Raw genomic sequence first — 57,671 nt, 5'->3', positions numbered from 1 at the left:
GCCCGGCTGCAATGGCGCAGGAGACGAGGTCATCATGGCGTTCATCGAATTCAATAACGTGGTCAAAGAGTATCCGGCCGGTTCAACGACCATTCGTGCGCTTAACGGGGCGAGTTTTACTGCGGACGAAGGCAAGCTCACGGTGATTTTGGGCCAGTCGGGGGCCGGAAAAACGACGGCGCTCAACATTTTGGGAGGCATGGATACGGCCACCAGCGGCAAAGTCACAGTTGGTGGCGTCGATATTACGAATTTCAACCATAACGAGCAGATTCAGTACCGTCGCAACAGTATCGGATTCGTGTTCCAGTTCTACAATTTGGTGGCCAATTTGACAGCGCTTGAAAATGTGGAGTTGGCGTCCCAGATCTGTCAGCAGCCGCTTGATCCCGCGCAAACGTTGCGCAATGTGGGGCTCGGCGACCGTATGAACAATTTCCCGGCACAACTGTCCGGAGGCGAGCAGCAGCGCGTTTCGATCGCGCGTGCGATCGCGAAAAATCCGCGATTGCTGCTGTGTGACGAGCCGACGGGCGCGCTCGACTATGAGACAGGCAAGGAAGTGCTCAAATTGTTGCAGCGCATTTGTGTGGACGAGGGCCATACGGTGCTCATCATTACGCATAACGCGGCGCTCGCGCCCATGGCGCACAAAATTGTACGATTCCGCTCGGGCCAAGTTGTGAGCGAGGAAACGAACCCTGATCCCACGCCGATCAGCGAGATTGAATGGTAGGGGGCGAACGTCATGAAGCGGGCTTCAGTAACCGACACGTTGCGCGCATGGCGGCATTCCGTCAAGCCGTTCATGTCGCTTGTGGTCATCACGTTGCTTGGAGTTCTCGTGCTGACTGGCATTTATGCGGGTTGCCAGGACGCGTTCCGTGCCGCGAACGCCTATTACACGGCCCAGCATTTGCATGACATTGAAGTGGCGTCAAGCAGCGGCATTACGAACGACGATCTTGAGGACATACGCAAAACGGCGGGCGTGGCGAGCGCCGTGGGCCAGCGCACGCAACCCGTAACGTTCACGGCCGACGAGAAAACCGAAGATGGCATGCTTACGGCGCTGACGAGCATGGACCGGCCGTATGTGACGCAAGGCGCGCTTCCCAAACATGACGGCGAAGTGGCCGTGACGCGCCAGTTCATTAAAACCATGGGATTATCGGTGGGGGAGTCGTTTACGGTCAAATCCGAGATTCCGGCTGCCACCTTGGCCATGATGGCCGCGGCCGGCATGGCTCCTGGGCAGCCTGAACAAATGGAAACGAGCTCGCGACTGAAGATTACGGGCATCGTGATGCCCGCCGACGATTTGACGAATCCGGACGGCTACATGAGCCAGAACGGGTTGGCCCGCTCGGACACCACCAGCGAGACGGCCACATTCTATGTGCCCGCAGAAGCGCTTTCAGGAGACGTTTATTCCTCGGCGCTGGTGCGCGTGCAGGGCGTGGAAGACATGAGCACGTTTAGCGCGGACTATGAAGACACGGTCAACCGTGTGGTGCACGAGCTCAGTACGGGACACACCTGGTTCGTCCAAGATCGTGCGAGCTTGAGCGGATACAGCGCGTTCAAGTCGGATATCAGTTCCATCGAGTCGATCGGCAACGCGTTTCCCATTGTTTTTCTTGTGGTGGCCGTGATGATGAGCCTGACCACCATGACCAGGCTTGTGGAAGAGGACCGGCTCGTTATTGGCACCTATTCGGGATTGGGCTATAACGGACGGCAGATCATCAGCCGTTATGTAATGTTCGCCGTATGCGCATGCCTGTTGGGCGGCGTTTTGGGAGATGTGGCGGGATTCTTCGGTTTGCCCGCGTTCCTGCTCGTGGTGATCCACGGCATGTATGCGATCCCGAATATTTCGCTGCATGTGATGTGGCCGTTGGCCCTTGCGGGCATCGCGCTGTTCGTGCTGGGCATTGGCGCAGCTGCGTTCGGTGTGGCATGGGGCGAGGTGCGTCAGCTTCCGGCCGTATTGATGCGGCCCAAGTCGCCGAAGGCCGGCACACGCATCCTGTTGGAACGCATCACGCCCATATGGAAGCGCATGAAGTTCCTCAATAAGGTCACGGCGCGCAACATGTTCCGGTTCAAGTCGCGCCTGATCATGACGGTGGGCGGTGTGGCCGGATGTACGGCCTTGATTTTATGCGGACTGGCCATCAACGACACCGTCAATTCGCTTGGCGAGCGCCAGTATGGTGAAATCGACCGCTATAGCGTCATGGCGCTGTCCACCGATGCGGATGCTGCGCAGCTCTGGGATAGCGTGCATGACAACGCGACTACGCAGTCGATGCTTAAGGCGCATGTGGAAGCGGCAACATTGTCGGCCAACGGCAGCACAAAAGTTCAACTTATTGTCATTCCCGACGATGAATTGAACGAATTGAACAGCATGGTATCGCAGGAAGCCGTGGATACGCGCTCCACGTGGCGGCAACTTCAGGATTGGATCCGCGGCAACAAGGACGGCGCTACGCAAGTACAGGCCGGCCAGCAGGTCACACTCAATACGAGCGAAATTATTGTGCCGCAGTCGGCGGCCAATTCACTCGGCATTCATGCGGGCGAGCGTGTGGGATTGGAGAACGGCCAAGGCACGGTGGCCCATATTCGCGTGCAGGCCGTAACGCGGAATCTGATCGGCGCGAGCGTGTTTATCAGCGAGCACGCTTACAATCGGCTGTTCCCGAGTGACACCGCTTCCGCCAGCACTCAAGACGCACTTGCATGGAACGCCGTGTATGCGAAAATCGACGGTACGCCCGACGAATGCATCGACTACGCGGATCAGCTCGCCCATGAATCCTTCGTACTGTCGGCCACGAGTACCAACAAGCAGGCGCGCGACTTCTCCTTCGACCTGATGGGAGCCGTAGTGGCCATTATTGTGGGCCTGGCCGGGGGCCTCGCGCTAGTGGTGCTGTTTACGCTTTCGCAAACCAATGTGGCCGAACGCACGCGCGAAATCGCCACCCTCAAAGTGCTGGGATTTACGGACCGCGAGGTGCACCACTACGTGAACCGGGAAATGATGATGCTCACGCTTATGGGCATCGTCATAGGTCTTCCTGTGGGGTATTGGGTCAGCGGCATGCTGACGAGCGCGCTCAACATGCCCGGCATTTACTTCGCCGTGCAAGTGAACGCGCTCAGTTACGTCATAGCGGCGGCCGCCACGCTCGTATTTGCGCTGCTCGTGCAGCTGTTCGTCAATCCCGTGCTTGACAAGATCGACCCCGTCAGCTCGCTCAAATCGGTCGAATAGTCGAACTTACTCGCGTTCCTCGGCCACGGACTTGGCGAATTCGGCGGCCGGTTCCGGGCTGTCGCCCAACGCGATACTGCCCAGCTCATCGGGCTCGACGGTACCGTTGGCCAACAGGTCGGCGTGTGCGGGAAGCGGGCCCGGCACATCGTCGCGCTTCATCTGCTTCGTGAACTCGGCGGCCTGCAGACGCTGTTGCGCCTGTTCCGATTCCGTAAGCGAACGCTTCTCCTTGAGCACGCAAATCGTGCCGAACACAATAAGCCAGGCGGCGCTAATGAAGCCCGGCAAACGCGTGTCCGCACTAATGAACAGCGTCGCGAAAATGAACACATAGAACACGATCGCCAACGTATTCGTGACCTTCCAGGCCGGCAACAGGAATCCGTCGGGCATGAAATCAGGGGACTTGCGGTACTTGCGGTGCGCGAGCATCGTCATAATGTAAATAATAATGAGGAACGCGTTCGCGCACGAAGAGAACAGCACGAACGAACTCTTCAACTGCGGAATGAAATTGACAATCGGCACAACCAAAATCAGGCAGGCCGACGCAATAATGGCGCGCCCCGGAACCTTGTTGCCCGAGACCTCACCCAACTTATGGAAACGCGGGTTTTCCGACTCGCTGGCCTTCTGGAACAAGTGGCGTCCGGCCGAATACAGCAACGAATTGAGCGAGGAGGCGCTTGCCGTAAGCACCACGAAGAACACAAGTCCGGCGGCCCAATTGAGGCCCGCGTACTCGAACACCATAATGAACGGCGAGGCGAACGTGCCGTCCGCATTCTGCTTGAACTGCGTCCACGGCACAATGCACATGATCGCGAGCAGCGCGCCCACATAGAAAATGAGCACGCGCATAATGATGCTGTTGATGGCCTTCGGCATCACCTTGCGTGGATTCTTCGTTTCCGACACCGTCACGCCCACGAATTCGATAAGCGTGTAGGCGAAGAAGACCATTTGGAAGCTCATGAGGAACTTCATCCAGCCGTTCGGCATAAGCGAGAAGTTCACGAACAAGTTCTTGATACTCACGGCGCCGGCCGGCGAAATCGCGTCCTGTCCCGTCACGTGCACGGCGGAATAGTGGTAGCCGATCACAAGCATCACGACGGCCGTGGCGATCATCGCGCAAATCAGCGTGATCTTGATCATGGCGAACCAGAATTCGGCCTCGCCGAACACTTTCACGGCGCTGAGGTTCACGAGCACGAGCAGCACGAGGAAACCGACCTCAATCAACGATTTCCAGGCGCTCATATCGATGCCGAAAGTATCGAAGAACGTGACGAAATAGTCGCCGACTGCCGTGAGCTCCGTCATACCCACGAACAGCAGCGCGATCCAGTACGTCCAAATGGCGAAGTTGCCCCAACCTTTGCCCAGGTAACGGCCCACGAAATTGATGAACGTGTGCTGGTCGGGATCGCGGTACATGAGCTCGCCGATCGCGCGCATCATGATAAACATCATGAGGCCTACGAAAATATAGACGAGCACAATCGAGGGACCCGTAAGCGCAATGGACTGACCAGAACCCAGGAACAGGCCCGTACCAATCGTGCCGCCGATGGCGATGAATTGCACATGGCGGCTCGTAAGTCCGCGATTCATGGAATTATGCGACGACTGGTCAGGACCAGCCTTACGCGCCGGTTCGTTGGAGTTGGCGGCGCCGTTTGGCGATGTATGTGAAATGGTCATAAGCAGTAACTAACGGATTTCGAATTATAGGAACGGATATTCGTATTATTTGGCGACCGGTGTGGGAGACCTGCAATACTCGACTCCGCGGCGGCGCACAATATCCCCCTACTGTAAGGCCAGCCCTTCCCCGAAACATTGACAAAATCGATCGAAACGGCCTCTTGGAATCCGCTTACGGGGGTATGGAATATTGATTATTTTCAGATAATTTATCCGATTTTTCGCAATTAAGTGGATTCGTAGTATGCTGTAGCGCGGATGGTTTCATGTGTGAGTCGAAACCGGCACAGTTTTGTCGGTTTCGATCCATACACCTTCCACATTCGTTCCGATTTCCCCATTTTTCAACCGCTCGACGACGGTGGCGATGTGCATTCAGTGCATACCGGAAAGATTCGTTCCGGTGATGGAATCCTTACTTTATACGATCGCGATTGTGTAAAAATTCCTTAATTTATCAGAAGTTCAATTTTAAATAAAAAAGTTCAATTTACTCTGTTAGTTCAAAATTTTCATTTCCGATTTTGGCGTGTCGCGAGATTCGATTGATAGACGGCATTCGATCGTCTTTTTGGGGCCCCATAAGGTCCTTCATATTCCCTCCGACAGCTCCCGCATTCCCTTCTGCATTTTGAGACAGACACGCCGGGTTTTACGTCTCAAAATGCAGAAGAGGAAGCCGGGTTACTACATGCGGCTGGCGCTCTTCGGGTTGAGCTCCATGGTCTGGAAGTGGTGCGCCATGAAGTGGTTGTCGAAGTGCTGGGCGAAGAACTGCGCGGCGGGGGAGTCCTGCGAGATGCCGGCCAAACGCGAATACCATGCGTCCAGCGACAGCAGCGTCATCACGCCGTCCACCACAATGAAGATGAAGCAGATCAGCGTGAGCCAGTAACGCACCTTCCACGGAATCAGCTGGATGAGCTTCAGAATATAGGGCAGCGCCACCTTGATCCAAATCAGGCCGAGCACGCCCCAGCAGCACATGAACGCCACGGACGTGCGGCCGTCAATATTGCCCCACTGGTTGCTGTAGTTCCATGCCGTAATGCCGAATGCCGTCTGCATGAACCAACTCGTGAAGTATTCGAATGCGCCGCCGATCACTGCGCTGGCGCAGAAAATGAGGAACGGGCTCGACTTGTACAAGCGGTTCAGGAAGATCGTCATCAAAATCGCGCCGAAGCCGTAAATCGGGCTGAACGGCCCCCACAGCATACCCGTACGGTTCTGGTAATGGCCGAACACCACGATATGGAAAATCGTTTCGAGCACAAGGCCAATGACGCTGGCCAGCACGAACATCCAGAAAATGTTGAAGAAGTTGAGGGAAATGTAGCCCTTGCCCGTAAGATCGCGGCCAAGCATGTCCTCGGACTTGCTTTTCTCATAAGTGGCCTTGCTCTCCATCATGCGCAACTGATGCTGCACATGGCGTTCCTGGCGCAGCTGCGGATCGAGCGTCACGGACAGCACCACAAGAATCACAAACTGCACAAACGGCAAAATAAGGTGGTAGTCCATGCCGTAAATGGCCATGTTGAGCATGATCTTCGCAATGACGAGCGGAATCAGCACATAGGTCCAATACATGGCGTGGCTGCGCTTGTCGAGCAGCAACAGCAAGCCGAAAATCAGCATGCCGATCACAATCACGAGCTGCACGCCCATGCCAATGGCCTCAAGCAGGAACGTAAGGCTCGAAACCTTCGGTCCCAAATGCCCATCAACGGTCTGGTACAGCATCGTGACCGCGTCGGCAATGATAAATGGCAGCGCGGCCACGCTGGCCACAATGATCAGGCCGCCCAGAATGCGCACAAGAATCTGCAGACCCTTGCTCATGTGCGCATCGGTGACAATCAAATGATGCTTTGGCGCAGCGGTTTTCTTGGTGTTCGACACATCGGCCGGAGATTTGGATTTGTCTGATGGCGCCGTGGTATGCGGTGATGTGTTCGGCGTCACTTGCGTGTCCGTCATGGCTTGCTCCTCAGTCCCGTAACGAAAATTCCCTCAATATAAACGGCGCTCGCGTCCCCCACATGCGTCCAGTACTCCCACAGGATCCACTACTACGATTGCGCCTCATACGCCAGCTTCACTGATACACAGCGGTTTGAGCGGGTTTGCGTGATTGTAATTATATGTGGAAGAGCGTTCTGAATAGCTGGGAACGCCCTGATCGCACTAGAGAGGTATGGATTTTCTTCATGGGCGAACACAATGCTACTGATTGCGTAGCGCTACGTACAACGTATCGTTTATATTGATGGTTCGGAGTTAGAGATAAGGAGCCGCCAATGCGCAACGTATGGATCATATTCAAACGAGACATACTGCGACTCCTGAAAGTTCCGTCGGCCTGGATTGTGATCATCGGCCTTACGTTCCTGCCATGCCTGTACGCGTGGATCAACATTTTCGGATTCTGGGACCCGTACGGCAACACGTCCAATATCAGCGTGGCCATCGCCAACGAGGACACGGGCACCGACAGCGCCACCTTGGGCCATATGGATCTGGGCGCGCAAATCGTCAAGAAACTGCAAGCCAACCACGAACTTGGGTGGCGGTTTGAGAACCGCGCCGACGCCATGCAGTGCGTCGAATCGGCCAACTGTTACGCGGCCATCGTAATTCCCAAAGACTTTAGCGCGAGCATGGCCGACATTGTGACGGACCCTTCCCGCAAACCGACGCTCGAATATTATGTCAACGAAAAAGCGAATGCCGTCGCGCCCAAGATTACGGGAGTGGGCGCCACGACGGTGGACCGCGAAGTCAACAACACATTCGTGTCCACGGTCTCCACGATCGTGACGAATCTCGTCAACAAGACAAACACGTCGATCGAACAGAAAACGGACACCACGGTCTCGCAAGCAATCGACCGGCTCAACAAAACCGACGCGAAGCTCACGGACACTACGGACACCATCAATAAACTCATTACGAAACTCGACGGCATCCCGAGCCAGACGGCCACGGCGCGCGCCGCCATGGACCACGTGCAGCAGGCCGCAGATCAGTCGAGTTCAGGACTGCAGAAAGCGCAGGGGCTGCTGACCAAGTCCCAGCAAAACCTCAACACGTTCATGGGTGCCACGTCCAAATCGCTGGACAAGGGCTCGAGTCTGCTCACGCAGGCGACTTCGCAGGCCAACACCAACGTCATAGGCATCTCCAGTGCCGTGCTGGGCGCAACGGGCTATACGCAAAGCGCCATCACCTCGTTGCAGTCGGTCAACACCACGAACCAGTCGCTTGTCAACGACCTGAAAAATATTGATCTGTCCAGCATCAATCCGGAACTGCAAACGCAATTACAGCAGCTCATCACCCAACTGGACACGAACAACCAGCAGACCGCTACGGCCTTGAGCGACTTGAAAACGCTGAATACGAACGTTCGCAATACGGCCTCAAGCACGCAGAAGTTGGCCGACAGTTTCTCGGGTGCCACCAACACCACGATCACTTCAGCCTCGAACGCGCGCGACACGTTGAGTTCGGGCGCGCTGCCGCAGCTCAACAGTTCGCTCAGCTCGTTGGCGGCTTCAAGCGGCATGCTTGCGGCGAGCGCCTCGGGCGCCAATTCCCTGATCGCGCAGACGCAAGCCGTGCTCAACCAGCTCGATTCGGTTAGCGAATCCTCGGTCAAGGCGCTTACGGGCACGGGCCAGCTTATTTCCGAGCTCAAGACGCGCATCGATTCCGTCCGTACGGATTTGCAGGCGCTGACCTCGGCCAATATGCTCTCGTCGGTGCTTGGCACGAGCTCGCTGGACGCGAGCAGCATCGCCAATTTCATGCTCTCGCCAACGGTGTTGAAAACCACCACGCTGTACCCGATCAATTCTTATGGTTCGGGCATGGCGCCGCTGTTTACGAGCCTGTCGTTGTGGGTGGGCTGCTTCATGCTTATGGTGATTTTGAAGCTTGAAGTGGATGACGAAGGCCTCGACGGCCTGTATGTCACGGCCGCACAAAAATATTGGGCGCGCTTCCTGTTCCTTTCGATTATCGCCATGGCGCAAGGCCTCGTGTGTACGATCGGCGACTTGCTGCTGGGCGTGCAAACGGTCAGCAAGCCCATGTTCGTGCTTACGGGTGTGATTATTTCGCTATGTTATTTGTCGATCACATATGCGCTGTCTACCACGTTCATGCATGTGGGCAAAGGCCTTGTGGTGGCGCTGGTCATGGTTCAGATCCCTGGCGCTTCGGGCTTGTATCCGATCGAAATGATGCCGAAGTTCTTCCAAGTCCTGTATCCGTTCTTCCCGTTTACCTATGCGATTAGCGCGTTCAGGGAGACGATCGGCGGCTTCTATGACGGCCATTGGGGCAAGATGATCCTCATGCTGCTGCTGTTCGCCGCCCTTGGATTCGTGCTGGGTCTGCTTGTGCGTCCATTTATGACGAATATCAACCGTCTGTTCAGCAACGAGATTGAGCAGGGCGACCTCATCAATGGCGAGCGCGTGTATTTGCCGAACCGTCCGTTCAGTGCGGCCACGGCCATCAATGTGCTGGCCAGCAAGGGCGCCTACCGCAAGCAGCTCAAGGACCGCGCGATCCGTTTCGCCCACCTGTATCCCAAGCTGCTGCGTGGCGCGCTGATCGCTGGCATCGCCGTGCCGGCCATCCTGTTCGTCACGTTCTCCGTGTTCAACGACGGCCGCAAGATTGTGGCGCTGGCCGTGTGGTGCGTGTGGATTCTGCTGATTATCGGATTCCTCATGGTGGTGGAGTATATTCACGACTCCCTGTCGCGCCAGGTGGAGTTGAGCGGCTTGAACGACGACGAACTCGTCAACATGGTGTTCACGCATACGTTGCAGGACAACGCTTCGCGTACGCATAAAGAGGAAGAGAAGCAGCACCGCTGGAGCAAGCGCCATCCACTGCTGAAAATGACCGTACACGAGCATCGTAAGGGGAAGCATTCCGCATGAGCAAGATGATTCGTATTTTCCTTGACGATGTCAAGCGGTTCACGTGCAATGTGGTGTCGATTATCATTTTGATCGGCCTTGTGGTGATCCCGGGCTTGTTCACATGGTTCAATGTGGGCGCGTGCTGGGATCCGTTCGCGAACACGGGCAATCTGAAATTCGCGATCGCCAACGAGGACACGGGCTACACGAGCGACCTGCTGCCCGTCAAAATTTCCATTGGCGACGAGGTCGTCAATTCGTTGCGCGCCAATTCGCAGCTGGACTGGTCGTTCACGTCCCCGGCAGCCGCCATTGACGGCACGAAATCGGGCAAATATTATGCGGCCGTAGTCATTCCAAAAGATTTCAGCAAGACGATGATGACGTTCTTTTCCACGGACGCCAAGCACGCGACGCTCGACTATTACGACAATGAAAAGCTCAATGCGCTCGCCCCGAAAGTGACGGGCCAGGGCGCCGACACGATCGCCGCGGAAATCAACGAAATGTTCGCGAAAACCATTACGGGAAGCGCACTGAGCATCGCATCGTCGATTGTGGACCATATGGACACCCCGCAGGCGCACGACCGTATGCAGAATTTCAATACGAACGTTTCCGATTTGGCGGACACGCTTAACGACGGCGCCACGGCGCTGCAGACATACAGCGATTTGACGGGCTCGGCGCAAACACTGCTCAACAGTTCCACACAGCTTGTCAAGAACGCGGATTCGTCGGCACAGTCGATGGTCAAGGGGCTGCAGTCCGCCAAATCGTCCGTGGACGGGCTGACGGGCGCGCTCAATACGTCCGTCACGGCGCTCGGCAACGCGTTCACGGCGAGCGCCACGAGTTTCGGATCGGTCAATTCCCAGCTCGACAACCTGTTTACGAACGCCGACAATACGGCCAACAGTTCCGCCACTTCGATCCGCAATATGGCGACGCAAATCAATACGCAAGCCGGCGATTACCAGAAAGTGCGCGACTCTCTAGCCGCACTCGCACCGCAATTGAAGACGGACAGCGCAAAAACGGCGCTCAATCGTGTGCTCACGCAACTCGATTCCCTTATTTCGCTGCAGCATACGATGGCCGACGACCTCAACACGGCCGCACAGTCGATTAATGACCATGTGTCCAATAGCGACGGCCAGCGTCAGCAGATTACGGATCTCGCGACGCAGGCGAAGTCGTCGATCGACAGTATTTCCAACGATTTCAATACGTCGGTCAAGCCCGATTTGACGGCCATGAATGCGGCGTTTACTGACGCAGCTTCCAGTTTGACGGGCGGTGTGGCGCAGCTCAAGGGCGCGTTCGGCGACTTGTCGGGAAGTGTTGCGGACGGCGATGCGGCGCTCACGAAGGTCGGCACATCGATCGGACAAGCGGCCACGGCCATGAAGGAAACGGCCGACCGACTCACCTCGTTCAAAGACCGTCTGCAAAAGGCACTGAACAGCGGAGACATCGCCAAGATTAAGGACGTGCTCAATTCGGATACAGGCACGCTCGCCACGATTTTGGCGGCCCCTGTGCAGCTCAAGACGAAGGCTGTGTTCCCTGTGGCGAACTTTGGTACGGCGCTTACGCCGTTCTACACGTTCATTCCGCTGTGGGTGGGCTCGCTGCTGCTTGCGGTGAGTTTGAAAACGAATTTGTCCAAAAAGCGGCGCGAACAGCTCGGCAATCCCAAGCCATACCAGATTTTCCTGGGCCACTATGGCATATTCGCGCTCGTGGCGCTTATGCAGATCACGTTCTCGATGGCGGGCACGCTGCTGTTCCTGCGCGTGCACGCCGTGCATCCGCTGCTGTTCCTCGCGACAGGATGGCTAAGCGCCATAGTGTATTCGTTCTTCATTTACACGATGGTCGTCAGTTTTGGCAGCGCGGGCAAGGCCATCGGCATTCTGTTCCTCGTAATGCAGATGTCGGGCGCGAACGGCGCGTATCCGTTGGTGTTGCTGCCGAAGCTGATCAATGACATCAGCCCGTTCCTGCCGATGACGTATTCCGTGACGGCGTTCCGTGGCGCCATCGCCGGCATTTACCAGAACGATTACTGGATTGCCATGGGACGTCTGGTGCTGTTCATCGTGCCGCTACTGCTGATCGGATTGATTTTGCGTAAGCCGCTGATCGGCTTCAACCGTTGGATTGTGGCAAAGACGGAAAGCACGCATCTGATTGGCTAATCGCCAATCGCCGAGCCAACAGCCCGACAAGGAAGACCGGCATGGAATCGGACAAGAAAGACGGAATCATGGACGTAACACGCGCGGTGGCGCAGCAGAGTCAACGCCTTCAGGAGCGCCATCAGCAGCGGCGCGAGCAGACCGACCGCAAAATCATGCGTGCGGCGCTGAAAATCATCATTTCCGAAGGCGTGGGCGCGCTGAGCATTGAAGAGGTGTCCCGCGCCTCGGGAGTTGCAAAAACGACGATTTACCGGCGTTACCGCAACACCGACGATTTGCTTGAGCAGCTTTCAAGCTATTTGGCGGGGCCGATCTGCTCGTCCGAAGTGGAAGGGCTTTCACAGCATTTGGAGCCTTCACGCGAGAGCTTCCACCAGCTGCTGGAGCTGTTCACGTCAAGTTTCGACAGTGAAATGGGCTTGAAGGCCGTGGGGCTTGTGCTTTCGAGCAGCAACCAGCGTTTGTGCGGCCTTGCCGACCAAGTAATTGAACCCGTGCGCGAACGTTTTGAACATTTTATGAACCGCGGTCAGGATACGGGCGTATTTCGCAAGGAAATTGATCTGAAGTTCATTTTTGACACGATGCTGGGTTCATTGCTCGCATGCCAGGCGTTGCATGCCGCGGATGCGGGCCACTGGGCCGACCATATGACGGCGTTATTGTGGCCCAGCATCCAGGCGCAGTAAAAGCGAATGGAAAAACTGTGGCGTTGAATCCGGGACTTTACAGGCTTTCAAGGTCTTTGCCCTTGGTTTCCTTGGCAAAGAGATAAGTGATTGCTCCGACGACAAGGCAAACGCCAAAGAACGTGAATGCGGTCGTAATCACGGCGGGATTGATGTTTTGTGCAACAAAGCTTCCGCCTACGAGCGCGCCAAGCAGTGCGGGACCGATGATCTTTGCCGTGGCGCCAATGCCGTATCCAAGGCCAAGAGCCGTAGAGCGCGTATCGTTGGGGAATTGCTCTCCGCCAAACGCATTGAGGATTCCGAAAACGCCATCGCCGAATGTCATGATGATGAGCACCGCAATATAGAATTGCCATCCCGAGCTATGGAAAAGCACTGCCGAAAAACAGCCAACCGCGCCCAAAATTCCATACAGGAACATGGTCCAACGGCGTCCAATGATATCGGCGAGCCAGGCCGATCCAAAGCGGCCAAGGCAATCGGCAACCGAAACACCCATAAACAGGAATGCCACTGTTTGCGTGGAGAAATGGAATGCGTCTTTCAACAGGGTTTGGCCCCAAGACTGTACTGCATAGCTGCCCATAATGAAGCAGAAGGAGCCAATGCTGATAATGGCCAAGGCCTTGCCGTTGCGGTGTAGCAATTCGCGATAGCTGATTTTTTTCCGCTTGGTAATAACAGGAAGCGCGCCAACCTCATGCTCCGGCATTTCAAGGGCCCACGCGAGGGCGCGGGCGGGCCTTCTCGTCCTCCCCGTGCGTCTGATAGAAACGCGGAGACTCGGGAACGCGGCGAAGCCAGAACAAGAGCAGTATTGGGAATGCTCCCAAGGCCATGAGTAGACGCCAATTGTCGCCGATAATGCCTTGGGCGATAGATCCCAGAAGCAGCCCAAAGGAATGAACACGGACGCAAGGCCCGATAGCATGCCACGATTCTTGGCCGGCACGAATTCCTGCACATAGGGGATCGAAGTGATGTTAAGACCGGCGACTCCAATGCCTACGCCGATGCGCAGCAACGACAGCAACGCCATGCGCCTGTCGGGAGGAACACGGAAAACAGCGTAAACGTCACGAAGACATATGATGCACTAGGTAAAGGCGTGCTTGCGGCCAAACCGATCAGAAAGCCGTCCCCACAGGATTGAGCCGATAACAGTACCCAGTCCTGAGGCCGCCAGGATCGAGCCCGCTTCAAATCCCGTCAGATGCCATGCCGAGATGAGGAGGGAGACCACAAATCCCACAAGGAACATATCGAAGAATTCGGCAATATTGCCAATAATTACCAGTCCAATAATGCTTCTTTGATGTTCTGTGAGCGGGTGTGCGTCAATCTGTTCATACGCCGTCATACTTCCCAGTATCAGAGATGGAGCAGAAGAACACGAACACCTTTCTGCAATCGGCATAAGGACGAACCACACATGGTTAAGGGCAGCCTGCATGCATACAAGCTGCCCCTAACCCCTAAAGAGATTGGCGCACCTACGCCATGGTTATGCCATCATGCGGCTCCTACTCTCGGCCTCGCCATCCAATGCGAACTGCGAGTTGTAGATGTCGGCGTAGAAGCCGTTCTTCGCGAGCAGTTCCTCGTGCGTGCCGCTTTCCACAATGTCGCCGCTGCGCATCACGAGAATCTTGTCGGCGTCGCGGATCGTGGACAGTCGGTGGGCGATCACGAAGGACGTGCGGCCAACCGTGAGGTTGTCCATGGCCGTCTGGATCAGCTCTTCCGTACGCGTATCCACAGAGCTCGTGGCCTCGTCAAGAATGAGGATCGGAGCGTTCTGCACCATGGCTCGCGCGATCGTGAGCAGCTGGCGCTGGCCTTGCGAAAGCGACGTGTTCTCGTCGAGCACCGTGTCGTATCCCAGCGGCAGCGAGCGCACGTAATGGTCAAGGCCCACGGCCTTGCATGCGGCCACAATCTGCTCGTCGGTCACCTCGCGCTTGGAGTAGCGGATGTTTTCCTTGACGGTGCCGTTGAACACCCACGTGTCCTGCAGCACCATGGAGAACTGGTCGTGCACGTTCCAGCGCGGCACGGACTTCGTGTCGATGCCGTCAATGGAAATCTTGCCGCCGTTGATCTCGTAGAAACGCATGAGCAGGTTGACCATCGTGGTCTTGCCGGCGCCTGTCGGGCCGACAATGGCGATCTTTTCTCCCGGGTTCACGTTGACCGAGAAGTCGTGGATGATCTGCTTGCCCGGATCGTAGCCGAACTGCACGTGTTCGAAGCTTACGGCGCCCTTGACAGGGGCCTTTTCGCCCAGCAGCGGCTGCTTCTTGGATTCATCGGACAGTTCCGGCTCCTCGAGGAACGCGAACACGCGCTCGGAACCGGCGGCGCAGCGCTGCAGGTTCTGGAACGCCTGCGCGAACTGGCTGAGCGGCTGCGTGAAGAAGCGGATGTAGAGCATGAATGCCACGATCACGCCGAATTCAATCTTGCCGTCAATCGTGAGTGCAGCACCCACCACACACACGGCCACATAGCCGAGGTTGCCCACGAAGTTCATCATCGGCATCATGAGGCCCGAGAAGAACTGCGACTTCCAGCCTGACTCATACAGGGCGTCATTGTAGCGCTCAAAGCGACGGATGGATGCGAATTCGCCGTTGAAGGCCTTGACGACCGTGTGTCCCGAATACATTTCTTCCACGTGGCCGTTGACATCACCCAAGGCGACCTGCTGGCGCACGAAGTACTTTTGCGAGGACTTCATCACGATCATCATGAGAATAAGGCCGATAATCGTGACGCCCACCGCGCACAGCGTCATCGTCACATTATTGGCGAACATCATCACGAGCGCACCCACGAACAGCGTCAGCGACGTAATGAGCGAGCCGAGCGACTGTCCCAAGGTCTGTCCGATCGCGTCCACATCGTTCGTAATACGGCTCATGACGTCGCCATTGGAGTGCGTATCGAAATATTTGAGCGGCAGACGGTTCATTTTCTCGCTGATCGCGCCGCGCAACATTTGTGCGGTACGCTGTGTCACGTTGGCCATCAGCCAGCTTTGTGCGTAACTGAACAGCGCGTACGCGAGGTACAGAATGATCAACGTCCATCCGTACCGTTCAATTTGGCCCATGTCGATCGAGCGCAGGATCGGCTTGCCGTTGACGATGGCTGGCAGGCCTTGCGTGATCGTGTTGGTCATGTCTTTCAAGACATTCGGTCCGATGATCTGGCAGATGGTACCGGCGACGCCGAGTACCAGCGCAATGATGATGACGGGCACGTATTTTTTGGCGAACACCATGAGTTTTTTCATGGATGCGCCGAAATTGTCCGGTTTTTCAGCAACGCCGCGGCCGCGACGTCCCATTGGTCCTGGCATGTGCGCTCCTTTCAGGCGTTCAGTTCGTCTTCGCTCAGCTGGGACTGGGCGATTTCACGATAGGTCGGGCAGGTTTGCAGCAGTTCGCGGTGCGTGCCTTGGCCCACGACTTTGCCGTCGTCGAGCACAAGGATCGTGTCGGCGTCCATGATCGTGCCCACACGCTGCGCCACAATCACCTTCGTGATGTCGGCGGCTTCCTTGCCGAGCGCGTCGCGGACCATGCGGTCCGTCTTGAAGTCGAGCGCCGAGAAGGAGTCGTCGAACACGAGGATTTCCGGATGCTTGTAGACGGCGCGCGCAATGGACAGGCGCTGGCGCTGGCCGCCGGAAACGTTCGTGCCGCCCTGGGCGATTGGGGATTCGTAACGCTCGCTCATCGTGGAGATGAACTCGCTGGCCTGGGCCACGTCGCAGGCTTCTTCCACGCGGATGAGTTCGTCGGAAGTGACGGCGAGCTGCGGATCCTTCTCGATCATCTCATGCTCGAGCTCGCGGCCCGCGCGCGTGGAGGTGTCGTAGACGGGCACGGTTTCCGGCTCGCCGGGCTTGTGTCCGTAAGCCACATTGGAGGCCACGGTGCCCTTGAACAGGAACGACTGCTGCGGCACATATCCGATCTTTTCACGCAGCGCCTGCACGTCGTACGAGCGCACGTTGACGCCGTCGATAAGCACTTGGCCTTCGGTGGTGTCGTAGAAGCGCGGGATCAGGTTGATCAGCGACGACTTGCCCGAGCCCGTGGCGCCGATGATGGCCACGGTGTCGCCGCGGTTGGCCTTGAAGCTCACGTGTTCGAGCATCGCTTCACGCGAATCGGGGTAGGTGAAGGACACGTCGTTGAACTCGATGGCGCCTTGCAGCTGCTCGTCGGGGTAGCGGGAAGCGTCCTCGGAATCCAGCACGCCGTTGGCGATCGCGTCGGAAACGGTCAGACCGTTGGTGCGCTCGCCCGAAATGACGCGCGGCTCGGTGTTGAGCACTTCAAGGATGCGCTGTGCGGACACGTCGGCGCGCGGCCACAGCACGAATACCATGCTCAGCAGCAGGAACGCCATGATGATCTGCACGGCGTAGCTAGAGAAGACCACCATGTTCGAGAACAGCGTGAGCTTGTCCATCATGCCGGCCTCGTTGATCAGCGCCGCGCCAATCCAGTAGATGGCCAGCGACAGGCCGTTCATGATCGTGTTCATCAGCGGCATCATGAACGCCATGGCGCGGTTCGTGTACAGCTGGGTTTCGGTCAGTTCGGTGTTTGCGCGGTCGAACTTCTTTTCCTGGTAGTCCTGGGCGTTGTAGGCGCGTACGACGCGCATGCCCGTAAGGTTCTCGCGCGCCACGAGGTTGATGTTGTCGGTCAGCGTCTGCATCATCTTGAACTTCGGCATGACCTTGACCATGAGGATGGCCACGGCGACAAGCAGCACCACCACGCACACGCCTGTGGCGAGCGTCCACTCATAGCCGTCGCCCGCAATCTTGCACACGGCCCATACGGCGGTAATCGGCGCCTTGACAAGCATCTGCAGGCCCATTGTGATGAACATCTGGATCTGCGTGATGTCGTTCGTGGAACGCGTCACAAGCGACGCCGTCGAGAAGTGGTTCATCTCGGGAGGACCGAAGGATTCGACTTTGCGGAATTCCAGCGATCGCAAGCGCTGGCCGAAGGAAGCGGCCACACGGGCGGCGATATAGCCCGTGATCACGGCGCATACGAGGGATCCGAGCGCCACAAGCAGCATCTTGCCACCGGCGACCCACACGTCATGCATATGGCTGCCCGGAGTTTCCACCAATTCGGTGATTTCCGACATATAGCTCGGAAGCTTCAAGTCAAAGTAAACCTGACCGACGATGGTGGCGAGGGCGATGAGCATCTGCCCGATTTCCACTTTGGAAAGGTATCGAATAATACGCAGCATAGAAAAGAAAATCTTTCTTATACGTTGGGGATAGGGGATAGCAACAGTTAGTGCGTAGTCATCATTACAGTATTAATTTACACTATAAAATATTTTGTGAGCGAACAGCTTCCAGCATGGCCGCCAATCGCTCGTCGCGCTGTTCGAATTCGTACTCGATCTGCCCCGAAGACGGAGGGAACGATTGATCAGGGCCCAATACGGAGAAATAGGCGAGAAACTCATTGACCAGCGACAGGAATTGATCCGTGCGGCGTTTGCCCATTTGCGTAAAAATCCAGCAAATGCGCTCGGCCATGCGGGAGTATTGCTCCGTCAGCCACACACGGCCCGATTCGGACAGCTTGATGCTCGCGCTGCGCCGGTCACGCTCGTCCGGAACGCGCACAATCCAGCCTTTTTTCTGCAATCCCGCCAGAGCCGTGGAAATACGGCCCGGGGTGACATGCAGGCTTTCCGCGAGTTCGGAAGGTGTCTGCGGTTCCTTGGCAAACAGAATGTGCATCACGGCCTTTTCGCCGCGCGTGCTGTTTTGCAGGTCTTGCCCCGCTTTGCTATGGCTTACGCCAACCATGGCCAACAGGTCCAGGAATGCTTCTCTCTCAAATGATTCGCTCACAATACCGCTTTCTGCAATCACTATCGATATTTTATAATGTAAAGTATTTGTGAGACATGGTCAACCCCGCATCCATGCGAGATTACAGGGCTTCAACCTCGCGCAAGCTCAATCCGGTGACGGTAGCGATAAATTCCGCGTCCAACTTGGCGCGACGCAACTTACGGGCGATTTCGATCTGCCGCAAATATTCCCCTTCCTTGCGGCCTTCAACCAATCCTTGCTTGCGGCCCTTGCGCCAAGCCGCGCGCTTGATGTCATCCAAGAACAATTGACGCTCATATGATTCATCATGTGATTGAGAAATCATAGTGCGCACACCCCTTTCGAACCGTCCCATGTATGTAGTGTACGGGAAAGCGGCACTGTTCACCGTACTTTTGCAGTGTGATATAGGCGGCAACGATGGGGGCTTGACGGTATCGCGGCCCCATTATTACCATGAATAATTTCCATAATTTCCCATAAATAAAGTGCGGGCAGACACGTAACCCGCACTATTTCGCACGACATACGCCGCAATTTCACATTGCACGGCATCGTCTTATGCCGCAAGGCCGTAGCGCACGGATCACAGCTGTTCGCCGTCGTCCATCGCTTCGTCTTCCTCGACGTCGAACGAGCGCTCGTTGGCGAACGTAAGAACGGCCAGCGCCGCCCACAGTACCGCATTGAATCCGTTGAGAATCGCCTTCGTCTTGTTGCCCTCGCGAGCGGACGCGACGGTCGTGACCGTGGACAGCACGCTCATGAGCACATACAGCGCAATGAACACCTTGCCCAGCGGAACGTTGTTCAATTTATGGGCGCCTTCGGAAATTTTCTCCGACACCGTCTGCGCAATTTCCTTGCACGGGCACTTTTTCTTGACGTCCTCCACGAAGGTCTCCAGATTTTCCATCAGACCGTCTCCTTACGTTGGTATTTCTTATTTCGACCGCGACTTTACGGTTCCCATAGTTCTAGTTGTACGCGAGCAACCTCGGTAATTGCTGTAATTGTTCATTGACGGCTCACGCAAGTGCGCAGATTGCCCGTTAATCTCACTTTTGTTGCGTGAATATTTGCAAATAACGACTAATACGACGATTATTCACGTAAAAATCCGCAGATAACGGTTTCGACTACGATTATTCACGTAAAAATCCGCAAATAACGTCTTAACCGCAACTTTCATTCGCGCTCCGCGGCGTGTCTCGACTAAAAACTGCGATTAATGAGCAAATTGCAAAATTTCACGTGAATAATCGTATGTCAACAAGTAAATTGCCGATTTTCACGCAACAAAAGTGCGGTTAAGAAGAAAACCGCGGATTTTTACGCACAACAGAACCAAAGAATCCGAAGAAACTCTCATTACCCCACGGCTTAGGAAAACGGTCGAATCATTGGGCAGTGAGTACTATGGAGCACTATGGAAATAGCGATGCTCAAGGAATCTGAACTCGAGGACAGCCTGAACAATACGGTGCGACCGGCATTGGAACAGTGCAAAACCGCGGGCTACATGGATCCGGCGCATCAAATTTATTCGGGCCTCCCGCTGCCAAAGCTCGAGGAGCTGGGCCGCCTGCATTATGTCTGCTACGACGTCCATGAATTCCAGAAACTCAACATTCCGGGAGCGTCCAAGCAGTTTCACGGCGCCATTGTCGTTTCGCACGGCTTTTCCGAGTTCGCCGCCAAATATGAGGAACTCGCATGGTATTTCTTGCTCGCGGGCTTTTCTGTATGCATTCTTGAACATCGCGGCCACGGCTACTCGCCGCGCGACGTGGACAACATCAACTACGTCTACATTGACGACTGGCACCGCTACGTGGCCGATCTGGCCAAGTTCGCGCGCACGATCGGCCGCGAGTACGCGCAAGGTTGCAAACTCAGCCTGTTCGCGCACTCCATGGGCGGCGGCATTGCCGCGGCCATGATGGAACGCTACCCCAAGCTCATCGATCGCGCCGTACTCTCTTCGCCCATGATCGCGCCGAACACGGGCGCCCCCAATTGGCTTGCCGCAACGTTGTGCGGCCTGGCGGACGATCTCGGCCAAGGCAAAAGGCGCGCACCCGGCCAGCACGATTTCGAACCCGAAATCAACATGAAGCACAATCCGGGCTGCAGCGTCGCGCGTATCCAATGGTTCCAGGACCTGCGCAAGGCGGATACGCATTATCAGACCTGTGCCGCCACGAACAGCTGGGTCAAGAACGCCGTCATGTTGTCGCACGCCATTTTGCAGCCCAAACGCATTCAGGCCATGCAGACGCCGATACTCATGTTCCAAGCCGGACATGATCTTTGGGTGCAAAATGTGGCGCAAAACAAGTTCAAATCCATGATGGACGAACGCCATCGCGATATTGAACTCGACCGCATTCCCCAGTCGGCGCACGAAATTTTTTCCATGCCAAACAACACTTATGCGCTATATCTCAAGCGAATCTTGCGATATTTGCAGTCAAGCGAAAAAGTGTCTGTTCTCGAGTAACTAAACCGGAATTTTTCCGACACTCATGCGCAAGCGTGCGCAGTTTTCCATCAGGTTCCGTCATGCCCTGCGATACAATCGCACAGTTGACGAGAGATTGAAGTGATAACCATATAGAGGGATGTGATTTGAGCAAGCAGCCGCATACGACCGCTCCAGAAATCGCCGGGGCCGCCATTGACGCCGTAGAAGAAACCGCGCTACTCAAGGACCCCTCGACTACCAGTACCACTACTGCCGCCAGTACCAGCGAGGCTAGTGCCAGCGCCGCCATCGCGAGCGCCACCAGCCCTACCACCACCGCGAGCACCACCAAACCAGCCAAAAAGCGCCGCCATCGCACGTTCGAACAGACTCCGAACCGCATGATTTTCGGCGCGCTGCTCGTGCTGCTCGGCGGTTCGCTGTGGGGCATCAACGGTTCCGTGGCCAAAACCATCATGACCGACTATGCCGTGTCGCCGTTGTGGTACGCATGCGTGCGCCAGACAATCGCGGGCGTCATTTTCCTTGTGGTTTCCGCCTTTACCGCGCGCCGCCAGCTTGTGGGCGCCGTCAAAGACGTGCGCGCATATCCCAAATACATTCTTACGGCCTTCGTGTGCGTGGCGCTCGAACAGGTCGCCTATCTTTACGTGATCCAGTACACGAACGGCGGCACGGCCACGGTGTTGCAAACCGTGAACCTCATCATGGTGCTCGCCTACGTGTGCTTCGCGGCGCGCAGATGGCCACATTGGCGCGAGACGCTGGGCATCGTGATGGCGTTCTGCGGCGTGGTGCTGCTTGCCACGGGCGGCAATATCACGACGCTCGCCATGCCGCTTCCCGCACTGATATGGGGCCTGATCAGCGCATTTTCCGCAGCTTGCCTCGCCATTGTTCCACTTAAGTTCATTGTCCGTTGGGGCGATATGGTCGTCAATGGCATCACGTTCTTCCTGGCCGGCCTTATGCTGGTCCCGTTCGTGCAGCCGTGGCGCAACATTCCGCAATTCGACTTGCGCGGTTGGCTCCTGTTCAGCTTTACCGTGGTGGTGGGCACGTTCATGGCGTTCTGGTTCTTCATGGCCGGCATGTCCATTGTCGGTTCGCTGCGTGGTGCGCTACTGTCCACGGCCGAACCGATTGTTGCAACGATCACTTCCGTGGCGTGGAACGGCGCCGTGTTCTCGGGCGCGGATCTGTGCGGTATCGGACTTATTATTCTTATGGTGTTCGTCATCCAGCACAAGCCCGCCATCGCAAAGGAAACCGCGTAATGAGTCCCGCAAAAATCGCCCGTTTCGCCCAGTCCGACCAGTATTTCCGCTGCCCGAACTGCCATGAGCCGCTTATGTTGGACGGACAGAGCCTGCGTTGCGTCAACCGGCACTGTTTCGACCTTGCGCGGCAGGGATACGTCAATTTGGATCCGTCCGCGAAACAGTCCGATTTTTATAATTCCGATTTATTCGCCGACCGTGGCCGCATTCTGGCGGCCGGATACTACGACCATATCCGCGACGCCGTGCTGGAAACCGTCACGTCCGCCAATCCGCGCACGATTCTCGATGTGGGTTGCGGAGAGGGTTTCTATTCGCGCGCGATCGCGCAATCCGATTCGTCCGCCCAAATATTCGCGTTCGATATTGCCAAATCGTCGATTCAAATTGGCGCACGTGAGGATATGACGAGCAACATCGCGTGGTTTGTCGGCAATTTAATGGACATTCCGCTGCAGTCGCACACAATCGACTGCATTATCGACATTTTTTCTCCGGCCAATTATGCGGAATTCGACCGGCTGCTGACTGAGCACGGCACGATTGTGAAAGTCGTTCCCGGCGCCGCGCACGTTCAGGAACTGCGCGAGGCCGCGGCCAATCAATTAAGTAACGGCGCGCATTATTCCAACGACAAGGTCGTGACGATGTTCCGCGAGCACGTGCCGAACATGCGTCAGTTCACGGTGTCGCAAACGATGCAGATGCCGGCCGAGGACGTGCTCGCGTTCGCGCATATGACGCCGTTATTTTTCAATGTGGATCTCGACCGCGTGGATTTGCGGTCCGTGGACCGCATCACCGTGCAGGCCGAGATCCTTGTAGGCAGCAAATAATCGTTAGCCGCCCTTGAATCAGTGCTTCAGCGCTTTGTCGAGGAAGTCGAGCTGAAGCAGCAGCAGATTGTGCGCCACAACCGGATCATTGGTCATGTGCGTAATGCCGTTCAGCGGCAGGAACGTGTGTTCCTTGCCCGCGGCGAGCAACGCTTCAGACAGGCGCAGGCTGTGCGCAATCGTCACGTTGTCGTCGGCGAAACCGTGGATGAGCATCAGCGGACGGCTCAGGCGAGGGGCGTCCTTGATAATCGAGTTGTCCTCGTAGGTCCGCTCTTCCAACCCCAAATAACGCTCCGTGTAATGCGTGTCGTACAGCGTCCAATCGGTTGGCGGAGCGCCCGCGCAAGCCGCAGCGAAGGTGTCGGGAGCATCGAGCACGGCGAGCGCCGAAAGGAAGCCGCCGTACGACCATCCCATAATGCCCACATGGTCCGTATCCGCTTGCGGCAGCACGGCTTCGTCCGCTTCCTTGGCGGCGTTGAGCTCATCGATGGCGCCGTTGAGGGCCTGGACTGCGTGCACTTGGTCGTCAAGCGTCACTTGCTTCATCGTGTGCCAAATGGCGCGGTCCCACTTCGGTCCGCGTCCCGTGGTGCCGTGGCCGTCACAGATGACGACCATGTAGCCTTGTTCGGCCCACCATTGCGCGTCCCAATACTCGTTCACGCTCATCGTGACGCGCTGGAATCCCGGTCCGCCGTACGGCTGCATGATGACGGGGAGCTTCTTCGGGGCGTCATTTTCGTTGATTTCGCCGCCTTCTGGAGCCATTGGCGTGATGATGGCGGCGAACATGTGGTCCTCGCCGAGCGTCGTGAACCGTACGTTGGGCGTAAAGCCGGGTTCGGCTGCCAAGTTGCGTACGAGCAGCGACTGGCCGGCGCAGCTGAATTCGGTGACGGTGCGCGGCGTGCTCATCGTGCGGCCGGATACGACAATGCCGTCGCCGGCGCGCGCGGCCGTCCAAACGCCCGGTTCCGTGGTGACGGGAGTGATGTTGCCGTCATAGTCGATAGTGACCACGTCATAGCTGCGCGCATCATGGTACTGCTTCGTGGATTCCCACTCTTGCGGCACATCGGGCGCAAGTTCCGGCGTGCGCTGGACCACACACAACACGTTGTGCTCATTGGCGTCAAGCACCTTGCGCACCTGCCAGCCGGCCGGCGTGAACGCAATGCCGTTGATCGTCAGGCGGTTCGTGTCGTTGAGCATGTCGTTTTCCGCACACACGATCCACTTGCCCGCGTAGCAGGGCGTGCCCTGTACAAGGTCGAGCCACTGGTCGTTGTGGTGACGGTCGAGTTCGCGCGTATGCAGCGGCTTGTGATCCTCATGCTTGTCCCACTGCTTGGCATCGGGCATCACGATTTCGAGGATGCGGTCGTCGGTCTGGGCGCGGTTCTGCACCTGTATAACCGGCAAATGGCCGAATTCCCAGCGCACCACGGCCAAGTATTCGAAGGCTTCGCGATCCCATTCGACAGGGGCTAGCGCCTCGCGCTGCGGGCCGTCCTCTTCAAGGCGCACGGCCGTCAGCGAGACGATGGCGTTGTGCGTAAGGGCTCGCGGATAGCGGTGCGGCATGGCGTTGCGGTCAGGATGCACGGGATCGCTGATGTACCACAGCGGCTCTTCGGTGGAATCGAACTCTTCCACGAGCAATGTGCGGCTGTCGGGGCCCCACCAGAATCCTTCATAACGGTCCATTTCCTCACCGGCGGCGAATTCGGCGAGGCCGACCTTGACCACATCGCGGCGTTCAGCCGGTACCGTCATAACGGCGGCGGCGGAATTGTCGTTCAAATTCACCACGACAAGCGCGGATCCCGTGGAATACGCTACTCGCGTACCGTCCGCGGACATACGCGGGTTCAACACGGGCGAGGCGAACTGCTCGTCTTCGGCGTGAATGAAGTTCGGCACAATGCGACGTGTTTGCGACGGGCCGCCCGCCACATCCACTTCGGTCACAAACAGCGCACCGTTTACGGTGAACGCCACCACGCGGCCTTCCACGTCCGCGCTGTAGTCCACAATGCCCGTTCCGGCCTCACGTGCGCGTTCGCGGCGGGCGCGTTCCTCGGGCGGCACTTCCTCGTTGCCGTCGATCAGCGTGCGAGGATCGGCCACCAGCGTTTCCGCGGGCTTGTTGTCGCCGTAACGGTCAATAGTCGCCATCCACAATGACGCGACCGTATCCTGGTCTCCGGAAGAACGAAGGAACAGCATGCGCGAACCGTCTGCGAATACGCGCATGGCCTTCGGGGAGCCGCACGTGAAGCGGACCGTGTTCGCTTTATGGGCGGCGTAATTGGCGATTGAATCGCGAATAAGTACGGAATCATTCATGGTTCCCACCATACCTTTTGCATACGTCCGCAAATGGATGCCACCAGCTTTTTTGTATACTGGTGTATCGCGCATTTTCTATGTCATATATATTGCTGTAGCCGCATTCGTATACCGTAGGAGACGAGAATCGTTACAATTTGAGATAAGGGACGTTCGCTACACCATTGGCGAGGCGGCCGCCAACGCGTAGGATGGAACAGAAAGAAAGGGACGGATCATGAGCGTTCTTGATCGATTCGAAAAGAGCGTAGAGGGCGCGGTAAACGGAGTGTTTGCCAAGTTTGGCTCCAAAGACCTGCAGCCAGTAGACCTCTCCAGCGCACTTGAACGTGAGATTGATGCGGAAGCCATGCCGGTAGGCCGCGACCGCACCGTAGCACCGAACGAATACCGCTTTAAATTGAGCACCGCGGACTTCGACCGCATTGACCAGTGGGGTTCCGAGGCGTTGGCCAACGAACTTGCCGGCAACCTCACCCAGTACGCCAAGAGCCAGCATTACGCTTTCGTGGGCCCCGTAGTGGTTATTTTCGAAGAAGATTTGAATCTTTCCAAGGGCAACTTCAAGCTGACGAGCGAATCCGTGCAGGGCAACGCCGTGCCCGTGACCACGGACGCGCAAATCGAGGATTGCCCGATGCTGGAAGTCAACAACAGCCAATACCTGCTGACCAAGGACAAGACGATCATCGGCCGCGGCTCGGGCTGCGACATTGTGATCGACGATCCGGGCATCTCGCGCAAGCATTTGGAAATCGACATTACCGACAACGGTGTGGTGGCCCGCGATCTGGGTTCCACCAACGGCACGTATGTGGAAGGCCACCAGGTTCCGGCGGCCACGTTGCTGGACGGCAACACCATCACGATCGGCCGTACCCGCATCCTGTATTGGGCTTCCTCCCAAGACCAGGAGTGACACCAGGAACGCATAGCTGCAGCTTATGATTACTGAACTGACATTCACGGTCCTCAAATACGGATTCCTCATACTGTTATGGGTGTTCGTATGGCTCGTCGTACGCTCGCTGTACCGAGACGTTGAGGTCTTGAGCCCGCACAAGTCGCGCGCACGCCGCCGCAAGGACCGTAAAGCCCGCAAAACCGCACAATCGCCCACGCGTAGCGCACAGCCCATGCGCACCACGCACGCTTCGAGGCATACGCCTCGCCATGGCGTCCAGCCCACGCTGCTAGTGGTGATTGACGGCCCGCTGGCAGGCACGTCGGTTCCGTTAACGGGTTCCACCATTACGTTAGGTCGAGCGCCATCGAATACCGTGGTGCTTGACGACGAATTCGTTTCCTCGCACCATGCCCGCGTGTATCCGGATCCCAGCACGGGATCCTGGGCCATTGAGGATCTCAACAGTACCAACGGCACTATAGTGAACCAGCAGCGCATCGCTGCACCTACCATGCTTCCGGCTGGAGTACCGGTTCGCATTGGCGCCACCACCTTCGAATTGAGGTGACCATGGCGTCTTCCGATGATTTTGAAACCCTGCGTTTGCCGCAGCGCGAACCGCAGGATGAACTGCCTACTCAACCGTTGCAGCAGCATATTCCCGAGCCTCCCGCACCGTCGGCGGATATCTATGCAGAGGCAGACCCGATGTTCACGGCCGATCCCATAGATTCCGCGAATGCTGCGGATTTCGCGGATTCCGCGGAGGATATCCCGATCACGGCTTCCGTGCCCGTTGTGCCTGTAGTGCCCGTAATCGCGCCCGTGCAGGTGCCGCTGATCATGCGCTCCACCACGGTGTCCGATGTGGGCACCGTACGCTCCAACAACCAAGATTCCTCGTTCGCGGGCGAACATCTTGTGGCCATTTGCGACGGCATGGGCGGCCATGCGGGAGGCGATACGGCTTCCACGATCGCCGTGCGTTCGCTGGCACATATCGAAACCGATTCCGCACAAGGCGACATCGCCCAGGCCGCGCACATGATGGAAAATTCCGTGCTCGCCGCGCATGATGCGATTGTGGGCAAAGCCAAGCGCGAGCGCAAGCTTGCGGGCATGGGCACTACGATTACGGCCATTTCCCTGATCTCCAACTATTGGGTGTTGACGCATATTGGCGACTCGCGCGCCTATCTGTTGCGCGGCGGCCGTTTGGAACGTCTGACGAGCGACCACAGCTACGTGCAGCACTTGATCGACACGAAGCGCATCTCCGAAGCCGAGGCGCGCAACCATCCGCAGCGCAATGTGGTTATGCGCGTGCTGGGCGACTTCGACATCGACGCGCACCCGGACGTGGCCATTCGCCGCGCCCAGGCCGGCGACCGACTGTTGCTGTGCTCGGACGGCCTGTGTGGCGTGCTTGAATCGAGCACGATTGAAGAGGCGCTGCAGACGCTGCATGACGCGCAGGATTGCGCGCAAAAGCTCGTGGGCATGGCCCTGAAAGCCGGCAGCACGGACAATGTGACGGCCGTGATCGGCGACGCGTTCGCGCGCCCGCAAAACCCGTTGGAAGACCAGACGCCGCTGGTGGGCGGCGCCGCCAGCGCCAGCATGGCCGCCATTGCCGATATTGTCAACCGTCCTGTGGCGTCCGCTCCGGCGCTGATGTATGCGAAGAATTCGCCGGCGCAGCGTGCGGCCGAACTGGCCAAGCCCGCGCCCGTGGTTCCGACCGCGGCCCCCGCTCCCGTCCAGCCTCCGGAGCCGCCTGAGCAGACCGTGGTGCAGCCGTCCGAAGTGCGCGCCAAAGAGGACGAGATTCCCGACTTGGATACGGGAGAGATTCCCGTGGTCCAGAAAAGTGACGGCCGCTTTACGGCCGATCCGAACGATCCGGAAGTGGTGGACGCGATCCATCTTGAGCATGCGCAAGCGCGCAAAGCCGACCGTTCGCGCCGATTTCGCAACCGCGTGGTCGGCGGTGTTGTCGCTGCCATTGTATTGGCCGCCCTCTTCATAGGGGCCTGGGCCGCGTATGCGTGGAGCCAGACGCAATACTATTTGGGTTCCGAAAACAACACGGTCACGGTGTTCCAAGGCGTTCCGACGAACATTTTCGGTATCGAGCTGTTCCATGCCGTCAAGAAAACGGATATCAAGACCAGCGAACTGCCCGAGCAGTGGCAGGACCGCCTGCAGACGGCCATCACGTTCAATTCCTATGACGACGCGATGGACCACGTGCAATTGATCCGCCAGCAGTGGCAAGAACTGCAAGCGAAGAACGAGCAGGAAGCCCAAGCGAAGAAGGACGCCGCCAAAAAGGCCGCCCAAAACGCCCAGAAAGACGCGGACAAGAACGCCGACAAGTCCGCCAACAACGCGGATAACGGCAATGCCGGCGACAATGCCGACGATAACGCGAAGAGTGGTGCGAACTGATGGCACGCCAACTTCGATACTTAGGATTATTGCTGCTCGCCATAGCGACCGCGACGCTGGGATTCTTCCAGATGTTCGCGCGTACGGCGCAAGGCCCGGGCAGCACGATGCTCACGCTTATGGTGGCGCTCGCCGTGCTGTTCGTGGTCAGCTGGGGCCTGACGGTCAAATTCCAGCCTTACGCCAACCAGTCGCTGTTGGCCTGCATGTTCCTGCTTTCGGCCATCGGCATTCTTATGATTGCGCGCATCGACCGTGAAAACGACACGTCCGTGGCGCTGCGCCAGCTCATCTGGATACTGCTGGCGCTGGTCTGCTATGACTTGTTCATTGTGTTCATGCGCGATTACCGTGTGCTACGCCGCTTCTCGTATGTGAGCATGGTGATCGGTTTGGCGTTGCTGCTCTCGCCCATGATTCCGGGCCTTGGCCGTGAAATCGGCGGCGCCCGCATCTGGATCGGCATTGGTTCCTACCAGTTGCAGCCCGGCGAGTTCGCCAAACTGTTCCTCGCGTTCTTCTTCGCGTCCTACCTGTTCAACCACCGCGACCAGCTGGCCGTGGGCGGCAAGAAAGTGCTGGGATTGCAGTTGCCGCGCATGAAGGACCTGGGCCCGATTATTGTCGTCTGGCTCGCTTCGATGGGCGTGCTTATTTTGCAAAGCGATTTGGGCACCTCGCTGATGTTCTTTGCGATGTTCGTGGCGATGCTGTATGTGGCCACGGACCGTCCGAGCTGGATTGTGATCGGCTTTATCGCGTTCGCCGTGGGATGCGTGCTCGCGGCCAACCTGTTCGCCCATGTGGGCTACCGCGTCAGCGCATGGCTGCATCCGTTGGATCCCGCCGTATACAACAGGTATCCGGGCGGCTCGAGCCAGCTGGTGGCGGGCTTGTTTGGCCTGGCTGCGGGCGGCCTGTCCGGAACGGGTCTGGGCGACGGATATCCGGCTATCACGCCGCTGGCCAACTCCGATTTCATCTTCGCCTCCACGGGCGAGGAACTTGGTTTGGTGGGCGTGTTCGCCGTGCTCATGATGTATCTGCTTATCGTCGCCATGGGCCTGCTGATCGCCATGCGTTTGAAGGACGGTTTCGGCAAGCTGCTGGCCAGCGGACTCGCATTCACGATGGCGTTCCAGGTGTTCACCGTGGTGGGCGGCATCACGCTGGTCATTCCGCTTACGGGCCTGACGATGCCGTTTATGGCAGCCGGCGGTTCCAGCCTTGTGGCCAACTATATTCTTATGGCGTTGCTCGTGATCATGTCGAATTCCGCGAACAAGCCGGAAGCCGACATTTCCAGCGAAACGTTCCAAATGCAGGCGATCAACGCGATCAACGACCGCAAGCGCGAGAACGAGTCGCGCCATGCTTCCGCCTCTCACGAACGCAGTGACGAGCCGCCCATGCCGCGTACGTCGCAATTCCCGCAGGCAACGCCGAACAATGATGAAACGCAAGTCATCAAACAGGGAGGTGATCAGTCGTGAATCGAACGCTTCGTCAGCTGTTCACGGCCGTCATTGTGCTGTTTGTGATCCTTGGCATTTCCAGCTCGCTTATTATGGTCGTGCGCGCGCACTCGCTCGATATCGACTCGCGCAACGTTCGATCGTTATATAAACAGTACGATGCGCCGCGCGGTTCCATTTTGGCCGCGAACGGAACGGTGCTGGCAAAATCGGACCCGTCCGACGACTCGTTCGCGTACCAGCGATCGTATGCCAACGGACCGGAATACGCTCCGATCACAGGATATTTCTCGGTGACGCAACCCGCTGACCGCGGTATTGAGGCGAGCGAGAACGATTTGCTGACCGGAGAGTCGAGCGCCATGTTCTGGCAGCGTCTCAAGGCGCTGTTCACGGGACAGGTGAACCAGGGCGCGACTATTGAAACGTCGATCGACACGGACCTGCAGACAGTCGCCTACAATCTCATGACGCAACAGCAGGAGGACGGCGCTGCCGTGGCCATCGAGCCGAATACGGGCCGCATTCTCGCCATGGTGAGCACGCCGAGCTATGATCCGAACCAGCTGGCCAGCCATAATACGGGCGAGGCCTCGCAAGCTTACTCCACGCTGGTCAACCAGCAGGAGAACCCCATGCTCAACCGCGCCACGGACCAGCTGTATCCGCCAGGATCCACGTTCAAAACCGTCGTCATGGCCACAGCGTTGGAAAGCGGCAAATACCAGCTCGATACGCAGGTGGACGCGGGCGGCGCCTACACGCTGCCGAACACCGTGACGCAGCTGACGAACGCCACTCCCGCGGCCGACGGCGTCAACGGCAAGATTTCGCTGGAAGACGCGCTCGCATACTCGTCGAATACGGCGTTCGCACAGCTGGGCGTGGCGCTTGGCGACGGCAATATTGCCGACATGGCCAAGAAGCTGGGCTTTGACAAGCGCATCCGCATCGATCCGAACATGGTGGCCGGCTCTCCGATGGACGCCGTCGCCTCCACATTCCCCACGGATGTGACGCCTGACAAGCTTGCGCTGGATTCCATCGGTCAGGGCGACGTGACGGCCACGCCGCTGCAGATGGCCATGGTGGCTTCCGCAATCGCCAATGACGGCAAGCTTATGAACCCCACGCTCGTGGACCGCGTGCGTTACAGCGACTTGTCGGTTATGCCCGACACGAAGCCGACCGTGTACTCCCAGGCCTTTAGCGCGGATACCGCGAACAAGCTCACGCAGGCCATGGAAGCCGTGGTCACGAAGGAAAATCAGAATTTGGCAATCCCCGGCGTCAAGGTGGCGGTGAAAACCGGTACCGCGCAGATTGGAGAGAACAACAGCTCCATTGACGGCTGGGTTATTGGATTTGCTCCGGCAGACAATCCGAAGATTGCTGTGGCCGTAGTCGTGCACAATGTGGACCTCTACGGATCGTTTGCAGCAGGCCCAATCATGAAGGCCATGATTGAGGAAGCGTTGAAGGAACAATGAAACTTATAGAAGGACAGCTCATTCACCGACGATACCGCCTCGATTGCCGTTTGGCGCAAGGCGGCATGGGTGAAGTGTGGAAAGGGTACGACATTCAGCTCGGCCGCCCTGTGGCTATCAAGGCATTGCGTACAGACGCGGAAAACCAGGAGTCCAAATTGCGCAGGCTGCGTGCGGAAGCGCGAAATTCCGCCAATCTTGCGCACCCGAACATTGCGGCCCTGTTTGAGTATTACGAGCACGACGGCATCGGCTTCATCATCATGGAATATGTGCCGAGCAAGTCCCTCGCGGACATTTACCGCGAACTCGACGGTCCGATGGACGCGACCGAACTGCTGCCGATCCTCACGCAAACGGCGCGAGGACTGTTTGTCGCGCACTCGCATGGCGTGATCCACCGCGACGTGAAGCCGGCCAACATTATGGTTTCCGACAACGGCGAGGTCAAAATCACCGATTTCGGCGTCTCCTATTCCACGAACCAAGGCCAGATTACGCAAGAAGGCATGGTAGTGGGCACGGCCCAATATATTTCTCCGGAACAGGCGCAGGGACTGAAAGCCACCCCGCAATCGGACATCTACTCGCTCGGCGTCGTCGCCTACGAAGGACTGTGCGGACACCGGCCGTTCACGGGCGCGACTCCCGTCGATATCGCGGCCGCGCATGTCAACAATCCCGTTCCGCCGCTGCCGGCCAATATTGACGTGCAGCTGTCGCAATTCGTCATGTCGATGCTCTCGAAAGATCCGCAGGACCGACCGAAAGACGCGCTGGTAGTCGCCAAAATTTTGACGCGCATCGAGCGCCGTCTCCTCGATCAGCAGACTGAAGCGGCGGAAACTACAATAGTGACTCCGGGCCGGCGCGTACCGCGCCGCGTGGTGAGCACGCCGCATCACGATCCGCACACGCACCTTGTTATGGAATCCATGAGCAGCCACACTCCTTCCAAGCGCGATGACGAATTTGCGTTTGGGGGAACCGAAGGAGTATTGCAATGAGCAGTAGCAACATGCCCACGCAGTTAGACAACGGCCGCTACCAGCTTGGCCAGCTCATTGGCCGCGGCGGTATGGCGCAAGTTCATGTGGCGCTGGACACACGTCTGGGACGCACGGTCGCCATCAAGATCATGCGTACGGATTTTGCGAACGATGAGATCTTCCTCGCCCGGTTCCGCCGTGAAGCGCACGCTGTCGCCCAAATGAACAACCCGAACATCGTGAACATCTACGATTCGGGCGAAGAATCGATTCTTCTGGAAAACGGCCAGACCGAACGCGTGCCGTATTTGGTCATGGAATATGTCAAGGGCCAGACGCTGCGCGACATTATCAAGGCGAACGGTCCGCTCAACCAGCGCGACGCCGAATATGTGATGATCGGCGTGCTCTCGGCGCTCGAATATTCGCACCGCATGGGCATTATCCACCGCGACATCAAGCCCGGCAACATCATGATTTCCGAGCAGGGCGTCGTCAAGGTCATGGACTTCGGCATCGCCCGCGCGCTGGACGACTCGGCCACCACAATGACGCAGTCGCAAGGCGTGGTGGGCACCGCGCAGTACCTGTCCCCGGAACAGGCGCGCGGCGAAAGCGTGGACATGCGTTCCGACATCTACTCGGCCGGCTGCGTGCTCTACGAAATGCTTACGGGACGGCCGCCGTTTACGGGCGACTCCGCTGTAGCCATCGCATACCAGCACGTGTCTGAAGTGGCTCCCAAGCCAAGCTCGCTGGTTCCGGGACTGTCTCCCATGTGGGATTCGATCTGCGGCAAGGCCATGGCCAAGGACCGCCAGAACCGCTATGCCACGGCCGCGGAGTTTAAGCAGGACATTCTCACCTACATGAACGGCGGCATGCCTGTGGCGGCGGCGTTCAACCCGCTTTCGGACCTGACGCAGAACAAGAACAAGCGCGACGCTGAGAACGCCAAGAATACCGTGGCCTATACGTCGCCAGTCACGAACCCCGGGCCGCCCACACAGACGTTCAATCCGGCCACGGGCCAGTTTGAGGCCATCGATCCGGCCAACACGCAGTCGCGCTCGCAGCAGCGTGCGGCTGTGGTCAAGAAGCGCCGCAAGAAGCATGTGATTGTGGCATGCATCATTATTGGCGTGCTGCTTGTTGCCGGCCTCGTGGGCGGCTTCGTATGGGCGCAGAACAACCGCGTGACGATGGTGACGGTGCCGACCTTCAACGAGTCCACCACGCAGGCGCGTGCCAAGCAGAAGCTTGAATCGGTAGGCCTGGTGCTTGAGGCGAAGACGGACACGAATTCCACGCTGCCCGAGGGCACGTTCACGAAGCAAAGCCCGAAGGGCGGCAGCTCCGTGGAGGAAGGCTCCAAGGTGACCGTGTGGTTCTCCGCCGGTCCCAAGTCCATCAAGGTTCCGGACGTGACGGGCTACTCGCAGTCTGAAGCTCGCGAAACGTTGACGCAGGCCGGTTTTGAGGTCAATGACACCGTGCAGACCGAGGATTCGTCCACGATTCCGAAGGACAGCGTTACGCGCACGGATCCGGCCGCGAACTCCATGGCCAACAAGGGTTCCACGATCCAGCTCTACGTGTCCAGTGGCATGACGAAGATTCCGGCAGGCATTGTGGGCGCAAGCAAGACGGACGCCGTGGCCAAGCTGCAGGAGTCGGGCATCGCCATCACGATCGAATCGGAATACTCGGACACGGTTCCGGAAGGCACCGTCATCCGCGTCTCGCCCGACAGCGGTACGTCGGTGGGACAGATGTCGAGTGCGACGATCTGGGTTTCCAACGGACCTGAACCGGTGACCGTGCCGAGCGTCATCGGCATGGATACGGCGTCCGCCAAGAGCCAGCTGGAAAGCGCCGGTTTCAAGGTCGTCGTCAACGGTTCGTCCGATTCGGGCGCACGGGTGACGGCCATGACGCCCGGTGCCGGCGAGTCGGTCAAGAAGGGCGATACAATCACGCTGACCAGCGAGAAACCGTCTTCGTCGTCTCCTTCGCCGTCTTCGTCGTCAAGTGAGAGCGACAAGAACGGAGACAACGGTTCGTCGAACTCCTCTTCGCACGCCGATCAGCAGAACCGGCCGTAGCGCGGTAATGCGCACAGTGCGGTAACGGCGCTCCGATAAAGCGGCGGTCAGGCAGATAGCGATCTGCTTGACCGCCGTTTTGTTGCGTGAAAATACGCGGGTTCCTCATTAGGTGCGTAAAAATACGCAACTTACTAAGAAACCGCGTATTTTTACGCGCTTAATTGCCGACCGTATAGCCCGACATGGCGCGCAAGAAATCGATATGGCTGGCAGCCCACGGGAAGCCCCATTCGAACAGCGCCACCACCGCAATGAGCGCCAATATCAGTACCAGAATCCACTGCACAACCGCGGGACCAGGCTGCAGGCGCACGATCCAACCGTAGAAACCGGCCGGAGCGCGCGTAACAGTCCTGTCGCTGGCCCTGCGAGCGTCGGACGCTGTACGCCGCTTCCAGCGCGGCCAACGGAATATGAGCGCGCCCAGCACGAACAGCACAATATATGCCACCACTAGCCACAGGAAAACGGTGGCGAGCGATCCGATTTTCACGAGCCATGTGGGCATGCCGTCGAAGTCGCGCATGTCGAATTGCGTGACGCCGTGAGCATTGTCGCTGGCCAGTTCTTTGGGTACGCCGTCGGCGGTTTTGGCCCAGTATTCGAATTCGCCGTATGCGATCCAGCGGTGCGTGGGCGTGGAATATTTGGGTTCGCAAGTCGTAAGCGTGATCATGCGCTTCGTGGGCGCGGCCGTGGGGTCTTCGGGGTTCGGCACGATGGCCGACGTATCGTCCGGAGTCACGATTTTGTAGTTCGTGTAGCGGTACACGTACCAATAATCCTGCGTGCGCACGATAATCGCGTCGCCTTCGCGCAGCTGGTCAATGTCGCCGAGCGGCTGCCCATATCCGTTGCGATGTCCGGCGATCGCCACGTTGCCCACGGCGCCCGGCATTTGTGTGATGGGGTAGTGGCCAAGTCCGGCCGTATTGAGTTGCGCCAGTTCCACGCCTTGTACGAGATTGCGGTTCCACTGCTGCCCGAAGCGCGGAATGTAGACCATGCCCATAAGTTCGCCCGTTTGCGCCGATTGCGGCTGTACGGGGACTTCGCTGTCCGCGGGCTGCGGGGATGCTATTCGTACCGTGCCGTCCGTAGATCCGCTGTCGAGCGTGCTATGTGCCCACGGCACGCTCTGGCGCGTCTCATACTGGTCGTGTGCGGCATTGACTCCCGTCCACCACTGCATCCAGGCGATATACAGTCCGCAAACGGCGGCCAGCGTAAGCAACAGTTGCGCCAGTACTGTTACGACTACGATCGCCGCGTGCCCCTGTTGGCGGCCTGACAATTGCCCGTGTGTTCCTGTTGTCATTGCTTCTTCTCTTCCGAATCGGACGTCGGCAATACCGTCGCGTACTTGAGCGGGTGCAGGGTTACCGAGGTCGCGTCAAAATGCAAGTATTCCGGCTTCACTTCGTACCCCAGTCCGTACGCGCTCACGTACTGCTTGTAAATCGTGACGGCCTGCGAGTCGTCGAGCGCCTTTTTCATATCCGATACGGGTCCGATTGCGGAAATGGTGAATGGCGGCGAATATTTCTTGCCCTGCAACATGAGTACCGTTCCCGAACAGATCACGGCCGAGGTGGCGAGCACGCGCTGGTCCATGATTTGCATGGATTCCGCGCCTCCCGCCCACAGGGCGTTCACAATGGCCTCCACATCCTGCTGGTGGACCACATAGTTGTCAATATTGGCCGTGGTTCCCGAGGAATTCACATGGTTTTCCCATAGCGGGGAATCGTTGAGCGTCACAACAAGTCCGTTGCCTTCCACAGCGGGCAGAATCGTGCTCGATCCCGAGTCTTCCGATGTGGTGGGCGCCACATGTTCGGCATTGCGTACGCTGAGTTCGTCGACTTGCTTGCTTAATGAGTCCACTTGCTTTTGCAAAGTGTTGACTTGCGAGACTTTCTGTTCAATGAGTTCGGCGGTGTCGTTGGAAACGGTGGTCGACTTGTTCACACGGATATTCGTGGAAAATAAGAATCCGACCAAGGCCACGACTATCAGCACGCAAATGCTGCCGGCCAATGATTTGCGCTGCCGATGCCTTGCCATGCCTCTTGCCTTCCGTAAGTCCGCCGTCTCTTCATGTTGCCTGAACGACTATGAAAATTGTAAGGATTTCGCCGCAATTATTCCCAGAGTCACCGGATTCATGGAGAGTCGCTAATATAGCCTTTAGCCTATCAAAGGAGACTACACAATGGCAGACGAAAAGCTGGACCCGAAGTCCGCCGACGCCGCAACCGAGCAAGAAGCAATTGTGAGCGAAGTCGTAGTGGACGAAGCCCCCGCCCCGGATCCGAAGCACGCGCTGGACCAGGACGTTATCAAGGAATCCGACGACGTCGCCGGCGACGTTGACAACGATACGGATATCCCGATGAACAAGCTGGAAGCCGTATTGAACTCCACGGCCAACAAAAGCGACATGACGCCGCAGATGCGCCGCATGATGCAGCGCCAGCAAGACAACACGCGCCGTGTGGAAGAGACGATCAAGGGCACGAAGGCGAATCCGGGTTGGTTCGTGCCGCTGTTCTGCACACTCATGATCATCGGCCTGATTTGGGCCGTCGTGTTCTACCTGACCTACACATACCCGATTCCGGGCATCGGCCAGTGGAATTTGGCCATCGCGTTCGCGTTCATTTTGGTCGGATTCATTATGACTATGTGGTGGCGTTAAGCGGCGTCACGCCTCCTGCGTCGCTTTGGCGCACACCAGCAGCAGATGCTGGCCGTGCGCCGTGGTTCCGAATACATAGGTGTCGGAACCGTCCTTGAGCTTGAGTTTTTTGGCGAGTTGAACGGCCGTGAGCGGGAAATTGCGCACGGCCACGTTCGCATGCGTGATGCCCGCAAATTGCGATCGGATACTCTTTTTATTCATCGTTCCGACTGATTCAATACGGAACGTACGCCCCGGAAAATCGGCAATATGGCGGTCGCTTACCAATATATGGCTGTTCGTGTCGATTTGGCGGGCGCCATAGCGCTGTTCCAGCAGTTCGTAACAGCCGGCTTTCATCAATGACACGTTCGGTTCATATAAATATTTCCATTGGTCTTGCTGTAATTGTTCGACAATTTCCGGCGATTGATCGGGAATAATTGATCCTGAATTGTCCGCAAAAAATTCAAATTGATCATCATTATTAATGCAAATGACTTCAATTCGATCATGGGACTCGCGCGTCAATCCCACCACCAGTTCCTTGCACTCGTTGCCGACCGAAATAATCGAAACAAGCGCCACATGCGGCGCGAAATCGCGGACCGTCTTGCGCCAGTCGAGCATGGGGGAGAGCTTGATAAGCGTTACAGGCGACTTTTCGAGGAATGTTGGCCACAATTCGAGCACGTTCGGCGTGCAGTCCTCGATGGCGAACGTGCGGGCGCCCGCGGCGTCGCGGCGGGCCGGATCAATATAAATAAGATCCACGGGATCCATAGTGCGCACGTATTCGGTGGAGTCCTCATGTACGATGTGCGCTTGCGCCAAGCCGAGCTCGCGCATGTTGTGTTCGGTGATTGTGCACAGCTGTTCCTGGCGTTCCACATAGGTGGCTGAAGCAAAAAGGCGCGCAAGATACGAGAAATCCACACCGAAACCGCCTGTAAGGTCCACCATGGCGTTCGCAGGCGTATCGGTCTGGGCGAGCAGACGCTGTGCAAGTTGCACTTTGTGCAGCGCCGTGGCCTCGGAAGAGCATTGTTCCATGGCCAAATGCGGCGGATAGATCATATTGGGGATTGCGGCCCACTGCGGAAGCTTGTGGCGCGCAATCTCGCGGCCGCGAATCTGGTCGAGTGCGAAGGGCAGGTCCAGCTCGCTGTCGCGTTTGGCCTGAAGGGCGAGTTTCTGTACGTTTTCACCTTCGTGGTCGGCGATAAATTGCCAGGTTTGGGCAGTGATATGCACAGTTATCCACTTTCTATGACAAGTTTTCCACACGCAGTCGGAGAAATGGTGATTTTTGTGAAAGCCCTGTGGATAAGTTATCCACAGCCCACTATGTGGACACCATATCTAGCTTTTATTAAACGTTTTAGCACTAAGTATAGGGTGTGCTCTCAAGGGGTCAAAAGTTATGCACACTGAGTTTTCCACATGCTTCTTACTTGAAAATGCAGTAATTTAGCAGGTTTGTGGATAAGGGTGTGGAAAACTCAAGCCGTATACACACGATATGCGCAAGTTTTCCACACCGTTTTCCACACGTGTGGAAAACTCGGGTTAATAACTGAATCCGATGAGCATCGTCAGCGGGTTATACATGTTGCACGCGAACACGATAAGCGCCAGAATCACGAGAATCGCGCCGCCATAAATCGCAGTACGGGCCACAACGGGTTTGAAGCGCAGCGCACGCAGGCCCACCATCACGAGCAGCGTGAGCAGACCGCCGATCAGGAAGCCGGCCAGATGCGCCTGCCAAGCGATGTTCGGCACCACAATCGGCATGAGGAAGTTGACGCCCATCCACACGAGCATCGAACGGATATCCTCGCCCACACGCCTATAGACCACGAGCATGGCTGCGAACAGGCCAAAAATAGCCCCTGAGGCGCCATACGCGCTGTTGTACCACTGTTCCCCGGAACCCATAAGACTGCCGCAGCTGGCGGCCACAATCATGCCCACATTGCCGGCCACGCCCGAGAGCAAGTACAGGATCAGATACGACCAATGTCCCATAAGCCGCTCCACGAACGGCCCCACGCACCACAGCGTCAGCATGTTGAACAGGATGTGCCACAGCGAATTGGGCTGATGCAGGAACATCGACGTGATGAACGTCCACGGATGCATGAGCGCCGTAACGGGCTGGAACATGCCGAATGAAATCATCGCCACGAACGCCGGCGTGGAAATGTAACGCAACACCGCTTCCACGATCCAAATGGCAATACACAGCACCATGATGATTGCCGTAATAATCGGATCGCCGTTACGCCAGCGGTACACGAGCGAACGTTTCGAGAAAACCTGCCGCAGGCTTGGGGAGTCTGGAAACAACGAGAATCTATCCATATGGCCACCCTAGCGCGAGCTCACTGCAAACTAGGCAAAACAAGTTCGCCGGTAAACGGAAAAGTGGCGTAAAGTCAAGCAAAACTAGCGCGACGACCTCACTTGCCGTAAGCTCAATTGCATAGCCAATTTTGGGTTTGGCTTTATTATGATTAGCAGTGTGGTTGGCGCATAGCTGGCCTGTTTGCAAACATGGAAAGGAGCCGTCATGGACAACAAGTCTTCTAACGGTTGGAAGTTCTTCGCGCTGCTCTTCGGCGCGCTGCTCGCAGGCGTGGTAGGTCTGTACATCTACAAGCAGCAGAACCCGGATTACGATCCGTGGGAGGGGCCTTGGGAGAACAGCTCGTCCCCTGTCGAACTGAGCTTGGCCAAGGACAAGACCGAGGACGACGAGGATGACGTCAAGGAAGACGACGCCAAGGCTACGGCACCGGAAGCCGCCTGAGTTTTTCTCAATTCGTTATCGATGACGAAAAGGGGTCGCACCCATTGGGTGCGGCCCCTTTTGTTAAGCCGTTAGACCGGATCAGGCCATCGGGCCCGTCTTCCAGATGCGCTCGAGGTAGTCCTCGATGGAGCGGTCGGAGCTGAAGTAGCCGGAGTTGGCCACGTTGAGCAGCGCCTTGCGGTTCCACTCGAGCTGATCGCCGTACAGCGTCTCGATCTGGGACTGGACGTCGTGGTAGGCCGTAAAGTCGGCCAGCGTCATGAACCAGTCCTTGTTGAGCCAGTCGTGCACGAGCGGCTCGTAGGTGTCTTCGTCGCCGTTCGAGAAGACGCCCGAGGCCACCATGTCGATGGCGCCCTTGAGGCGCGGATCGGACTCGTAGTACTTGCGCGGATCGTAGCCGTTGGCGTACATGGCTTCCACTTCATCCACGGTCATGCCGAACAGGAAGAAGTTGTCGGCGCCGACGCGAGCGCGGATTTCCACGTTTGCGCCGTCAAGCGTGCCGACGGTCAGCGCGCCGTTGAGCGCGAACTTCATGTTCGAGGTGCCCGAAGCTTCCTTGCCGGCCTGCGAAATCTGCTCGTCAAGTTCGGTGGCGGGGATCAGGTGCTGGGCCACGCGGATGTTGTAGTTCGGCACGAACACCACGTTGAGCTTGCCCTTGATGTCCGGATCGTTGTTGACGACCTTGGCCACGTTGTTGATCAGCTGGATCGTCATCTTGGCCAGGTAGTAGCCCGGAGCGGCCTTGGCACCGAAGATCACGGTGCGCGGCGTCACCTTGTCAATGTCGAGCTTGCCGGCCTTGACGTCGGCGTAGTCGGCGATGAGCTCGAGGATCTTGAGCGACTGGCGCTTGTATTCGTGCAGACGCTTGATCATCGTGTTGTACATCGTGTTCGGGTCCACGTCGATGTTGAAGTTGCGCTTCGCGAAGTTCGAGAAGCCGATCTTGTTGTCCATCTTGACCTGGGCGAACTTCTTGACGAACTCGTCGTCCTGGGCCAGCGGCACGAGGCCTTCGAGCATGTCGAGGTCTTCCAGCCACTTGTCGGTGCCCAGACCCTCGGTGATGAGGTTGGACAGGCGCGGGTTGGCGAGCTTGATGAAGCGGCGGGGCGTCACGCCGTTCGTCACGTTTGTGAACTTCTTGTCGTACAGGTCGGAGAAGTCGCGCAGCGTCACGTCCTTAAGCAGCTGGGAGTGCAGCTCGGCCACGCCATTGACGTGGGAGCCCGCGTAGGTGGCCAGGTAGGCCATGCGGACAGCCGGCTCCTTGCCGTCGGTCACAATGCGCATGCGCTCGATCTTCTCGGCGTCGTCGGTCAGGCCGGTGAGCTCGGCCATGAACTGCTCATTGATCTTCTTGATGATCTCGAGGTGGCGCGGCAGCAGCTTGCCGATAAGCTTGGCGGACCACACTTCCAGAGCTTCCGGAAGCAGCGTGTGGCACGTGTAGTTGAACGTCTTGTTCGTAATCGTCCAAGCCGTATCCCAGTCGTAGCCGTATTCGTCAATCAGTACGCGCATGAGTTCCGGAATGCCGATAACCGGGTGCGTATCGTTGAGCTGGAACGTGATCTTGTCCGGGAACGTGGTCAGATCCGGCTTGTCCTGGCCCGGGTAGAATACGCGGATCGCGTCGTGGATGGACGCGCAGGTGAAGAAGTACTGCTGCTCAAGGCGCAGTTCCTTGCCAACCTCCGTGGAATCTTCCGGGTAGAGGATCTTGGAGATGTTCTCGGCCTTGACCTGCGGCTCAACGGCCTTCATGTACTCGGACTTGTTGAAGGCGAGCAAATCGAACTCGTCGTAGCTCTTGGCCTGCCACAGGCGCAGCGTGTTCACGCGGCCCGAAGCGTAGCCCGGCACCATGTAGTCGACGGGCACGGCGCGCACGGCCCAAGCCGGCTTCCACACGCGCTTGCCATTTTCTTCCACGACTTCGCCGCCGAAGTTGACGCGCTGGGAACGGCCGTAATCGATGTGGCCCCACGGGTCTTCGTTGCTCAGCCAGTAGTCGGGACGTTCAACCTGCTTGCCGTCCTCGTCGAATTCCTGGCGGAAGATGCCGTACTTGTACTGGATGCCGTAGCCGAAGGCCGGTACGCCCAGCGAAGCCAGCGAATCGATGAAGCAGGCGGCCAGACGGCCCAAGCCGCCGTTGCCAAGGCCCGGTTCATATTCGGCGTCCACAACGTCCTGAACGTCAAAGCCGAGGGATTCCACGGCTTCGTCGAATTGCTCTGTCAGGCCCGCGTTGAGCAAAGCATTGCGCAGCTGCTTGCCCATGAGGAACTCTGCGGAAAGGTATCCAACGGCCTTCGTGTTGCCGTTGATCATGTCTTGTTGGGTGGTCATCCACGAATCCATGAGATGACGGCGTACCGCGGTGGCGGCTGCTACATATACATCGGCAGCGGTTGCCTGCTCTACCGTGACGCCTTGCGTGTATTTGAGTTGTTCGCGAAGCTCATCTGCGAACTCGCTCGAAGTGATCGAAGACTTCGGTGCGGTTAATTCAGTCATAACCTAACTCCCTTTGGAACAGTTAGTTGCGTTTGAACGATCACGCAAAAGAAAGCCTCTTTGCATTCTGCAAACGCTGCACATCGTTTGCATACGTTCTCATAAGCAAGCGTACCACACAAAGATGATTCTTGACATAGCTTACTGAAAACGTAATCATTACTTGAGTCTTTTCAGCCTGCGAATTTGTTCATTACGTCCGTCTCACTATATATTCGCTACAACGTTTTGGCTGGTGAAATCACCTAAGCGCCTATTTCATCGGGTACGGTGGAGACATGGCTGCAATTCGTGAACAAGACATGCCGGCAGGCGAGCAGGCGTTCTCGGCGTGGCGCGCCGCGGCGCTCGAAGAACGCGCCCGTCAAACCGATCCGTTACAAGTCAACCCGCGCCTCGACCGCCGCACCATGGCCATGGCCGTACGATTCTCGCTCTTTGTGCTGGAACGCAAGGCGCCCGGCCCAGGCGTGGAAGTGCGCGTCGCACCGTTCAGCGCCGTCAAAATTCTCGACGGCCCCGCCTCAGATCCGCACAATCTCACGCCGCCCGACGTCATCGAACTCGACCCGCCCGTCTGGTTGCGCCTGGCTACCGGCATCACCACATGGGACGAGGAACGCGAGGCCGGCCACATCAGTGCGGTAGGCGAGCGCGACAATCTTTCCGCCTTACTGCCGCTTTAATCATGCGCGTAGCACTGCACCATGCTTTGGCACAAATCGCTGGAAACCTGCGCCACAAAATCAATATGCGCATCGGTATTGTCATATAAATCTTGAGTTCGTCCAGATAAATAACGGGCGTGCCCGATCGTGGCCGGCACCCATATGGACACTTGATTTACATCTTGCGCCGTGCGCCGCAACAGGACCGGATAAGGATGGTCCGCTTTCCACTCGCGATCGGAGGCACGCATCCGGGCCGCCAAATCCTCTACAGACAGCGACGCCTGCGTGGCATTGTCATTTTGGGAACGAGCCATACTGTAATCGGTCCACGCCTTATATTCCCAAGCCGACGCAGCGAGCAGCACCACTACATATATCCCTGCTACCAGCGCACTTATGTACAGCAGTTTCCGTTTCATCCTGCGCTCGCCGCCGGTTTAATTGGCCGATTTTGCGGACTTGTCAGCCGCATCCGACTCGGTGTCGGCATTCTTTTTGGTGATCTGGATCGTCTCGATACGGCGGCCGTCGACTTTCGAAACGGTCATCGTATAGCCGTCTTCCGTAAGCTGGTCGCCAACTTCGCCCATCTTTCCCGTCTTCGCGAGGAAATAGCCGGCGATCGTCTCATACGGACCGTCTTCGAGCGTCACTCCCGTAAGATCGTCGAAATCTTCGATTGTCATGCCGCCGTCAACAGTCGCGACACCGTTCGTAAATATTTTTGGACGTTCCGTTTCTTCGGGCAGATCGTATTCGTCGCGAATATCGCCGATCAATTCCTCCGTAAGGTCCTCGAGCGTCACAATGCCGTCCGTACCGCCATATTCGTCAATCACGACGGCCAAGTGGATGCCGCGCTGACGCAACAGCGACAGGCTCGGCAACAGCTTGGACGTACCCGGCAACGAAATGCCCTCGCGTGTCACGTCGGCGACGGTTTTGGCGTCGGGATCGCGCACGTCCAGTAGGTCGCGCACATGCACAAAGCCGAGCACATCATCGAAATCCTTGCCCGTGACAGGGTAGCGCGAGTATGGCAGGTCGCGCACATGTTCCGCGGCCTCGGCCAGCGGCATCGCGCCTTCCAGGAACTCCACATCCGCACGCGGACGCATGACTTCGGCCACAATCGTTTCGGACGCGTCGAACACGTCGTCGAGAATCGTGCGCTCGTCTTTCGTAAGATTCGTATTCGAATTGACGAGCACGCGCAGCTCCTCGTCGGACACTTCACTTTCCGTTTCGTTCGGATCGAAGCCGAACAGACGCACCAAACCGTTGGTATTCTTGCCGATCAACCAAATAATCGGACGGCAGATCTTTGCGAACACATCAATGGCGGGCACCACGGCGCGCGCGATCTGCTCGTTGCGCTGCATGGCGATGCGCTTGGGCACCATTTCGGAAATTACAATGGAGCAGTACGAAACGACCAACGTGAGTACGATCGTCGTCAACGGCGGCGCCACGGACGCGGGCACGCCCCAATTTTCAATTACGGGCACCACATACGGCGAAATCGACGATTCACCGAACGATGCGGACAGGAAGCCGCACAACGTCACGCCGATTTGCACGGTCGACAGGAACGTGTTCGGATCACGCGCGATTTTGGCCACACGGGCGCCGCGCGTGTCCTCCTGCTCCATTTGGTCAATTTGCGACCCGCGCAACGATACGAGCGCGAGCTCCGTGCCGGCAAAAACCGCGCCGAGCAACAGAAATACGAAAATTAACAGAATGTTCAATCCGAGGGACATAGCATTACCTTACTCAGAAACTGAGTACTTCCACCGCTCCCGTCTTCAATACGTAGCGCGCGCCCACAATCATGAGCCGGTCGTTGGCGAGCGCCGCACGAATCACGTCACTGTCTGTAACAAGCGCCTCGATCGTGTGCGCAATATGCACCTGCTCGAAATCTTCCGCGCGCTCAAGTCCGGCCATGCGCGCCTGCCATACGGAATTGCCCGCGAATTTCAGGATCGGATTCGTGGCGGATTCGAGCTCTTCATCAACGTCGTCGAGCGGAACGCCGCTTTTCACTATGTCTTCCACACCTTCGGCCGCATATTTGAGCGCCTGGCAGTCCTCGTGTCCGAGCACGACAAGCAGTTTGGCGTCCGTACGGTCCACGGCGAATTCAAGCGACGCGATCGCGTCGGGACCGGCAATATTGCCGGCCGTGCGCACGGTATAAAGTTCGCCGAGCTGCGCGTCGAAAATGGTGTCCGGAGTGACACGGCCATCCGCGCACGCGAGCACGATCGCCTTCGGACGCGCATCTTGCGCACGCGTTTGCGTGTTCTTATGTTCCGCGGTCTCATTTTCCGCAGTTGCATTTTCTGAAGCGTCCGTGCGCTTCTGGAATCGGCGATTGCCGGCGAGCAGTGCACTCCAGACGCCACTTGCCGTACTCTCGTCGACTGTTACCGTATCGTCGTTGACTACTGATTCTTCTGTCATACCGCTCATATTAGCGAGAGAATATTGAGCGACGCGTACGCAACGTCATAATCCGCTAGTTGCGATTTACTGGCGGCTCTTACGTCGGTATTGGGTCGCCATCAAGTGGCTTTTGACCGTTAAAATCTGCAGTTTGCTACTTACCCGCGTAAAAATACGCAGTTAACGTCTTATCTGCACTTTTCGACCGTTAAAATTTGCGGTTTCCTCGTTAGTTGCGTAAAAATACGCGGATTATTCATAAACCTACGATTATTCACGTGAAAAAACTGCAAATAACGCCTTAGCCGCGCTTTTCATTCGCGTTCCGCGGCGTGTCTCGACTAAAAACCGCAACTAACTAGTAATCTGCAAAAATTCACGTGAAAAATCGTCGTCTAACTAGTAAATTGCAGATTTTCACGCACAAAAAGTGCGGATAAAGAAAAACCTGCGTATTTTTACGCAGGTAAGAAGTAAACCGCGGATTTTTACGCACAAAAAGTGCGGTTAAGACGTTAGCTGCAAATATTTACGATCAAAAACGCAACTAACTCGTTAACCGCAGATTTTTACGCGCACCTGATATTCAGAGAGAGCCCAAAGACTACCGCTCAGAGTCCTTCTTCAAATAGCCGCCCTTGTGGAAGAAGTATTCCTGGATCGGCACATGCGCGGTCAGCACGCAACCGTAACCGAGAATCGCGAGCAGGAACAGGCCCTGCGGCAGCAGGAACCAGCTGGCGATCACAATAAACGCGACCAAAATATCGATGCCCGCCATCGCGAGTGTGCCCCAGAAATACGTGACACCAAAAATATAAGCGTTCGAAATGGTCTTACCGATCGTATTTTCGAAACGTGCCTGCAGCGCGAACACCCATTCGAAACCGATGAACCAAACCACGGTCAGCGCGATTTTCGGAATCAGCAGTCCCGAAATCTGCAAAATGACCCACGAATACAGGCAGACGAATCCGGCGAGACCAAAGATGATCCAGATTACGGTCGCCTTGACAAAGTTCTCTTTAAACGCGCGGAAATACGCTTTCGTGAGGTGTCCCTCACTATTCATCAACTTGCGGATCGCCGTTTGGCCGGCCGCCAGCGACGCACCGATAGTGAAAATCGGCAGGCTCGTGATGGTCATCAGAATATTGATCCAGATTGCATCCGTCAGATTCGTCCATGCGTTCATGAACTTCGAGTCGGCATCAAGAAAATGCATGAGATTCCTTCATTTGATCATTCACGAGGCTTCCCGGTAATGTCCGGTTCGCGTCCTTCTGGTTATACAGTACCGACAGCGCCCGATGGCTGCACCAAGAGAAAAATATGAAAAGGCGGACGATCCGTAGACCGCCCGCCTTTTCAGGAGGAGATGGGAGAAAGATCAGCCCTTCACAGCGCCTGCCATGACACCCTTGACGATGTACTTCTGGCAGATCAGGTAGAAGATGATGATCGGCACGATGGCGAGCACGAGGCAGGCCATCATGGCGCCCATATCGATGGAGCCGTAGCCACCCTTGAGGTACTGAATAGCGACGGAAATCGTCTTGTACTTATTCAGATCCAAGGTCAGGTATGGCAGGAGGTAGTCGTTCCAGATCCACATGGCCTGCAGAATGGCCACGGAGATGATGGACGGACGCATGACCGGCACCACGATCTGGAAGAAGACACGCGGGACGGAAGCGCCATCGATCATGGCGGACTCTTCCATGGACTCCGGAATGCCCTTGACCACACCCGTGAAGATGAACACGGCCAGGCCGGCACCGAAGCCAAGGTAGATGAAGCACAGGCCCCATGGGGTGTTCAGTCCGAGGCGATCAGCGAGCCAGGACAGCGTGAACATCAGCATCTGGAACGGGACGATCATGTTGAACAGGAACAGCATATACAGTGCCTTGGCAACCCAGTTGTTCACACGAACGATCCACCATGCGCACATCGAGGTGCACACGAGAATCAGGATGACCGAGCCGACGGTGACCAGTAGCGTCCAACCGAAGCTGGCGAAGAAGTCGGTGGTTTCCACGCCGCGAACGTAGTTGTCGAAGCCCACGAACGAGTCGCCCGCTGGGAACGAGAACGTGGAAAGGCTGATTTCCGACTTCGACTTGAACGAGTTGAGGATGACCAGGAAGATTGGGTAAACCCATGCCAGCGACAGGACCGAGAAGAATACGGTCCACAATACTCCGTGCTTTGGCTTATCGGTATTCATCAGGCTGCCACCTCCTTAGACGTAGTGAGCTTGTTCTGCAGCAAAGCGACCACAGCGACAAGAATGAAGAACAGCACAGCCTTGGCCTGGCCAACGCCTTCCTGTCCGGAAACACCGTAGAACGTGTTCGTAATGTTCAGTGCAAGACCTTCAGACATCTTCATCGGGTTGCCTGCGGTAAGTGCGAGGTTCTGATCATAGAGCTTGAAGCCGTTGGTGACCGTAAGGAACGAGCACACCGTGATGGACGGCATCATGAGCGGAATGATGATCTTGAACATGGTCTGGCGGCCATTGGCGCCATCCACCGAAGCAGCTTCGAGGACGTCGGTCGGCAGGGACTGCATACCGGCGATGTAGATGATCATCATGTAACCGATTTGCTGCCAGCAGACCAGGATGACCAAGCCCCAGAAGCCGTAGACCGCGCTATAGGTCAGCGTACGGCCCCAGTGCTGAAGCACACCGTTGAGCAGCAGCATCCAGATGTAGCCCAGGATGATGCCGCCGATGAGGTTCGGCATGAAGAAGACGGAACGGAAGATGTTCGAGCCGCGAATCGACTTCGTAAGCAAGTACGCCACGGCGAACGCGACGACGTTAATGATGATCGTGGTGACGATCGTCAACAGAGTAGAGAATCCCAATGCATGCAGGAACGTCTTGTCCTGGAATGCCTTGACGTAATTTGAGAAACCGACTGGTTTGGCATCGATTACGGTAGTGAACTTGCAGAAGCTCAGGTATACGCCGTAGATAAACGGAACAATGAATCCGATAATGAATGCCAAGAACGTCGGCAGCACAAACAGCGCCCACCAGCGGCGAACCGCCTTGCCGGCCATGCTGATCATATTTGCCCACTTTCCTTCAGATTCAATTGCCTTGTCACATCGCTGTGGGTGAAGGCAGAAATTGCTTCTTGATTTAGTGACGGTGCGACTTTTCTAATGAAATTCGATCGCGCCATTGCCAAATCATCTGTGATTTAGAGTAACAATTGTTGTATGAGATGTCAAACGTTTTCATTATCAGTTGTGATGGTTTAGTGTTGCACAGGATTGGGAATGTCTAATTAATGGCTATGATTGTTGAAATAAAGCCAATCTTGAAGGTTTATAATGATTATGCAAACGTTTGTGCAAACGATTGATCTACAAACGTTTGCAAAGATGCTGTGATAGTCTTGTACCTTACCATGAAATAGACAAAGGAGTCATCCCGTATGAACACGAGCATTCAAGACGTTGCGCGTGCGGCTCAAGTCTCCATTTCCACGGTTTCCCGTTCTTTTACGCGACCTGAGCTCGTATCCAAAGCTACTCGCGACAAGGTATTGAGAGTTGCCGACGAGCTGAATTTTTCTACGTCCCGTTCTGCTGCTGCCTTAAAAACCGGCCGATCCATGCGTATTGCGCTGCTGATCAGCGACCATATTCGCCGTTGGTTTAGCGCGTCAGTTATCGAAGGTCTGAACCAGGTGCTCGGCGCCGAGGGTTACGACATCTCGATTTTCCAAATTTCCAGCATCGAAGAGCGCAAAGAGTTCTTCGACATGATGCCTGTCCGCCGCAACGCCGACGCCGTCGTCGTGGTCTCGTTCGACATCGAGCATGACGAGATTAAGGAGCTCTCGAGTATCGAGGTCCCCGTGGTGGGCATCAATTCGGTACTTCCGGAAGAACGCGGCTTCACGGCGGCCGTCAATATTGACGATGCGCAAGGCTCCCGTCTGGCCGCGCGCCATCTGATCAATCTTGGCCACCGCAATATCGCGTACGTCAGGCGCACTCGCGACGTTTCGCTGCACTTCTCCGTGCAGGAGCGTTACGACGAGTTCATGGCCTGCTGCAAGGAATCGAACATTGAACCGCACGTTATTGTGACGGGCGATCATGAGGATCAAATTGAACGCGCCGTTACGGAAATCATGAGCATGCCGGAGCTGCCGACCGCAATCGCCTGCCAGGAAGACAGCATTGCCATTCCGCTGATGTTCCAGCTCATTCGCAACGGTTTCTCCATTTCTAGAGACATTTCGATTATCGGATACGACAACACCGCTTTCGCACAGTACCTGGGATTGACGACGATCTCGCAGTCCCCGGTGGATATGGCCGAACGCGCCGCCCATATGACGCTCGACTTGATTCACGGCAAGGAACCGGATCCGCTATTTGTCAAGGAGCCCGCCCGACTTATCATCCGTTCGAGTACCGGTCCTGTTCGCAAATAGTTGGCAAGTAGTGCACAGATAGTCCACTAGTGGTCTGCCAATAGAAGACGGCTGCAAATAGAAGGCAGCGCTTGCTCTGCTGTTCTGATATAAGCGCCCGCAAACGGTCCGTAAATAAGAAGTATGCCCGCATCTTTGTGATGCGGGCTTTTTATATGCTTTATATGTTGTATTGCGGCCTACTGTGCGTAAAAAACTGCAGTTAACGTCTTATCCGCGCTTTCCAACCGTTAAAATCTGCAGTTTCCTCATTAGTTGCGTAAAAATACGCAGATTACCCGTTATCCGCAGTTTTCAACCGTTAATATTCGCAGTTTGCTGTTTAACCGCGTAAAAATACGCGGATTACCCGTTAACTGCAGTTTTCTTGCGTGAATATTTGCGGTTTGCTTCTTAAGTGCGTAAATATACGCGAATTATTCATAAACCTACGATTATTCACGTGAAAATCTGCAAATAACGCCTTAACCGCGACTTTCATTCGCGTTCCGCGGCGTGTCTCGACTAAAAACCGCGATTAACGAGCGAACCGCAAAAATTCACGTGAAAAATCATCGTCTAACTAGTAAATTGCAGATTTTTACGCACAAAAAGTGCGGTTTAGATATAAACCGCGTATTTTCACGCAACAAAAGGGCGCTTACAACAAAAAGACCGCCACCTAAGTGACGGTCTTTTCAAATTATCTACTCAGATGCGAGCTAGATCTTCAGATCACTCGTGAGCAGCCTTGTACTGGATGGCCCAGTTGTTGACGTACATGTCCACAACCTGGTTCCAGTCGCCGGTGCCCTGAGCGTAAGCCAGCATAGCCTGGCCCAGATCGTTCTTGTAGGTCTCGGACGGCATCATGGAGAAGTCCCAAGCAACCTGGGTCTTGCCAGCCTGCAGATTGGCGTCAGCGGCCTGGACCAGCGGGTTCTCAGACTTCACGTCGTTGAAGGACTTGAACGGGGTACGGAAGCCCATGTTCTGGGAGATTGCTTCCTTGCCCTTGTCGGAGGTGAAGACCCACTTCAGGAACTCTTCAGAAGCCTTCTTGTCGGCGTCAGAAGCCTTGTCGTTGATGCACAGGTAGTTCTCGGAACCGGTGGCGAGGCCTTCGTTCGCATCGTCAACGCCGATGTAGATCGGCATCATGCCCAGCGAGTCAGCCTTCATGCCGGCCTTCTCGAGGTCGGACCAAGCCCAAGTACCGTTCTGGTAGAACACAGCCTTGCCCTGTGCGAACTCTGCGGTCGCGTCATCACCGGTCTTGGCGCTCAGCTGAGTGCGGTCGGTGGTGGAGTCCGTGATGTACAGGTCGAAGATGTTCTTGAAGTTCTTCGTGTACATGTCCTTGATGCTGGACGGTTCAGAAGTGATGTTGTCCTTCTTGAACTGGTAGTACAGCGGGATGTTGGCCAGGTGGGTCTTGAAACGCCAATCGGAAGAAGAATCGAAGCCGGCGGAGGTGAATGCGCCTTCCACGCCGAGTTCGGCCTTCTTGGCCTGAATGTCGTCGGAGACTTCCTTCAGCTTGTCGAAGCTGTTGATTTCGTCAATGCTCTTGACCTTGGCGCCCGGAGTTGCGATGTACTTGTTCAGCAAGTCCTTGTTGTAGATGATGCCGTAGGACTCGATCACGTACGGAACACCGGCGATCTTGTCGCCATCCTTGAGGGCCATGGACTGATCGTTCAGGTCCTTGTAGATTTCGGTGTTGGACATGTCGGCGGCGTAATCCTTCCAGGAGGCGAGGCCTACCGGGCCGTTCACCTGGAAGATGGTTGGCGGGTTGCTCTTGGCGAGCTCAGACTTCAGCTGAGTCTCGTAAGTGCCCGAAGCTGCGGACTGGACCTGGACGTTGACACCAGTTTCCTTGGTGTATTCCTTGGCCAGGGCGGTCCACTGGTCAGCGACTTCCGGCTTGAAGTTCAGGAAGTACACGCTTCCCTTGCCATTGTCGGAAGATCCCGAGTTGGAACCGCAAGCGGCCAGAGTCGTGACCGACATTGCAGCGACAGCAACGAGACCCATAGCGGTCTTAAACGTACGATTCATCGTCGAACCTTTCTTAACAATCTGCGTCTGTAAAGACGTATGCACTTTCGCAAAAGTGCATCAAGAAGCTTTCCTTAGAACTTCTTTAGGTACATTATGCGCGTTCTAAGAATATTTTGCAAACGTGTTCAGTACTTCGTCAAACTTTCATCACAATTAGCTGAACAAACTCTGCAAAATTGGCTGAAAATAGCGGAATTTGCATAATGGAACCCCAGATGCAAACGTTGCTATTCTCTGATTGCAAAAGTTGATCATCTCCCCCCTAAAACTTAATGATGCGAACGCTTTTCCCCTGCGACACGCTCATTCATTCTATCTTGCGGATTTGCACTACGACTTGCACAAAGGGCGATTCTTTCTGTCTGCGTAACAAGCTTTACATATGCCCGCGCTTCCCATATGGACTCGAATAGTCGTCTCATATGGATCCGAATAGTCGTCCGCTGCCGGACGCCCATTCCGTCTACTATGGAATCACCCCATAATTCAATCAACGCCTTACAATCTTGCGTTTATTACCTGAATACCGAGCAATCAATCCTGTATACCGAGTAATACAGAGCATGGCTATCAGAAAACGTGTGCAGAACGTTCTGCACAACGTTGCAATGCTTTAAGGGAGAGGCAATGACAGCAAACAACCTACGTACCGACTGGTGGAAGCAAGCCGTGGTGTACCAAGTGTATCCGCGCAGCTTCAAGGACATGAATGGCGACGGCCTCGGAGATATCACGGGCATCACAAGCCGTATTCCGTATTTGAAGGATCTGGGCGTGGACGCGATCTGGATGTCGCCGTTCTATCCGTCGGAGCTGGCCGACGGCGGCTACGACGTCATCGATTACCGTGACATTGATCCGCGCTTGGGAACATTGGAAGATTTTGACAATCTGATCGCCGCCGCGCACCATGCCGGCATCAAGATCATCGTCGACATTGTACCGAACCATACGTCGAACAAGCATCGCTGGTTCGTGGAGGCGCTTAACAGCGCGCCCGGTTCCCCCGCCCGCGAGCGCTACATTTTCCGCGAAGGCCGCGGCGACCACGGCGAACTTCCGCCAAACGACTGGCAGGCCATGTTCGGCGGTTCCGCATGGGAGCGCGTGGAGGACGGCCAGTGGTACCTGCATCTGTTCACGAAGGAACAGCCGGATTTGAACTGGAAGAACCCGGAAGTTCATGAAGAGTTCAATACTACTTTGCGATTCTGGTCCGACCGTGGTGTCGACGGCTTCCGTATTGACGTGGCGCACGGCCTCGCCAAGGATCTCGATTCCGTACCGCTTGAAGATATGGATCCGGCAGGCGTGCAGCACGCGGAGAATCCTGACGGGACAAATCCGTTGTGGGACCGTCCAGAAGTGCATGAAATCTACCGCGAGTGGAACGAAATTTTCCAGCAGTACGATCCGCCGCGCTTTGCCGTCGGCGAGGCCTGGGTCATTCCCGAGCATCAGCATCTGTATGCGCGCGAGGACGAGCTCGGCCAGGTGTTCAATTTCGAGTTCGCCAAGTCCGAATGGTTCGCGTGCGCCTTCCGCAAGGCCATTACCGAGGGTCTGGCGAGCGCCGAGGATTCCGACTCCACGACCACGTGGGTGATGAGCAATCACGATATCCCACGTCACGCGAGCCGTTACGGCCTGCCGCAGGTGCCGCAAATCGCGCCGGGACTGTATCACGTGCTGGCCAACGACTGGCTGCTGCGCAATGGCGATACGTATGTGGAGGACCGTCAGCTGGGTGCGCGCCGTGCCCGCGCCGCGATCATGATGGAGCTCGGCTTGCCCGGTTCCGTGTATGTGTATCAGGGCGAGGAACTCGGCCTGCCGGAAGTCGCGAATATTCCGTGGGATCATTTGGAGGATCCGACAGCGTTCAATACGTTCCATAGCGCGTCTTCCAAAGGTCGCGACGGCTGCCGTGTGCCGATGCCCTGGAGTGCCGCGGACCAACCGCAGCCGGCCGAATGGGACGAGCGCTTCGGTACGGGAGCGTCGTTCGGATTCAGTGATCCGGCCGCGGACGGCTCGCGCAAGGATCCGCATCTGCCGCAACCATTGTGGATGAGCGAATATTGCGCCGACGTTGAGGACGCTGACCTCAAGTCGATGCTCAATTTGTACCGTCGCGCCATCATATACCGCCAGTCTCTACTGACGAGCACGGGAGACACGTCGCTTCAGTGGTATCCGGCCAACTATTTCGATCCGGAGACGACTGTCGCGTATATTCGTCCGCTTGACGACATCAATGGGGACAAGTTCGCGAGTATCACCAATTTCGGTGCCGCTCCCGTCTCGCTTCCCAATGGCGAGATTCTGCTGAAATCGTGCGATTTTGACGGATATATGCTGCCGCAGGACGCTACGGTCTGGATGCGGATCTGACTATTATTCCGTCCGCTCGCCATTAGAGTGATTTTCTATACAAGGCACCTCACGTGACTTAGTATGAACATCATGAGTAAGAACATTAATGGGGGCTGCTGCGGAACGTGCGGGCCAGGAGGCTTCGCACATGTCCGCAACAGCCGACCGTGTGGTCGCGTCCATGAACAAAGTGGACAAGAAAGTCGCCGACCTTACGCGCCAGCGCACATCGGATCCGGAAACGGCTTCCGACAAGATTATTGGCATGGCCACTCCCGCACTGTCTGGAATGATTGCGGGCAAAGTGTTCCAGCTCATCTGGGACGCCGTTACCGCGAAAATCCATCCGTCCCCGAAAGATGACGCTGAAGACAAGCAGCGCGGCATTGTGGCCAGCATGATTTTCGCCGCATTCTCCGCGGCGTTCACCACGCTGATCACGACCATCGCCACGCGCGGCACCAATAAATTCATCGCGCACCGCATTATCAAGCGAGAAAAGAAGTAAACCGTATGACTGAAGTGATCCATAACAGTACCGTTGATACTCTGTTGAACCGCACCTCGATCCGCCGGTTCAAGCCGGACATGCCGACCGAAGCGGAAATCAATACGCTGGAACTCGTGGCGCAGCACGCCGCATCAAGCCAGTATTTGAACGATTGGTCGGCCATTCGTGTAGTGGATACGGTATTGCAGCAGAAGATCGCTGAAATCTGTCACCAGCCATACGTCGCTTCCGCTCCCCTGCTCTATATTTTCGTGCTCGACGAATACCGCAACGCACAGATCGCCAAGCGCAACGGTGTGGACGTCTACTCTGACGAATTCACGTTGCGTAACAGCTATCGTTTTAGCCAGGCCCAGAACGACGCCGTGCTCGCGTTGCACGCCATGGAAACGGCCGGCGAGTCGATGGGGATCGGCAGCGTGATTCTTGGCTCCATCCATAACGATATGGATGAAATGATCAAGCTGCTGCACCTGCCGGAATACACGTATCCTGTGCTGGGACTTGCGCTCGGCTATCCGGACCAGTCCCCGGCGATCAAGCCGCGCATGCCGCGTGAAGTTCAATTCTTTGAGGACGGCTAGATGGACGATCCTGAACTCATGATGCGTCTTATGGCTGATTTCGACGAAGAGGTGCACACCTATTACGATCTGCGCGACCCGAACCGCCCCGTAGAGACGTTCAGCAAGCAGATCACGGCCAAGGCTGTCGCCCGCGACGTGTTGGGCAAGGGCTTCAACCATGCCCGTTCGCAAGGCTTTGAGCTGGATAAGTAAAGCGGTCGCCTACTTTTGATGAACCGTCACAATAGGCTTTCCATTGTTAGCCTTTTGTGACGGTTTACTATTTTTTCAAACAACTAGCGATATACTCATATACATTGATTTATATCGGATGGCGAGCAGAGTGGCTCGCCTATCGAAAGATGTGGCTCGAATAGAAGGGAGCACGGCGTATGCCTGCACATCAACAACCATGGGGACGGCTGGTACTGTTACGTCACGGTCAAACAGTGTGGAGCGAATCCGGTCAATATACCGGACGCACCGATATTCCGCTGACTCAAATAGGTCAAGAGCAGGCAAGTGAAGCCGGCAAAAAGTTGCAAGCCATGTTCCCCAACGGATTCGCTCCGGAGGATGTGTACGCGAGCTCTCGCATTCGAGCGCAAAAGACGGCGGAATTGGCCGGTTTTGAACGTTATCACGTGACCGACCATATCGTTGAATGGGATTATGGCCGTGCGGAAGGCCGTACGCGCCAACAGATCGCCGAAGCCACGGGTGCGCCTTGGGATGTATGGCGCGATGGTCCGCAGGCGATTCACGAGTCGCTGGGCGGCACACGTACGGAACATCTGCCCGACGGCCAGTCCATTGTGGTCGTGAATGGTCCCGGCGAGACGGTGGATGAAGCCGCCGCCCGCACGCGTCAGATTATTGAAGAAGTGCGGCCGCGCCTCGAGGCGGGTCACGATGTGCTGTTGGTGGCACACGCCCATATTCTGCGTATTCTTACGACGCAATGGCTTGAGGTGACGCCGCTGTTTGCCCGCAATCTGCGCTTGGATACGGCGCATATCTGCGTATTGGGCATGTATAAGGGAGATCCCGTTATCGAGCAGTGGAACGTGTAAATCGACTTCTGCGTTCTTATTCTGTACTGCTTGTTCTTCTGCATTTTGAGACGTGAACCGCGGCGTGTCTGTCTCATTTTGCAGAAGAGGATAAGGATCCGGGGCTTTTGGGCTCGTTTCGCTATCTTCTTCCGCGTTTTGAGACGCGGGCCCCGGCGTGCCCGTCCCGGAACGCGGAAGCGCGCGCGGAAACGCGGCAACAGCCCGCATATACGAGAAGAGCCCTTTCCCCGCAAGGGGAAAGGGCTCTCAACTTGAAGAATGAATGCGGCGGCGTGTTACTCTCCCACACCCTACCGGGTGCAGTACCATCACCGTGCCAGGCCTTAGCTACCGGGTTCGGAAAGGGACCGGGC

General features: G+C 56.6%; 40 protein-coding genes, 1 rRNA gene and 5 pseudogenes. 23 read left to right on the top strand and 23 right to left on the bottom strand.

Annotated elements, in window-relative coordinates:
• Positions 1–34 precede the first annotated feature (34 nt).
• Together BMAGN_RS03835 and BMAGN_RS03830 are read left to right on the top strand one after the other, a co-directional pair.
• Positions 35–736, top strand: coding sequence for an ABC transporter ATP-binding protein (locus BMAGN_RS03835; protein WP_022860226.1), 702 nt, complete (start codon positions 35–37; stop codon positions 734–736).
• Positions 737–748: 12 nt separating this feature from the next.
• Positions 749–3,289: an ABC transporter permease gene (locus BMAGN_RS03830; RefSeq protein ID WP_022860225.1), complete on the top strand. Its 2,541-nt coding sequence runs from the start codon at positions 749–751 to the stop codon at positions 3,287–3,289.
• 225 nt (positions 3,290–3,514) lie between these two features.
• Here BMAGN_RS03830 and BMAGN_RS03825 read toward each other — a convergent pair.
• Positions 3,515–4,993: pseudogene (locus BMAGN_RS03825) on the bottom strand (amino acid permease); the annotation flags it as partial.
• 696 nt (positions 4,994–5,689) lie between these two features.
• A complete protein-coding gene (locus BMAGN_RS03820) occupies positions 5,690–6,985 on the bottom strand; it encodes a putative ABC transporter permease (RefSeq protein ID WP_022860223.1) in 1,296 nt (431 codons plus the stop codon).
• Between the two features lie 320 nt (positions 6,986–7,305).
• On the opposite strand from BMAGN_RS03820, the gene BMAGN_RS03815 reads away from it, so the two are divergent.
• The 3 genes from BMAGN_RS03815 to BMAGN_RS03805 are packed head-to-tail and all read left to right on the top strand — an operon-like array spanning position 7,306 to position 12,841.
• Positions 7,306–9,963, top strand: a complete 2,658-nt coding sequence (locus BMAGN_RS03815; protein ID WP_022860222.1) for a YhgE/Pip domain-containing protein — start codon at positions 7,306–7,308, stop codon at positions 9,961–9,963.
• A complete protein-coding gene (locus BMAGN_RS03810; protein ID WP_022860221.1) occupies positions 9,960–12,149 on the top strand; it encodes a YhgE/Pip domain-containing protein in 2,190 nt (729 codons plus the stop codon). The genes BMAGN_RS03815 and BMAGN_RS03810 overlap by 4 nt, the downstream gene beginning before the upstream one ends.
• Before the next feature lie 41 nt (positions 12,150–12,190).
• The gene (locus tag BMAGN_RS03805) at positions 12,191–12,841 is read left to right on the top strand and encodes a TetR/AcrR family transcriptional regulator (RefSeq protein ID WP_022860220.1); all 651 of its coding nucleotides are present in this window, start codon (positions 12,191–12,193) and stop codon (positions 12,839–12,841) included.
• Positions 12,842–12,878: 37 nt separating this feature from the next.
• Here the strand turns inward: BMAGN_RS03805 and BMAGN_RS03800 are convergent.
• From BMAGN_RS03800 to BMAGN_RS03775, 7 genes and pseudogenes are all read right to left on the bottom strand, one after another.
• A pseudogene (locus BMAGN_RS03800) lies at positions 12,879–14,204 on the bottom strand (MFS transporter).
• A 144-nt stretch (positions 14,205–14,348) separates the two neighbouring features.
• Positions 14,349–16,208 (bottom strand): ABC transporter ATP-binding protein, encoded by a 1,860-nt coding sequence (locus BMAGN_RS03795; RefSeq protein WP_026502117.1) that lies wholly within the window; start codon positions 16,206–16,208, stop codon positions 14,349–14,351.
• 11 nt (positions 16,209–16,219) lie between these two features.
• A pseudogene (locus BMAGN_RS08730) lies at positions 16,220–17,065 on the bottom strand (ABC transporter ATP-binding protein); the annotation flags it as partial.
• A gap of 98 nt (positions 17,066–17,163) precedes the next feature.
• Positions 17,164–18,136: pseudogene (locus BMAGN_RS08725) on the bottom strand (ABC transporter permease); the annotation flags it as partial.
• Positions 18,137–18,218: 82 nt separating this feature from the next.
• A complete protein-coding gene (locus tag BMAGN_RS03785; RefSeq protein WP_022860217.1) occupies positions 18,219–18,755 on the bottom strand; it encodes a MarR family winged helix-turn-helix transcriptional regulator in 537 nt (178 codons plus the stop codon).
• An 82-nt stretch (positions 18,756–18,837) separates the two neighbouring features.
• Positions 18,838–19,065 carry a hypothetical protein gene (locus BMAGN_RS03780; RefSeq protein ID WP_152593271.1) on the bottom strand — a complete coding sequence of 76 codons (228 nt, stop codon included), beginning with the start codon at positions 19,063–19,065 and terminating at the stop codon, positions 18,838–18,840.
• Positions 19,066–19,326: 261 nt separating this feature from the next.
• A complete protein-coding gene (locus BMAGN_RS03775) occupies positions 19,327–19,656 on the bottom strand; it encodes a hypothetical protein (RefSeq protein WP_022860215.1) in 330 nt (109 codons plus the stop codon).
• A gap of 513 nt (positions 19,657–20,169) precedes the next feature.
• Between BMAGN_RS03775 and BMAGN_RS03770 the strand changes: the two genes are divergently transcribed.
• The 3 genes from BMAGN_RS03770 to BMAGN_RS03760 all read left to right on the top strand — a co-directional run bounded on the left by BMAGN_RS03770 (position 20,170) and on the right by BMAGN_RS03760 (position 23,344).
• Positions 20,170–21,243 carry an alpha/beta fold hydrolase gene (locus tag BMAGN_RS03770; RefSeq protein ID WP_022860214.1) on the top strand — a complete coding sequence of 358 codons (1,074 nt, stop codon included), beginning with the start codon at positions 20,170–20,172 and terminating at the stop codon, positions 21,241–21,243.
• Positions 21,244–21,371: 128 nt separating this feature from the next.
• Positions 21,372–22,505, top strand: coding sequence for a DMT family transporter (locus BMAGN_RS03765; protein WP_022860213.1), 1,134 nt, complete (start codon positions 21,372–21,374; stop codon positions 22,503–22,505).
• A complete protein-coding gene (locus tag BMAGN_RS03760; RefSeq protein ID WP_022860212.1) occupies positions 22,505–23,344 on the top strand; it encodes a putative RNA methyltransferase in 840 nt (279 codons plus the stop codon). The genes BMAGN_RS03765 and BMAGN_RS03760 overlap by 1 nt, the downstream gene beginning before the upstream one ends.
• 18 nt (positions 23,345–23,362) lie before the next feature.
• Here BMAGN_RS03760 and BMAGN_RS03755 read toward each other — a convergent pair whose 3' ends face one another.
• Positions 23,363–25,699 carry a prolyl oligopeptidase family serine peptidase gene (locus tag BMAGN_RS03755; RefSeq protein ID WP_026502113.1) on the bottom strand — a complete coding sequence of 779 codons (2,337 nt, stop codon included), beginning with the start codon at positions 25,697–25,699 and terminating at the stop codon, positions 23,363–23,365.
• Between the two features lie 220 nt (positions 25,700–25,919).
• Between BMAGN_RS03755 and BMAGN_RS03750 the strand changes: the two genes are divergently transcribed.
• From BMAGN_RS03750 to pknB, 7 genes are all read left to right on the top strand, one after another.
• Positions 25,920–26,621, top strand: a complete 702-nt coding sequence (locus BMAGN_RS03750; protein WP_022860210.1) for an FhaA domain-containing protein — start codon at positions 25,920–25,922, stop codon at positions 26,619–26,621.
• Between the two features lie 25 nt (positions 26,622–26,646).
• On the top strand, positions 26,647–27,177 hold the full coding sequence (locus BMAGN_RS03745) for an FHA domain-containing protein FhaB/FipA (protein ID WP_022860209.1): 531 nt from the start codon (positions 26,647–26,649) through the stop codon (positions 27,175–27,177).
• 275 nt (positions 27,178–27,452) lie between these two features.
• A complete protein-coding gene (locus BMAGN_RS03740) occupies positions 27,453–29,060 on the top strand; it encodes a PP2C family protein-serine/threonine phosphatase (protein ID WP_033510702.1) in 1,608 nt (535 codons plus the stop codon).
• The gene (locus BMAGN_RS03735) at positions 29,060–30,553 is read left to right on the top strand and encodes an FtsW/RodA/SpoVE family cell cycle protein (protein WP_022860207.1); all 1,494 of its coding nucleotides are present in this window, start codon (positions 29,060–29,062) and stop codon (positions 30,551–30,553) included. The genes BMAGN_RS03740 and BMAGN_RS03735 overlap by 1 nt, the downstream gene beginning before the upstream one ends.
• Complete coding sequence (locus BMAGN_RS03730) at positions 30,550–32,025, top strand: peptidoglycan D,D-transpeptidase FtsI family protein (RefSeq protein ID WP_022860206.1); 1,476 nt, start codon at positions 30,550–30,552, stop codon at positions 32,023–32,025. Before BMAGN_RS03735 ends, BMAGN_RS03730 begins: the two co-directional genes overlap by 4 nt.
• Positions 32,022–33,032, top strand: coding sequence for a serine/threonine-protein kinase (locus BMAGN_RS03725; protein WP_022860205.1), 1,011 nt, complete (start codon positions 32,022–32,024; stop codon positions 33,030–33,032). The genes BMAGN_RS03730 and BMAGN_RS03725 overlap by 4 nt, the downstream gene beginning before the upstream one ends.
• On the top strand, positions 33,029–35,119 hold the full coding sequence (gene pknB, locus BMAGN_RS03720; protein WP_022860204.1) for a Stk1 family PASTA domain-containing Ser/Thr kinase: 2,091 nt from the start codon (positions 33,029–33,031) through the stop codon (positions 35,117–35,119). The genes BMAGN_RS03725 and pknB overlap by 4 nt, the downstream gene beginning before the upstream one ends.
• A gap of 160 nt (positions 35,120–35,279) precedes the next feature.
• Here pknB and BMAGN_RS03715 read toward each other — a convergent pair whose 3' ends face one another.
• Both BMAGN_RS03715 and BMAGN_RS03710 read right to left on the bottom strand, forming a co-directional pair.
• Positions 35,280–36,440, bottom strand: a complete 1,161-nt coding sequence (locus BMAGN_RS03715; RefSeq protein ID WP_051126659.1) for a class E sortase — start codon at positions 36,438–36,440, stop codon at positions 35,280–35,282.
• Positions 36,437–37,189 (bottom strand): DUF881 domain-containing protein, encoded by a 753-nt coding sequence (locus BMAGN_RS03710; RefSeq protein WP_026502109.1) that lies wholly within the window; start codon positions 37,187–37,189, stop codon positions 36,437–36,439. The genes BMAGN_RS03715 and BMAGN_RS03710 overlap by 4 nt, the downstream gene beginning before the upstream one ends.
• A 148-nt stretch (positions 37,190–37,337) precedes the next feature.
• Here BMAGN_RS03710 and crgA point away from each other — a divergent pair, with 148 nt between their 5' ends.
• Positions 37,338–37,823 carry a cell division protein CrgA gene (gene crgA / locus BMAGN_RS03705; RefSeq protein WP_081640921.1) on the top strand — a complete coding sequence of 162 codons (486 nt, stop codon included), beginning with the start codon at positions 37,338–37,340 and terminating at the stop codon, positions 37,821–37,823.
• Between the two features lie 6 nt (positions 37,824–37,829).
• On the opposite strand, the gene BMAGN_RS03700 is transcribed toward crgA, so the two are convergent.
• Both BMAGN_RS03700 and BMAGN_RS03695 read right to left on the bottom strand, forming a co-directional pair.
• Entirely contained in the window at positions 37,830–39,059 is a 1,230-nt protein-coding gene (locus tag BMAGN_RS03700; RefSeq protein ID WP_022860201.1) for a THUMP-like domain-containing protein, read from the bottom strand.
• A gap of 315 nt (positions 39,060–39,374) precedes the next feature.
• Complete coding sequence (locus tag BMAGN_RS03695; RefSeq protein WP_033510696.1) at positions 39,375–40,172, bottom strand: rhomboid family intramembrane serine protease; 798 nt, start codon at positions 40,170–40,172, stop codon at positions 39,375–39,377.
• A 208-nt stretch (positions 40,173–40,380) separates the two neighbouring features.
• On the opposite strand from BMAGN_RS03695, the gene BMAGN_RS03690 reads away from it, so the two are divergent.
• A complete protein-coding gene (locus BMAGN_RS03690; protein WP_026502107.1) occupies positions 40,381–40,620 on the top strand; it encodes a hypothetical protein in 240 nt (79 codons plus the stop codon).
• An 81-nt stretch (positions 40,621–40,701) separates the two neighbouring features.
• Here BMAGN_RS03690 and BMAGN_RS03685 read toward each other — a convergent pair whose 3' ends face one another.
• Complete coding sequence (locus BMAGN_RS03685; protein ID WP_022860199.1) at positions 40,702–43,155, bottom strand: glycogen/starch/alpha-glucan phosphorylase; 2,454 nt, start codon at positions 43,153–43,155, stop codon at positions 40,702–40,704.
• Positions 43,156–43,433: 278 nt separating this feature from the next.
• On the opposite strand from BMAGN_RS03685, the gene BMAGN_RS03680 reads away from it, so the two are divergent.
• Positions 43,434–43,841, top strand: coding sequence for a sterol carrier family protein (locus BMAGN_RS03680; RefSeq protein WP_022860198.1), 408 nt, complete (start codon positions 43,434–43,436; stop codon positions 43,839–43,841).
• Here the strand turns inward: BMAGN_RS03680 and BMAGN_RS03675 are convergent.
• The 6 genes from BMAGN_RS03675 to BMAGN_RS03650 form a co-directional block, all read right to left on the bottom strand.
• Positions 43,838–44,245 carry a hypothetical protein gene (locus BMAGN_RS03675; RefSeq protein WP_022860197.1) on the bottom strand — a complete coding sequence of 136 codons (408 nt, stop codon included), beginning with the start codon at positions 44,243–44,245 and terminating at the stop codon, positions 43,838–43,840. The genes BMAGN_RS03680 and BMAGN_RS03675 overlap by 4 nt on opposite strands.
• A gap of 18 nt (positions 44,246–44,263) precedes the next feature.
• Positions 44,264–45,589, bottom strand: coding sequence for a hemolysin family protein (locus BMAGN_RS03670; protein ID WP_022860196.1), 1,326 nt, complete (start codon positions 45,587–45,589; stop codon positions 44,264–44,266).
• 13 nt (positions 45,590–45,602) lie between these two features.
• Positions 45,603–46,295, bottom strand: coding sequence for a carbonic anhydrase (locus tag BMAGN_RS03665; RefSeq protein WP_022860195.1), 693 nt, complete (start codon positions 46,293–46,295; stop codon positions 45,603–45,605).
• A gap of 586 nt (positions 46,296–46,881) precedes the next feature.
• Positions 46,882–47,502: a DUF624 domain-containing protein gene (locus BMAGN_RS03660; RefSeq protein WP_022860441.1), complete on the bottom strand. Its 621-nt coding sequence runs from the start codon at positions 47,500–47,502 to the stop codon at positions 46,882–46,884.
• Between the two features lie 165 nt (positions 47,503–47,667).
• Positions 47,668–48,507 carry a carbohydrate ABC transporter permease gene (locus tag BMAGN_RS03655; RefSeq protein ID WP_022860440.1) on the bottom strand — a complete coding sequence of 280 codons (840 nt, stop codon included), beginning with the start codon at positions 48,505–48,507 and terminating at the stop codon, positions 47,668–47,670.
• Complete coding sequence (locus BMAGN_RS03650) at positions 48,507–49,361, bottom strand: carbohydrate ABC transporter permease (RefSeq protein ID WP_022860439.1); 855 nt, start codon at positions 49,359–49,361, stop codon at positions 48,507–48,509. The genes BMAGN_RS03655 and BMAGN_RS03650 overlap by 1 nt, the downstream gene beginning before the upstream one ends.
• A gap of 371 nt (positions 49,362–49,732) precedes the next feature.
• On the opposite strand from BMAGN_RS03650, the gene BMAGN_RS03645 reads away from it, so the two are divergent.
• Positions 49,733–50,743: a LacI family DNA-binding transcriptional regulator gene (locus BMAGN_RS03645; protein ID WP_022860438.1), complete on the top strand. Its 1,011-nt coding sequence runs from the start codon at positions 49,733–49,735 to the stop codon at positions 50,741–50,743.
• A 714-nt stretch (positions 50,744–51,457) separates the two neighbouring features.
• On the opposite strand, the gene BMAGN_RS03640 is transcribed toward BMAGN_RS03645, so the two are convergent.
• A complete protein-coding gene (locus BMAGN_RS03640; protein ID WP_026502158.1) occupies positions 51,458–52,807 on the bottom strand; it encodes an ABC transporter substrate-binding protein in 1,350 nt (449 codons plus the stop codon).
• A gap of 609 nt (positions 52,808–53,416) precedes the next feature.
• Between BMAGN_RS03640 and BMAGN_RS03635 the strand changes: the two genes are divergently transcribed.
• The 4 genes and pseudogenes from BMAGN_RS03635 (at position 53,417) to BMAGN_RS03620 (ending at position 57,315) form a co-directional block, all read left to right on the top strand.
• On the top strand, positions 53,417–55,183 hold the full coding sequence (locus BMAGN_RS03635; RefSeq protein ID WP_022860436.1) for a glycoside hydrolase family 13 protein: 1,767 nt from the start codon (positions 53,417–53,419) through the stop codon (positions 55,181–55,183).
• A gap of 88 nt (positions 55,184–55,271) precedes the next feature.
• Complete coding sequence (locus BMAGN_RS03630) at positions 55,272–55,673, top strand: DUF4235 domain-containing protein (protein ID WP_034250339.1); 402 nt, start codon at positions 55,272–55,274, stop codon at positions 55,671–55,673.
• A 5-nt stretch (positions 55,674–55,678) separates the two neighbouring features.
• A pseudogene (locus BMAGN_RS03625) lies at positions 55,679–56,455 on the top strand (nitroreductase family protein).
• A 179-nt stretch (positions 56,456–56,634) separates the two neighbouring features.
• Positions 56,635–57,315: a histidine phosphatase family protein gene (locus tag BMAGN_RS03620; protein ID WP_026502156.1), complete on the top strand. Its 681-nt coding sequence runs from the start codon at positions 56,635–56,637 to the stop codon at positions 57,313–57,315.
• A 265-nt stretch (positions 57,316–57,580) separates the two neighbouring features.
• Here BMAGN_RS03620 and rrf read toward each other — a convergent pair.
• Positions 57,581–57,671, bottom strand: a 5S ribosomal RNA gene (gene rrf / locus BMAGN_RS08805); the annotation flags it as partial.

Source organism: Bifidobacterium magnum (genome assembly GCF_000741255.1).
Classification (GTDB): Bacteria; Actinomycetota; Actinomycetes; order Actinomycetales; family Bifidobacteriaceae; genus Bifidobacterium; species Bifidobacterium magnum.
Note: the sequence above shows the minus strand (reverse complement) of the source record. Positions and strands in the feature narration are given on the sequence as shown.

Bases quoted from the DNA above. Each gene is read 5' to 3' on its own strand.
- BMAGN_RS03695 (WP_033510696.1), bottom strand. From the start codon at position 40,172: ATGGATAGATTCTCGTTGTTTCCAGACTCCCCAAGCCTGCGGCAGGTT.
- BMAGN_RS03690 (WP_026502107.1), top strand. From the start codon at position 40,381: ATGGACAACAAGTCTTCTAACGGTTGGAAGTTCTTCGCGCTGCTCTTC.
- BMAGN_RS03680 (WP_022860198.1), top strand. From the start codon at position 43,434: ATGGCTGCAATTCGTGAACAAGACATGCCGGCAGGCGAGCAGGCGTTC.
- BMAGN_RS03635 (WP_022860436.1), top strand. From the start codon at position 53,417: ATGACAGCAAACAACCTACGTACCGACTGGTGGAAGCAAGCCGTGGTG.
- BMAGN_RS03660 (WP_022860441.1), bottom strand. From the start codon at position 47,502: ATGCATTTTCTTGATGCCGACTCGAAGTTCATGAACGCATGGACGAAT.
- BMAGN_RS03620 (WP_026502156.1), top strand. From the start codon at position 56,635: ATGCCTGCACATCAACAACCATGGGGACGGCTGGTACTGTTACGTCAC.
- BMAGN_RS03665 (WP_022860195.1), bottom strand. From the start codon at position 46,295: ATGACAGAAGAATCAGTAGTCAACGACGATACGGTAACAGTCGACGAG.
- BMAGN_RS03710 (WP_026502109.1), bottom strand. From the start codon at position 37,189: ATGGCAAGGCATCGGCAGCGCAAATCATTGGCCGGCAGCATTTGCGTG.
- BMAGN_RS03770 (WP_022860214.1), top strand. From the start codon at position 20,170: ATGGAAATAGCGATGCTCAAGGAATCTGAACTCGAGGACAGCCTGAAC.
- BMAGN_RS03780 (WP_152593271.1), bottom strand. From the start codon at position 19,065: ATGATTTCTCAATCACATGATGAATCATATGAGCGTCAATTGTTCTTG.
- BMAGN_RS03750 (WP_022860210.1), top strand. From the start codon at position 25,920: ATGAGCGTTCTTGATCGATTCGAAAAGAGCGTAGAGGGCGCGGTAAAC.
- BMAGN_RS03715 (WP_051126659.1), bottom strand. From the start codon at position 36,440: ATGACAACAGGAACACACGGGCAATTGTCAGGCCGCCAACAGGGGCAC.
- BMAGN_RS03645 (WP_022860438.1), top strand. From the start codon at position 49,733: ATGAACACGAGCATTCAAGACGTTGCGCGTGCGGCTCAAGTCTCCATT.
- BMAGN_RS03675 (WP_022860197.1), bottom strand. From the start codon at position 44,245: ATGAAACGGAAACTGCTGTACATAAGTGCGCTGGTAGCAGGGATATAT.
- BMAGN_RS03830 (WP_022860225.1), top strand. From the start codon at position 749: ATGAAGCGGGCTTCAGTAACCGACACGTTGCGCGCATGGCGGCATTCC.
- BMAGN_RS03835 (WP_022860226.1), top strand. From the start codon at position 35: ATGGCGTTCATCGAATTCAATAACGTGGTCAAAGAGTATCCGGCCGGT.
- BMAGN_RS03725 (WP_022860205.1), top strand. From the start codon at position 32,022: ATGAAACTTATAGAAGGACAGCTCATTCACCGACGATACCGCCTCGAT.
- BMAGN_RS03745 (WP_022860209.1), top strand. From the start codon at position 26,647: ATGATTACTGAACTGACATTCACGGTCCTCAAATACGGATTCCTCATA.
- BMAGN_RS03820 (WP_022860223.1), bottom strand. From the start codon at position 6,985: ATGACGGACACGCAAGTGACGCCGAACACATCACCGCATACCACGGCG.
- BMAGN_RS03670 (WP_022860196.1), bottom strand. From the start codon at position 45,589: ATGTCCCTCGGATTGAACATTCTGTTAATTTTCGTATTTCTGTTGCTC.
- crgA (WP_081640921.1), top strand. From the start codon at position 37,338: ATGGCAGACGAAAAGCTGGACCCGAAGTCCGCCGACGCCGCAACCGAG.
- BMAGN_RS03630 (WP_034250339.1), top strand. From the start codon at position 55,272: ATGGGGGCTGCTGCGGAACGTGCGGGCCAGGAGGCTTCGCACATGTCC.
- BMAGN_RS03760 (WP_022860212.1), top strand. From the start codon at position 22,505: ATGAGTCCCGCAAAAATCGCCCGTTTCGCCCAGTCCGACCAGTATTTC.
- BMAGN_RS03650 (WP_022860439.1), bottom strand. From the start codon at position 49,361: ATGATCAGCATGGCCGGCAAGGCGGTTCGCCGCTGGTGGGCGCTGTTT.
- BMAGN_RS03740 (WP_033510702.1), top strand. From the start codon at position 27,453: ATGCGCTCCACCACGGTGTCCGATGTGGGCACCGTACGCTCCAACAAC.
- pknB (WP_022860204.1), top strand. From the start codon at position 33,029: ATGAGCAGTAGCAACATGCCCACGCAGTTAGACAACGGCCGCTACCAG.
- BMAGN_RS03805 (WP_022860220.1), top strand. From the start codon at position 12,191: ATGGAATCGGACAAGAAAGACGGAATCATGGACGTAACACGCGCGGTG.
- BMAGN_RS03795 (WP_026502117.1), bottom strand. From the start codon at position 16,208: ATGCCAGGACCAATGGGACGTCGCGGCCGCGGCGTTGCTGAAAAACCG.
- BMAGN_RS03655 (WP_022860440.1), bottom strand. From the start codon at position 48,507: ATGAATACCGATAAGCCAAAGCACGGAGTATTGTGGACCGTATTCTTC.
- BMAGN_RS03775 (WP_022860215.1), bottom strand. From the start codon at position 19,656: ATGGAAAATCTGGAGACCTTCGTGGAGGACGTCAAGAAAAAGTGCCCG.
- BMAGN_RS03735 (WP_022860207.1), top strand. From the start codon at position 29,060: ATGGCACGCCAACTTCGATACTTAGGATTATTGCTGCTCGCCATAGCG.
- BMAGN_RS03755 (WP_026502113.1), bottom strand. From the start codon at position 25,699: ATGAATGATTCCGTACTTATTCGCGATTCAATCGCCAATTACGCCGCC.
- BMAGN_RS03685 (WP_022860199.1), bottom strand. From the start codon at position 43,155: ATGACTGAATTAACCGCACCGAAGTCTTCGATCACTTCGAGCGAGTTC.
- BMAGN_RS03815 (WP_022860222.1), top strand. From the start codon at position 7,306: ATGCGCAACGTATGGATCATATTCAAACGAGACATACTGCGACTCCTG.
- BMAGN_RS03810 (WP_022860221.1), top strand. From the start codon at position 9,960: ATGAGCAAGATGATTCGTATTTTCCTTGACGATGTCAAGCGGTTCACG.